Source organism: Pseudomonas crudilactis (assembly GCF_013433315.1).
Classification (GTDB): Bacteria; Pseudomonadota; Gammaproteobacteria; order Pseudomonadales; family Pseudomonadaceae; genus Aquipseudomonas; species Aquipseudomonas crudilactis.
Map to the genome: position 1 here is coordinate 57,672 of NZ_WXVV01000026.1, position 54,366 is coordinate 112,037.

General features: G+C 58.5%; 65 protein-coding genes and 1 tRNA gene (2 of these 66 running past the window's edge). 46 read left to right on the plus strand and 20 right to left on the minus strand.

Annotated elements, in window-relative coordinates:
• Positions 1-539 carry the 5' portion of an alpha/beta hydrolase gene (locus GTU76_RS24625; protein ID WP_026000436.1) on the minus strand. 415 nt of this gene lie to the left of the window's left edge, so only the first 539 of its 954 coding nucleotides appear in the window; the start codon lies at positions 537-539; its stop codon lies off the left edge, out of view.
• Positions 540-669: 130 nt separating this feature from the next.
• On the opposite strand from GTU76_RS24625, the gene aroC reads away from it, so the two are divergent.
• The 5 genes from aroC to mtnC all read left to right on the plus strand — a co-directional run bounded on the left by aroC (position 670) and on the right by mtnC (position 4,892).
• A complete protein-coding gene (gene aroC / locus GTU76_RS24630; protein WP_064118641.1) occupies positions 670-1,761 on the plus strand; it encodes a chorismate synthase in 1,092 nt (363 codons plus the stop codon).
• A gap of 34 nt (positions 1,762-1,795) precedes the next feature.
• Positions 1,796-2,941 carry an MFS transporter gene (locus GTU76_RS24635; RefSeq protein WP_180699804.1) on the plus strand — a complete coding sequence of 382 codons (1,146 nt, stop codon included), beginning with the start codon at positions 1,796-1,798 and terminating at the stop codon, positions 2,939-2,941.
• The gene (locus GTU76_RS24640) at positions 2,938-3,564 is read left to right on the plus strand and encodes a methylthioribulose 1-phosphate dehydratase (protein ID WP_008080933.1); all 627 of its coding nucleotides are present in this window, start codon (positions 2,938-2,940) and stop codon (positions 3,562-3,564) included. Before GTU76_RS24635 ends, GTU76_RS24640 begins: the two co-directional genes overlap by 4 nt.
• 94 nt (positions 3,565-3,658) lie before the next feature.
• A complete protein-coding gene (locus GTU76_RS24645; RefSeq protein ID WP_102901171.1) occupies positions 3,659-4,204 on the plus strand; it encodes a 1,2-dihydroxy-3-keto-5-methylthiopentene dioxygenase in 546 nt (181 codons plus the stop codon).
• A 4-nt stretch (positions 4,205-4,208) separates the two neighbouring features.
• Positions 4,209-4,892: an acireductone synthase gene (gene mtnC, locus GTU76_RS24650; protein ID WP_180699805.1), complete on the plus strand. Its 684-nt coding sequence runs from the start codon at positions 4,209-4,211 to the stop codon at positions 4,890-4,892.
• A gap of 181 nt (positions 4,893-5,073) precedes the next feature.
• Here the strand turns inward: mtnC and GTU76_RS24655 are convergent, their stop codons facing one another.
• Positions 5,074-5,352: a DUF3509 domain-containing protein gene (locus GTU76_RS24655; protein WP_008080936.1), complete on the minus strand. Its 279-nt coding sequence runs from the start codon at positions 5,350-5,352 to the stop codon at positions 5,074-5,076.
• 388 nt (positions 5,353-5,740) lie between these two features.
• Here GTU76_RS24655 and GTU76_RS24660 point away from each other — a divergent pair, with 388 nt between their 5' ends.
• From GTU76_RS24660 to GTU76_RS24705, 10 genes are all read left to right on the plus strand, one after another.
• Positions 5,741-7,579, plus strand: coding sequence for a long-chain-acyl-CoA synthetase (locus GTU76_RS24660; protein ID WP_180699806.1), 1,839 nt, complete (start codon positions 5,741-5,743; stop codon positions 7,577-7,579).
• 97 nt (positions 7,580-7,676) lie between these two features.
• Complete coding sequence (locus GTU76_RS24665) at positions 7,677-8,195, plus strand: ankyrin repeat domain-containing protein (protein WP_180699807.1); 519 nt, start codon at positions 7,677-7,679, stop codon at positions 8,193-8,195.
• Positions 8,196-8,281: 86 nt separating this feature from the next.
• A complete protein-coding gene (locus GTU76_RS24670; protein ID WP_180699808.1) occupies positions 8,282-8,812 on the plus strand; it encodes a hypothetical protein in 531 nt (176 codons plus the stop codon).
• 71 nt (positions 8,813-8,883) lie between these two features.
• A complete protein-coding gene (locus GTU76_RS24675; protein ID WP_007914053.1) occupies positions 8,884-9,075 on the plus strand; it encodes a PLDc N-terminal domain-containing protein in 192 nt (63 codons plus the stop codon).
• A 239-nt stretch (positions 9,076-9,314) separates the two neighbouring features.
• Complete coding sequence (gene speE, locus GTU76_RS24680) at positions 9,315-10,190, plus strand: polyamine aminopropyltransferase (protein WP_016982904.1); 876 nt, start codon at positions 9,315-9,317, stop codon at positions 10,188-10,190.
• A gap of 237 nt (positions 10,191-10,427) precedes the next feature.
• The gene (locus tag GTU76_RS24685) at positions 10,428-10,661 is read left to right on the plus strand and encodes a hypothetical protein (protein WP_016982905.1); all 234 of its coding nucleotides are present in this window, start codon (positions 10,428-10,430) and stop codon (positions 10,659-10,661) included.
• Between the two features lie 209 nt (positions 10,662-10,870).
• Entirely contained in the window at positions 10,871-11,218 is a 348-nt protein-coding gene (locus GTU76_RS24690) for a ribonuclease E inhibitor RraB (RefSeq protein WP_007914059.1), read from the plus strand.
• A gap of 487 nt (positions 11,219-11,705) precedes the next feature.
• Complete coding sequence (locus GTU76_RS24695) at positions 11,706-13,115, plus strand: circularly permuted type 2 ATP-grasp protein (RefSeq protein WP_016982906.1); 1,410 nt, start codon at positions 11,706-11,708, stop codon at positions 13,113-13,115.
• 12 nt (positions 13,116-13,127) lie between these two features.
• Positions 13,128-14,078 (plus strand): alpha-E domain-containing protein, encoded by a 951-nt coding sequence (locus GTU76_RS24700; protein WP_016982907.1) that lies wholly within the window; start codon positions 13,128-13,130, stop codon positions 14,076-14,078.
• Positions 14,075-14,878 (plus strand): transglutaminase family protein, encoded by an 804-nt coding sequence (locus GTU76_RS24705; protein WP_007914065.1) that lies wholly within the window; start codon positions 14,075-14,077, stop codon positions 14,876-14,878. The genes GTU76_RS24700 and GTU76_RS24705 overlap by 4 nt, the downstream gene beginning before the upstream one ends.
• A gap of 52 nt (positions 14,879-14,930) precedes the next feature.
• On the opposite strand, the gene GTU76_RS24710 is transcribed toward GTU76_RS24705, so the two are convergent.
• Entirely contained in the window at positions 14,931-15,752 is an 822-nt protein-coding gene (locus GTU76_RS24710) for a c-type cytochrome (protein ID WP_180699843.1), read from the minus strand.
• A gap of 585 nt (positions 15,753-16,337) precedes the next feature.
• On the opposite strand from GTU76_RS24710, the gene GTU76_RS24715 reads away from it, so the two are divergent.
• From GTU76_RS24715 to GTU76_RS24725, 3 genes are all read left to right on the plus strand, one after another.
• Positions 16,338-17,543, plus strand: coding sequence for an acetyl-CoA C-acetyltransferase (locus GTU76_RS24715; RefSeq protein ID WP_180699809.1), 1,206 nt, complete (start codon positions 16,338-16,340; stop codon positions 17,541-17,543).
• 24 nt (positions 17,544-17,567) lie between these two features.
• The gene (locus tag GTU76_RS24720; RefSeq protein ID WP_180699810.1) at positions 17,568-19,712 is read left to right on the plus strand and encodes a 3-hydroxyacyl-CoA dehydrogenase NAD-binding domain-containing protein; all 2,145 of its coding nucleotides are present in this window, start codon (positions 17,568-17,570) and stop codon (positions 19,710-19,712) included.
• Positions 19,713-19,804: 92 nt separating this feature from the next.
• Positions 19,805-20,527 carry an amidotransferase gene (locus tag GTU76_RS24725; RefSeq protein WP_175554920.1) on the plus strand — a complete coding sequence of 241 codons (723 nt, stop codon included), beginning with the start codon at positions 19,805-19,807 and terminating at the stop codon, positions 20,525-20,527.
• Positions 20,528-20,635: 108 nt separating this feature from the next.
• Here the strand turns inward: GTU76_RS24725 and GTU76_RS24730 are convergent, their stop codons facing one another.
• The 3 genes from GTU76_RS24730 to GTU76_RS24740 form a co-directional block, all read right to left on the minus strand.
• Positions 20,636-21,607: a magnesium and cobalt transport protein CorA gene (locus GTU76_RS24730; protein WP_175554919.1), complete on the minus strand. Its 972-nt coding sequence runs from the start codon at positions 21,605-21,607 to the stop codon at positions 20,636-20,638.
• Between the two features lie 134 nt (positions 21,608-21,741).
• A complete protein-coding gene (locus GTU76_RS24735) occupies positions 21,742-22,464 on the minus strand; it encodes a lysophospholipid acyltransferase family protein (protein WP_016985526.1) in 723 nt (240 codons plus the stop codon).
• 215 nt (positions 22,465-22,679) lie between these two features.
• Positions 22,680-23,369 carry a crotonase/enoyl-CoA hydratase family protein gene (locus GTU76_RS24740; RefSeq protein ID WP_016985527.1) on the minus strand — a complete coding sequence of 230 codons (690 nt, stop codon included), beginning with the start codon at positions 23,367-23,369 and terminating at the stop codon, positions 22,680-22,682.
• 295 nt (positions 23,370-23,664) lie between these two features.
• Between GTU76_RS24740 and GTU76_RS24745 the strand changes: the two genes are divergently transcribed.
• Both GTU76_RS24745 and GTU76_RS24750 read left to right on the plus strand, forming a co-directional pair.
• Positions 23,665-23,754: transfer RNA gene (locus tag GTU76_RS24745), tRNA-Ser, on the plus strand.
• A gap of 205 nt (positions 23,755-23,959) precedes the next feature.
• Positions 23,960-24,175 carry a hypothetical protein gene (locus GTU76_RS24750; RefSeq protein WP_180699811.1) on the plus strand — a complete coding sequence of 72 codons (216 nt, stop codon included), beginning with the start codon at positions 23,960-23,962 and terminating at the stop codon, positions 24,173-24,175.
• Between the two features lie 81 nt (positions 24,176-24,256).
• Here the strand turns inward: GTU76_RS24750 and GTU76_RS24755 are convergent, their stop codons facing one another.
• From GTU76_RS24755 to GTU76_RS24800, 10 genes are all read right to left on the minus strand, one after another.
• Positions 24,257-26,071, minus strand: a complete 1,815-nt coding sequence (locus tag GTU76_RS24755) for an NACHT domain-containing protein (protein ID WP_180699812.1) — start codon at positions 26,069-26,071, stop codon at positions 24,257-24,259.
• Between the two features lie 218 nt (positions 26,072-26,289).
• Positions 26,290-27,453, minus strand: a complete 1,164-nt coding sequence (locus GTU76_RS24760) for an Arm DNA-binding domain-containing protein (RefSeq protein ID WP_180699813.1) — start codon at positions 27,451-27,453, stop codon at positions 26,290-26,292.
• 106 nt (positions 27,454-27,559) lie between these two features.
• On the minus strand, positions 27,560-27,730 hold the full coding sequence (locus tag GTU76_RS24765; protein ID WP_180699814.1) for a hypothetical protein: 171 nt from the start codon (positions 27,728-27,730) through the stop codon (positions 27,560-27,562).
• Complete coding sequence (locus GTU76_RS24770; protein ID WP_180699815.1) at positions 27,720-27,971, minus strand: hypothetical protein; 252 nt, start codon at positions 27,969-27,971, stop codon at positions 27,720-27,722. The genes GTU76_RS24765 and GTU76_RS24770 overlap by 11 nt, the downstream gene beginning before the upstream one ends.
• A gap of 63 nt (positions 27,972-28,034) precedes the next feature.
• Positions 28,035-28,328, minus strand: coding sequence for a hypothetical protein (locus tag GTU76_RS24775; protein WP_169840873.1), 294 nt, complete (start codon positions 28,326-28,328; stop codon positions 28,035-28,037).
• 15 nt (positions 28,329-28,343) lie between these two features.
• Complete coding sequence (locus GTU76_RS24780; RefSeq protein WP_180699816.1) at positions 28,344-31,142, minus strand: toprim domain-containing protein; 2,799 nt, start codon at positions 31,140-31,142, stop codon at positions 28,344-28,346.
• Positions 31,143-31,144: 2 nt separating this feature from the next.
• A complete protein-coding gene (locus tag GTU76_RS24785; protein WP_064392761.1) occupies positions 31,145-31,378 on the minus strand; it encodes a hypothetical protein in 234 nt (77 codons plus the stop codon).
• Between the two features lie 72 nt (positions 31,379-31,450).
• Positions 31,451-31,816, minus strand: a complete 366-nt coding sequence (locus GTU76_RS24790) for a hypothetical protein (RefSeq protein WP_180699817.1) — start codon at positions 31,814-31,816, stop codon at positions 31,451-31,453.
• Positions 31,813-32,286 (minus strand): YmfL family putative regulatory protein, encoded by a 474-nt coding sequence (locus tag GTU76_RS24795; protein ID WP_180699818.1) that lies wholly within the window; start codon positions 32,284-32,286, stop codon positions 31,813-31,815. The genes GTU76_RS24790 and GTU76_RS24795 overlap by 4 nt, the downstream gene beginning before the upstream one ends.
• A gap of 29 nt (positions 32,287-32,315) precedes the next feature.
• Complete coding sequence (locus GTU76_RS24800; protein WP_095050509.1) at positions 32,316-32,516, minus strand: DNA-binding protein; 201 nt, start codon at positions 32,514-32,516, stop codon at positions 32,316-32,318.
• Between the two features lie 92 nt (positions 32,517-32,608).
• Between GTU76_RS24800 and GTU76_RS24805 the strand changes: the two genes are divergently transcribed.
• Together GTU76_RS24805 and GTU76_RS24810 are read left to right on the plus strand one after the other, a co-directional pair.
• Positions 32,609-32,956 carry a helix-turn-helix domain-containing protein gene (locus GTU76_RS24805; RefSeq protein WP_177409285.1) on the plus strand — a complete coding sequence of 116 codons (348 nt, stop codon included), beginning with the start codon at positions 32,609-32,611 and terminating at the stop codon, positions 32,954-32,956.
• Between the two features lie 102 nt (positions 32,957-33,058).
• Positions 33,059-33,244, plus strand: a complete 186-nt coding sequence (locus GTU76_RS24810; protein ID WP_180699819.1) for a hypothetical protein — start codon at positions 33,059-33,061, stop codon at positions 33,242-33,244.
• 55 nt (positions 33,245-33,299) lie between these two features.
• On the opposite strand, the gene GTU76_RS24815 is transcribed toward GTU76_RS24810, so the two are convergent.
• The 3 genes from GTU76_RS24815 to GTU76_RS24825 form a co-directional block, all read right to left on the minus strand.
• A complete protein-coding gene (locus GTU76_RS24815) occupies positions 33,300-33,557 on the minus strand; it encodes an ogr/Delta-like zinc finger family protein (RefSeq protein WP_064392752.1) in 258 nt (85 codons plus the stop codon).
• A 75-nt stretch (positions 33,558-33,632) separates the two neighbouring features.
• The gene (locus GTU76_RS24820; RefSeq protein WP_180699844.1) at positions 33,633-34,502 is read right to left on the minus strand and encodes a phage portal protein; all 870 of its coding nucleotides are present in this window, start codon (positions 34,500-34,502) and stop codon (positions 33,633-33,635) included.
• A complete protein-coding gene (locus GTU76_RS24825; protein ID WP_180699820.1) occupies positions 34,414-36,453 on the minus strand; it encodes a terminase large subunit domain-containing protein in 2,040 nt (679 codons plus the stop codon). The genes GTU76_RS24820 and GTU76_RS24825 overlap by 89 nt, the downstream gene beginning before the upstream one ends.
• 162 nt (positions 36,454-36,615) lie before the next feature.
• Between GTU76_RS24825 and GTU76_RS24830 the strand changes: the two genes are divergently transcribed.
• The 24 genes from GTU76_RS24830 (at position 36,616) to GTU76_RS24945 (ending at position 54,088) form a co-directional block, all read left to right on the plus strand.
• Positions 36,616-37,542, plus strand: coding sequence for a GPO family capsid scaffolding protein (locus GTU76_RS24830; RefSeq protein WP_123462036.1), 927 nt, complete (start codon positions 36,616-36,618; stop codon positions 37,540-37,542).
• Between the two features lies 1 nt (position 37,543).
• Entirely contained in the window at positions 37,544-38,563 is a 1,020-nt protein-coding gene (locus GTU76_RS24835; RefSeq protein WP_064392744.1) for a phage major capsid protein, P2 family, read from the plus strand.
• Positions 38,560-39,282 (plus strand): phage terminase small subunit, encoded by a 723-nt coding sequence (gpM, locus tag GTU76_RS24840; RefSeq protein WP_180699821.1) that lies wholly within the window; start codon positions 38,560-38,562, stop codon positions 39,280-39,282. Before GTU76_RS24835 ends, gpM begins: the two co-directional genes overlap by 4 nt.
• A gap of 98 nt (positions 39,283-39,380) precedes the next feature.
• A complete protein-coding gene (locus GTU76_RS24845; RefSeq protein ID WP_180699822.1) occupies positions 39,381-39,842 on the plus strand; it encodes a head completion/stabilization protein in 462 nt (153 codons plus the stop codon).
• On the plus strand, positions 39,839-40,291 hold the full coding sequence (locus tag GTU76_RS24850; RefSeq protein WP_180699823.1) for a phage tail protein: 453 nt from the start codon (positions 39,839-39,841) through the stop codon (positions 40,289-40,291). The genes GTU76_RS24845 and GTU76_RS24850 overlap by 4 nt, the downstream gene beginning before the upstream one ends.
• A complete protein-coding gene (locus GTU76_RS24855; protein WP_180699824.1) occupies positions 40,278-40,961 on the plus strand; it encodes a phage virion morphogenesis family protein in 684 nt (227 codons plus the stop codon). The genes GTU76_RS24850 and GTU76_RS24855 overlap by 14 nt, the downstream gene beginning before the upstream one ends.
• A gap of 11 nt (positions 40,962-40,972) precedes the next feature.
• On the plus strand, positions 40,973-42,088 hold the full coding sequence (locus tag GTU76_RS24860) for a DUF2586 domain-containing protein (protein WP_180699825.1): 1,116 nt from the start codon (positions 40,973-40,975) through the stop codon (positions 42,086-42,088).
• Positions 42,089-42,094: 6 nt separating this feature from the next.
• Positions 42,095-42,547, plus strand: a complete 453-nt coding sequence (locus GTU76_RS24865; protein WP_039756525.1) for a phage protein — start codon at positions 42,095-42,097, stop codon at positions 42,545-42,547.
• The gene (locus GTU76_RS24870; protein WP_039756528.1) at positions 42,547-42,756 is read left to right on the plus strand and encodes a TraR/DksA family transcriptional regulator; all 210 of its coding nucleotides are present in this window, start codon (positions 42,547-42,549) and stop codon (positions 42,754-42,756) included. The genes GTU76_RS24865 and GTU76_RS24870 overlap by 1 nt, the downstream gene beginning before the upstream one ends.
• Positions 42,756-43,052 carry a hypothetical protein gene (locus tag GTU76_RS24875; RefSeq protein ID WP_039756531.1) on the plus strand — a complete coding sequence of 99 codons (297 nt, stop codon included), beginning with the start codon at positions 42,756-42,758 and terminating at the stop codon, positions 43,050-43,052. Before GTU76_RS24870 ends, GTU76_RS24875 begins: the two co-directional genes overlap by 1 nt.
• A complete protein-coding gene (locus GTU76_RS24880) occupies positions 43,049-43,576 on the plus strand; it encodes a lysozyme (RefSeq protein ID WP_180699826.1) in 528 nt (175 codons plus the stop codon). The genes GTU76_RS24875 and GTU76_RS24880 overlap by 4 nt, the downstream gene beginning before the upstream one ends.
• Positions 43,573-44,100 carry a lysis system i-spanin subunit Rz gene (locus tag GTU76_RS24885; RefSeq protein ID WP_180699827.1) on the plus strand — a complete coding sequence of 176 codons (528 nt, stop codon included), beginning with the start codon at positions 43,573-43,575 and terminating at the stop codon, positions 44,098-44,100. Before GTU76_RS24880 ends, GTU76_RS24885 begins: the two co-directional genes overlap by 4 nt.
• The gene (locus GTU76_RS24890) at positions 44,097-44,390 is read left to right on the plus strand and encodes a putative phage tail assembly chaperone (protein WP_180699828.1); all 294 of its coding nucleotides are present in this window, start codon (positions 44,097-44,099) and stop codon (positions 44,388-44,390) included. The genes GTU76_RS24885 and GTU76_RS24890 overlap by 4 nt, the downstream gene beginning before the upstream one ends.
• A 23-nt stretch (positions 44,391-44,413) precedes the next feature.
• The gene (locus tag GTU76_RS24895) at positions 44,414-44,554 is read left to right on the plus strand and encodes a DUF6890 family protein (protein WP_039013052.1); all 141 of its coding nucleotides are present in this window, start codon (positions 44,414-44,416) and stop codon (positions 44,552-44,554) included.
• 5 nt (positions 44,555-44,559) lie between these two features.
• Positions 44,560-46,545 (plus strand): phage tail tape measure protein, encoded by a 1,986-nt coding sequence (locus GTU76_RS24900; protein ID WP_180699829.1) that lies wholly within the window; start codon positions 44,560-44,562, stop codon positions 46,543-46,545.
• Entirely contained in the window at positions 46,542-46,859 is a 318-nt protein-coding gene (locus GTU76_RS24905; protein ID WP_180699830.1) for a DUF2590 family protein, read from the plus strand. Before GTU76_RS24900 ends, GTU76_RS24905 begins: the two co-directional genes overlap by 4 nt.
• Entirely contained in the window at positions 46,856-48,031 is a 1,176-nt protein-coding gene (locus GTU76_RS24910; RefSeq protein WP_180699831.1) for a baseplate J/gp47 family protein, read from the plus strand. Before GTU76_RS24905 ends, GTU76_RS24910 begins: the two co-directional genes overlap by 4 nt.
• Entirely contained in the window at positions 48,028-48,552 is a 525-nt protein-coding gene (locus tag GTU76_RS24915) for a phage tail protein (RefSeq protein WP_122698986.1), read from the plus strand. Before GTU76_RS24910 ends, GTU76_RS24915 begins: the two co-directional genes overlap by 4 nt.
• 9 nt (positions 48,553-48,561) lie before the next feature.
• On the plus strand, positions 48,562-50,259 hold the full coding sequence (locus GTU76_RS24920) for a phage tail-collar fiber domain-containing protein (protein WP_071173499.1): 1,698 nt from the start codon (positions 48,562-48,564) through the stop codon (positions 50,257-50,259).
• 8 nt (positions 50,260-50,267) lie between these two features.
• Complete coding sequence (locus GTU76_RS24925; RefSeq protein WP_180699832.1) at positions 50,268-50,975, plus strand: DUF4376 domain-containing protein; 708 nt, start codon at positions 50,268-50,270, stop codon at positions 50,973-50,975.
• Complete coding sequence (locus GTU76_RS24930) at positions 50,972-51,895, plus strand: hypothetical protein (RefSeq protein ID WP_180699833.1); 924 nt, start codon at positions 50,972-50,974, stop codon at positions 51,893-51,895. Before GTU76_RS24925 ends, GTU76_RS24930 begins: the two co-directional genes overlap by 4 nt.
• The gene (locus GTU76_RS24935; protein WP_180699834.1) at positions 51,892-52,437 is read left to right on the plus strand and encodes a baseplate complex protein; all 546 of its coding nucleotides are present in this window, start codon (positions 51,892-51,894) and stop codon (positions 52,435-52,437) included. The genes GTU76_RS24930 and GTU76_RS24935 overlap by 4 nt, the downstream gene beginning before the upstream one ends.
• On the plus strand, positions 52,434-53,138 hold the full coding sequence (locus GTU76_RS24940; RefSeq protein ID WP_180699835.1) for a hypothetical protein: 705 nt from the start codon (positions 52,434-52,436) through the stop codon (positions 53,136-53,138). Before GTU76_RS24935 ends, GTU76_RS24940 begins: the two co-directional genes overlap by 4 nt.
• Entirely contained in the window at positions 53,111-54,088 is a 978-nt protein-coding gene (locus tag GTU76_RS24945; protein WP_180699836.1) for a hypothetical protein, read from the plus strand. The genes GTU76_RS24940 and GTU76_RS24945 overlap by 28 nt, the downstream gene beginning before the upstream one ends.
• A gap of 3 nt (positions 54,089-54,091) precedes the next feature.
• Here GTU76_RS24945 and GTU76_RS24950 read toward each other — a convergent pair whose 3' ends face one another.
• Positions 54,092-54,366: the 3' portion of a hypothetical protein gene (locus tag GTU76_RS24950; RefSeq protein WP_180699837.1), read on the minus strand. The gene runs 760 nt beyond the window's last position; 275 of the gene's 1,035 nt are visible here — the last part of the coding sequence; its start codon lies beyond the right edge, outside the window; it ends in the stop codon at positions 54,092-54,094.

Consider the following 54,366-nt stretch of genomic DNA (forward strand, 5'->3'; position numbering starts at 1 on the left):
CTGCGGGCCAATTGCTCGCGGATCACCTGATCGACCGGACGGGCGCTGCCGGACAGAGAAATCACCGCCGCCGCATCGACTTTCGGCGCAGCGAGGCTGGCAATCAGCGCACCCTCACTGTGGCCGAGCAGAATCAATTTGCCGAAACGCGGATCGGCCTTGAGCTTCTGCCCCCAAGCCACCGCGTCCGCCGCGTAGGCTTCCACCGACAAATTGCGCTCATCCGGTGTCGCCGCCAGGCTCGCCGCAACACCGCGCTTGTCGTAACGCACGCTGGCGATGTTGTGTTTGGCCAGCACCCACGCCAAGCGTTTTAGGCTGTCGTTGCGCCCGCCGTCGGGGTTGTTTCCGTCACGATCCGTAGGACCCGAGCCAGAAATAATCAGGACAACCGGCACCGGGTTGTCGGATTTTGGCAGCAGCAGCGAACCGAAAAGTTCGCCGGTGCCGGTATCCAGAGTGACCGGGCGTTGTAGGACCGTCGCTTGGGCAAAGCCCGTAAAGAGGGTAAGACTCAAGATCAAAACTCGCAGCATCATCACGCCATCATTCGCCAAGGTGCCGGTTGGACTCGCCAGCACCACTAAGGTTCGAGGATGAACTACTCGGTTAGCCTGCGTATACTGGCGCGCATCACGAATTTGGGTTTGATTTCACGGAGCGTCCTGCATGTCCGGCAATACCTACGGCAAGTTGTTCACTGTCACCACCGCTGGCGAAAGCCATGGTCCGGCGTTGGTCGCCATTGTCGACGGCTGCCCGCCGGGCCTGGAGATCTCCCTCGAAGACCTGCAGCGCGACCTCGATCGCCGCAAGCCGGGCACCAGCCGCCACACCACCCAGCGCCAGGAAGCCGACGAAGTCGAAATCCTCTCCGGCGTGTTCGAAGGGCGCACCACCGGTTGCTCGATCGGCCTGCTGATCCGCAACACCGACCAGAAGTCCAAGGACTATTCGGCGATCAAGGATCTGTTCCGCCCGGCCCACGCCGACTACACCTACCACCATAAATACGGTGAGCGCGATTACCGTGGCGGTGGCCGCAGCTCGGCGCGCGAAACCGCGATGCGCGTAGCGGCGGGTGCAATTGCCAAGAAATACCTGGCCACCCAAGGCATCGTCATCCGTGGCTACATGAGTCAGCTCGGCCCGATCGAAATCCCGTTCAAGACCTGGGATTCGGTAGAAGAGAACGCCTTCTTCAGTCCCGATCCGGACAAAGTCCCGGAGCTGGAAGCCTACATGGATCAATTGCGCCGCGATCAGGACTCGGTCGGGGCGAAGATCACCGTCGTTGCCGAAGGCGTGATGCCGGGTCTGGGCGAGCCGATTTTCGACCGTCTCGACGCTGAGCTGGCCCATGCGCTGATGAGCATCAACGCGGTCAAAGGCGTGGAAATCGGCGCCGGTTTCGCCTCGGTCGCGCAGCGCGGCACCGAACACCGCGATGAAATGACCCCGCAAGGTTTCCTCAGCAATAACGCGGGCGGCATCCTCGGCGGTATCTCCTCCGGTCAGCCGATCGTTGCCCATCTGGCGTTGAAGCCAACCTCGAGCATCACCACTCCGGGCCGTTCGATCGACATCCACGGCAACCCGGTCGACGTGATTACCAAGGGCCGTCACGACCCTTGCGTCGGCATTCGTGCCACGCCGATTGCCGAAGCGATGATGGCCATCGTGCTGATGGATCACCTGCTGCGTCACCGTGGCCAGAACGCCGATGTGCGCGTGAGCACGCCGGTGCTGGGTCAGCTTTGATGGCGGGCTCTAAAGCCGTCGCGGCATAACGGGCGTGGCGGCGCTCCCTTACTGGCGGCTGTCCAGTTTCTATCTGTTCTATTTCGCCTTGCTCGGGTCGACAGCGCCGTTTCTGGCGCTGTACTTCGATCACCTCGGTTTCAGTCCAGCGCGCATTGGTGAACTGGTCGCCATCCCGATGCTGATGCGCTGCGTGGCGCCGAACATCTGGGGCTGGCTCGGCGATTACACCGGCAAACGTCTGGCCATCGTGCGCTTTGGCGCGGTGTGCACGCTGCTGACCTTCTCGTTGATTTTCGTCAGCAAGACCTACGCCTGGCTGGCGATGGTCATGGCGTTGCACGCGTTTTTCTGGCACGCGGTACTGCCGCAGTTCGAAGTCATCACCCTGGCGCATTTGCAGGGGCAGACCTCGCGGTACAGCCAGATTCGTTTGTGGGGTTCGATCGGTTTCATCATCACTGTGGTGGTGCTCGGTCGTCTGTTCGAATGGCTCAGCCTCGACATCTACCCGGCGGCGCTTGTACTGATCATGGCTGGTATCGTCCTCAGCAGTCTGTGGGTGCCGAACGCGCAACCGCCGCAAGGCAATCGGCCGAGCGGCGAGGGTTTCCTCAAGCAACTGCGTAATCCGGGCGTGCTGGCGTTTTATGGTTGCGTGGCGCTGATGCAAATGAGCCACGGCCCGTATTACACCTTTCTGACCTTGCACCTGGAACGACTCGGTTATACGCGCGGCACCATCGGCATGCTCTGGGCTGTAGGTGTCGTCGCTGAAGTGCTGATGTTCATGGCGATGAGCCGGATTCTCGCGCGGTTTTCCCTGCGCCGGGTGTTGATGGCAAGTTTTCTGCTGGCGGCGCTGCGCTGGTTGCTGCTAGGTTCGTTCGCCGAGTTTCTTTGGGTATTGCTGTTCGCGCAGATTCTGCACGCGGCGACCTTCGGCAGTTTTCACGCCGCTGCCATCGCCTTCGTGCAACGTAGCTTCGGCGCCCGCCAGCAAGGGCAGGGCCAGGCGCTGTACGCGGCGCTGGCCGGCACCGGCGGTGCGCTCGGCGCGTTGTATTCCGGTTACAGCTGGAATGCCCTCGGCGCGACATTGACCTTTAGTATTGCCAGTCTCGCGGCACTCGCTGCTGTCGTTATCATTGCCACACGTATGCAAGAGGACAGGCCATGAGCCTTACGCGTGAACAACTCGCCCAGCAAATCGTCGACGCCGGGCGTTTTCTGTATGGTCGCGGCTGGTCGCCGGCCACCAGCAGTAATTACTCGACGCGCCTGTCGCCGAGTGAAGCGCTGCTGACCGTATCGGGCAAGCACAAGGGCCAGTTGGGCCTGGACGATGTGCTCGCCACCGATCTGTCGGGCAACAGCCTGGAACCGGGCAAAAAGCCCTCCGCCGAAACCCTGCTGCACACTCAGCTTTACAGCTGGCGTCCGGAGATCGGCGCGGTGCTGCACACCCATTCGGTGAACGCCACGGTGCTGTCGCGCCTGACCCCGGAAGACTTTATCGAGTTCGAAGATTACGAACTGCAAAAAGCCTTCAGCGGCGTTTCGACCCACGAATCGCGGGTGCGCGTGCCGATTTTCGACAACGATCAGGACATTGCGCGCCTCGCCGCCAAGGTGCAGCCTTGGCTCGATGCCCATCCCGATTGCGTCGGTTATCTGATTCGCGGCCACGGCCTCTACACCTGGGGCGCGCAGATGAACGACGCGCTGCGGCAGATCGAGGCCTTTGAATTTCTGTTTGAATGCGAGTTGAAAACCCGCAGCGTCATGAACCGCCAAGGCTGACTTCACCGGAAGCAGCCCATTTGCCTGATGAAATGCTGTGCCCGACCGGTCTGCAAGAACCGGACGGCAAGGCCGATACCGAGGAATTGCCCCAATGAGCAGCCTGTCCGTCTATCACGTCTCAAGCCCCGACATCCCGAACAAAGTGCTGACCCACTTCGAAGACATCGCCTCGACCCTGGCCGAGCAGGGCGTGCGCTTCGACCGCTGGCAAGCGGCTGCGAAAATCCAGCCTGGCGCCACCCAGGAAGAAGTGATCAGCGCCTATAAAGAGCAGATCGACCAACTGATGACCGAGCGCGGTTACATCACCGTCGACGTCATCAGCCTGAACAGCGACCACCCGCAAAAAGCCGAATTGCGCGCCAAGTTTCTCGAAGAGCATCGCCATGGCGAAGACGAGGTCAGATTTTTCGTCGCCGGCCGTGGCCTGTTTACCTTGCACATTGACGATTACGTCTACGCCGTACTCTGCGAGAAGAACGATCTGATCTCGGTACCGGCCGGCACTAAACACTGGTTCGACATGGGCGAGCATCCGCACTTTGTCGCGATCCGTCTGTTCAACAACCCTGAAGGCTGGGTTGCCAACTTCACCGGCGAAGACATCGCTGGTCGTTTCCCGCGTCTGGAGGACTGATTCGATGTCGATCAAAGCCATTGTCACTGACATCGAAGGCACCACCAGCGCGGTGAGTTTCGTCTTCGACGTACTGTTTCCGTATGCCGCTAAACACCTGCCCGATTTTGTCCGTCAGAACGCTGCGCGTGCCGATGTCGCCGAGCAACTCGACGCCGTGCGCCGGGACAGCAATGCGCCGCAGGCCGATGTTGAACGGGTTGTTGAAATCCTCTTGAGCTGGATCGAAGAAGATCGCAAAGCCACGCCGCTCAAAGCCTTGCAAGGCATGGTCTGGGCCCAGGGTTATCACGCCGGGCAGTTGAAAGGGCATGTTTACCCGGATGCCGTTGAAGCGCTAAAACGCTGGCACGCGGCGGGTTATCAACTGTTTGTGTACTCGTCGGGCTCGATTCAGGCGCAGAAGCTGATTTTCGGCTGCTCGGAGGCGGGGGATCTGACGCCGCTGTTCAGTGGTTATTTCGACACGACTTCAGGGCCCAAGCGCGAGGCGCAGTCGTACACCAACATCCAGCAAGCCATCGGTGTTGAACCGGGGGAAATCCTGTTTCTCTCGGACATTGTTGAAGAACTCGACGCCGCTCAGTCGGCAGGCCTGCAAACCTGCGGCCTGGCCCGCGAAGGCGGGGAGTTGGGCAGCCACATCACCGTCGACACCTTCACCGGCATCGAACCCGAAGCCTTCTGACCACAAAAACCCAATGTGGGAGCGAGCTTGCTCGCGAAGGCGGAGTATCAGATAAAAATTTCTCCCTGACACACCGCTTTCGCGAGCAAGCTCGCTCCCACAGGGGATTGGCGTCAAGCACAAAAAAACAGGCCGTGAAGCGAAAGCTCCACGGCCTGTTTTGTTTAAAGCGTTTGAAAAATTACAGCGAGTGATATGTCGGCAGCGCAAAACGCTGCTGGCTCTGAAGCATCGCGATCTGCGGCAGCTCACTGGCTTGCTCGGCCAGGTCACGACGAATCGCGCTGATCGCCCACGACAGTTGGTCGCCGGCATGCAGTTGTTGATAAGTCAGTGCGCGCTTGAACACTTTGCCGTCGCTGCTGCGCAGAGTCAGCAGGATCCCGCCATCAGGACGTGGCGCAGTGGTGACGTCGAAGTTGGAGAACAGGGAGGTAAATTTTTCTTGGATCAGGCTCATGTCTATCAGCTCCGTATGCACTTGAATGGCAAGCATGCAGAGGAGGTTGCAGCGATTGTGCCAGCATTTGAAATTAATAAAAACCTTATAAATCAATAAGTTAAAAAATAGGAAAATTCAGGTTGTCGTGCAAACTGCATGAATGGCCATCGTGCATCCTGCATTTTGCGGGATCGTTGTCGAAACAACGGAACCAATCGCTTACCCGATGATCATCGCCGCCGTCGGCCGAACAGCGGATACAAAACATTGCAAAAACCGCGTGTACAGCCCGAGAAGCGCTGACGTATTTTCGATCTCGACCCGCGCTTGAGTGCGCTGGTTGCTTCAAGCAAGCCCGAAAAATAAAAACATCGACCTGCACGCCAAGGTCGGACGGGGAGCTTTCATGAGCCACGCGCCAAGCGACACGATTACCTGGGGCATGATGCTCCGCAAACTGCCGATGATTGCCAAAGCCATTCCGCGACTGGTCAAGGGCATGAAGGTGGCCAACGTCACGGATCCGACCCAAAGCTGTGGCCTTGGCTGGACGTTCGAACAAGCGACGCTGCGCAATCCCGAGGGCCCGGCGTTACTGCAGGGCGATGTGCGGCTGACCTATGCGCAGGTCAACCAGTGGGCCAACCGCATCGCTCATTATCTGAACGGGCAGGGCATCGGCAAGGGCGACGTGGTCGCGGTGTTTATTGAAAACCGCCCGGAATTGCTGGTGACCATTCTGGCGCTGGCCAAGGTCGGCGCGGTCAGCGCGCTGCTCAATACCTCTCAAACCCGCGACACCCTGATCCACAGCGTGAATCTGGTGGCGCCGGTAGCGATTGTGGTCGGCGAAGAGCTGGTTCCGGCTTATGCGGCGATTCGCGAGCAAGTGGCGATTACCGCGCCGCGCACCTGGTTTGTCGCCGATCAGGACACCTATAGCCATCCGGGCATTGCGCCCGAAGGCTACGTCAATCTGATCAGCGCCAGTGCCGATGCCTCCAGCGAGAATCCACCGAGCAGCCAGCAGGTGTTTTTCGACGATCCATGTTTCTACATCTACACCTCGGGCACCACGGGCCTGCCGAAAGCCGGGGTGTTCAAACATGGTCGCTGGATGCGCAGTTCCGCCAGTTTCGGCATGATCGCCCTCAATATGGGCCCCGACGATGTCGTCTACTGCACCTTGCCGCTGTATCACGCCACCGGTCTTTGCGTGTGCTGGGGCTCGGCAGTCAACGGCGCCTCGGGCTTCGCGATTCGTCGCAAGTTCAGCGCCAGCCAGTTCTGGAACGACGTGCGTCGTTATCGCGCGACCACCATCGGTTACGTCGGTGAATTGTGTCGTTATCTGGTCGATCAACCGGCCAGCGCCGATGACAGCCGCCACGATGTGCGCAAGATGATCGGCAACGGCTTGCGCCCCGGCGCCTGGGCCGAGTTCAAGACCCGTTTCGCCGTCGAGCACATCTGTGAACTGTATGCGGCGAGTGACGGCAATATCGGTTTCACCAACATCCTCAACTTCGACAACACCATTGGCTTCTCGCTGATGGCGTGGGAGCTGGTGGCCTACGATCATGACAGCGGCGAGCCGATCCGCAGCGACGACGGTTTCATGCGCAAGGTCGGCAAAGGCGAGCAGGGGCTTTTACTGGCGCGGATCGACGAGAAGGCGCCGCTGGACGGTTACACCGATCCGCAGAAAACCGCCAAGGTTGTGCTGCACGACGTGTTTACCAAGGGCGATCGCTTTTTCAACACCGGTGACTTGCTGCGCAACATCGGCTTCGGCCACGCCCAGTTTGTCGATCGCCTCGGCGATACTTATCGTTGGAAAGGTGAAAACGTCTCGACCACTGAAGTCGAAAACCTGCTGCTGCAACATCCGCAGATTTCCGAGGCCGTGGCCTACGGTGTGGAAATCCGCAACACCAACGGCCGCGCCGGCATGGCCGCGATTACGCCGGCGGAATCCCTCGCGACCCTGGATTTCGCCGAGTTGCTGAGCTTTGCCCGGGAGCGCATGCCAGCCTATGCCGTGCCGTTGTTTCTGCGAGTCAAAGTGAAAATGGAAACCACCGGCACCTTTAAATACCAGAAAACCCGATTGAAAAATGAAGGCTTCGACCCCGGCCAGACCAGCGATGACCCGATTTACGCTTGGCTGCCCGGCACGCAGACTTACGTACGAGTCACCGACGAAGTGTTGGCGGAAATTCATCAGGGCAAGCATCGTTATTGAATCTGGCTATGGCGCGACTTGAGAAAAAGGGGGTGACAGCCAGCGGCGCTCTCGGGAAACTGTCGGCTTTCCGATTGACCGAAAATGGAGTTGCCCCATGTCCGACCAAAGCCGCCAGATGACCCCTGAAGAAGCTGCTGAATTCACCGAGCAGGTTTTCAACAAGGCTCGCGACGGTGATGCCGAGATGCTCGATCGTCTGGTCACGGCCGGTTTGCCGGTGAACCTGAAAAACAGCAAAGGCGACACATTGCTGATGCTGGCCAGCTATTACGGCCACCTTGATGCGGTGAACGTATTGCTAAAACACAAAGCCGATCCGGAAATGCGCAATGGCAACGGCCAGAGTCCGATTGCCGGTGCGGCGTTCAAAGGTGATTTGGCAGTGGTCAAGGCGCTGGTCGAGGCGGGTGCCGAGATAGAAGGCTCGTCGTTTGATGGGCGTACCGCGCTGATGATGGCGGCGATGTTCAACCGTGTTGAAATCGTCGATTACCTGATCAGCAAGGGTGCCAACGCGCAAGCCAAGGACGCCAATGGCGTGACAGCGCTCGACGCTGCACGGACGATGGGCGCGGTTGATACCACTGCGCAGTTGGAAAAGCTGTTGGGCTGAAATCCATTCTGATGGCCTGTGACGGAGGGGAGAATGCGCTATCCTTCGCGCCCTCGAAATTCACCTTCGTCACAGGATCTGCCCTCATGAAAGCCGCACTCGTCGAACTCATCAGCAAAATCAGCTCCGGCTGCATGGGCGAGGACGAGATCGTGAAAGTCGCCGACGAAGCGGCACAGGCCTACGCCGATGCCGATGCTTTTCTGGCCGCCAACCCGGACATCAACTACGACGACACCTTCCCGATCCCGTTGGGTGAGTGGGTCGTGGTCGGCAGCCTGCCGGAAACCGTGCTGTTCCAGGCTGACACCTACGTCGATTTGTTCGCGCAGATTGTTGCCTCGTTCGGTCCGGGCGTCGATTTCAACCTCAAGCCCAAGCATCTGGCCAAAACCGAAGCCTTGACCGCTCTCAACCGCATTCAGGTGCAAATGAGCAGCATGAACAAGGAAAACGGCGGTTACACGCTGATGAACTTCAGCCAGTTGCTCGACGACGAACTGCAAATGGTGCTGGTCTACGGCAATGACGTGCCACGGGTACTGGAGTTGTGCGCCGAAGTCGGCATCGCCGCCGCGCCTTCGCTGGAAGCCTTGAAGATCGCCGTTCACGTCTGAACGTAATAAAAGGGAACCCTGCGCGCGACCGTCTATCCTAAAAGTGCATGCCACTATTCTGGAGCGACACCATGGGTTCCACGTTCAACGGTCTGATCGGTCTGATCATCCTCGCCCTCGACATCTGGGCCATCATCAATGTGCTGAAAAGCGGCGCGACCACCGGGATGAAAATCGTCTGGGTGTTGCTGATCATCCTCCTGCCGGTGCTGGGCCTGATCATCTGGGCGATTGCCGGACCGCGCGGTAACGTGCGGATCTGACACTGATCTCGAGAACACCGCAATATCCTGTAGGAGTGAGCCTGCTCGCGATAGCTATCCTCCAGTCAATGAGTCAGTGACTGAATAACCGCTATCGCGAGCAGGCTCACTCCTACAGGGATTGTGGTCTGCCGATGAAGTGAGGTTCGACCTGTCATCTTCGGCAACGTAGAATGCGCGCCTTTCCCGGGCGATCGTCTCCTCGATCGGCGCCCGCGCATTCATCGGAGCACTTGACCATGACCGTCACCAAAACCAGCGAGTACCTGGAAACCCTTTACGAAGGCTACGGCCAGCGTTTTCGCATGGAAAAACTGCTGCACGAAGTGCGCACCGAACACCAGCACCTGGTGATCTTCCAGAACCCGCGCATGGGCCGGGTAATGGCGCTGGATGGCGTGATCCAGACCACCGAAGCCGACGAATTCATCTACCACGAAATGCTCACCCACGTGCCGATCCTCGCCCACGGCAGCGCCAAGCGCGTACTGATCATCGGTGGCGGTGACGGCGGCATGTTGCGCGAAGTGACCAAGCACGCCGGTGTCGAGCACATCACCATGGTCGAGATCGACGGCACCGTGGTCGACATGTGCAAAGAGTTCCTGCCGAACCACTCCAGCGGCGCCTACGACGATCCACGTCTGAACCTGGTGATCGACGACGGCATGCGTTTCGTCGCCACCACCACAGAAAAATTCGACGTGATCATCTCCGACTCCACCGACCCGATCGGCCCGGGCGAAGTGCTGTTCTCGGAGAATTTCTACCAGGCATGCCATCGTTGCCTGAACGAAGGCGGCATCCTCGTGACCCAGAACGGCACGCCGTTCATGCAGATCGACGAAGTGAAAACCACTGCCGGTCGCCTGAACAGCCTGTTCCCGGACTGGCACTTCTATCAGGCGGCCGTGCCGACCTACATCGGCGGTTCGATGACCTTCGCCTGGGGCTCGACCAACCCGGCCTACCGCAAGCTGAGCCGTGAAACCCTGCAGCAGCGCTTCATCGGCAGCGGCATCGTCACGCGCTACTACAACCCGGAAATCCACATCGGCGCATTCGCCTTGCCGCAGTACGTGCTGCAAGCGATCAACAAGCCAAGTAACGACTAAAAGAACACTGCGACTCCCCTGTGGGAGCGAGCTTGCTCGCGAAGGCGATTTTTCATCCAATAAAATATTGGCTGACATTCCGCTTTCGCGAGCAAGCTCGCTCCCACATTTGCTTGCCCCCCCCAGTAGATGTCGTTTTTTTCATCTTCACCCGCTGTAATCCTTTTGAACCAACTTTCGGCGTTCACAGTCGAGATAGGTGTAAGCCCATTTGCGGGTTTGATCGAGGAGGCACCGATGCAAAAGTGGAAAGTCACTTTCGTGGACGATCATGGTGAAATTGTCGATGAGGTGTTCGAGCGCGCGGAATGCCCCAGCGACGATGAGGCCGCTCGATTGATCAAGGCACGGCTTCTGCCCGTCGCCGCCGAACTGGACCTGAATGATCTGGAAGGGCGTACCGCCGATGCTGGCGTGAAAAGCCTGAAATCCCAGAACAGCATCGAAATCCGCAGCATCACTCCTATCTGACATTCTTCCTGTCACCTTTGAAACCAGGCCTTGGCAGCGGCTCTAACTTGGGGCTACTCTGCAAGCGAGATCAGCGAACGGATCGCTAAGGTCTGGTCTTGTCAGCTACATGCTTGTTCCCGCGTGCAACCACGTTGCCGTCGTACTTTGGCCAAAGGCCCGGGGCGGGAATACGGAAAGTCTATCCATCTATGCGAGGGGGACGATTCATGAGCACAGCCTATCAAGAAGACATCAGCAGCAATGTTCTGCGCCGCATGAAAGAAGGCGGTTTCGATTTTTCCCGATTCCATCCCATCGAGTTCTACGCCATTTTCCCGGACGAGGAGCGGGCGCGCAGGGCGGCAGGCAAATTTCGCGGTGAATCCATCAATGCCCAGGTCAGCGTGCGTGATGACGGTGCGTGGGCGCTGGAATTGAGCAAAGTGATGTACGCGACGTACGACGATATCGGCGACTTCGAGCAGGGATTCTCTGCCGTGGTTGAACCTCTGGGCGGCATTATCGAAGGCTGGGGTGTGAAACAGGAGGTGCGCAACCGCCACCGTTTGAACTGATCTCTGGATTCATTTGTCGAGCAACGGCTGACCTTCGGGTCGGCCGTTGTCGTTTCCGGCGTACGCAAAGCACCGTGGCAAAACCCTGAAACAAGAAACCGAGGCAAAAAAAAGCCACCGGAGAGGGTGGCTAAAAGGGAAGACCGATAAGGAGAGGAAACCGGTCAGGGTTACAGCGGGGCGGGCTGCGAGGGCAGTCCAGGTCAGTTGAGCTGGCGACTTCGCGGCGCTGTGCGCGGGGAAGTTTTGCAGCGGATGCGCGGATTATCCGCAGGCAGCGCCGGGCAGTGAAATCAACTCTGACTATGCTGGTGATAGGCGATGCAGTGCGTCGCAATGAAGCGGGGGCAATCCGGTTGGGGCATTTGCCGCACAGGAATGGTGCGGTGCCTGCGGCGTGTATTTCCAACCGATTGAAATCAAAGCGTTTATGCCGATGGCACGGGCCTTGCGAAGGCCTGTAGGTCCGGGTGACAAGGAGTACGGCATGATCCGCACCTATTTTGATGAGATGTACGACGCCGGCGGCCAGGTTCGCCCGCATTATCGCGAGTTCGCCCGATGGCTGGCCGACACGCCTGACGAGCTGCTGGCCCAACGGCGACGCGAGGCCGATCTGCTGTTCCATCGCGCCGGGATTACTTTCACGCTCTATGGCGACGAGCAGGGCACCGAGCGCCTGATTCCTTTCGATACCATTCCGCGCAGCATCCCCGCCAGCGAATGGCGGATCGTCGAGCGCGGCTGTATTCAGCGGGTCAAGGCGCTGAACATGTTCCTCGCTGATCTCTATCACGAACAGCGCATCATCAAGGCCGGGATCATTCCTGCCGAACAGGTGTTGGCCAACGAGCAGTATCAGCTGGCGATGCAAGGCCTGGATCTGCACCGCGATATCTATTCGCACATCTCCGGCGTCGATCTGGTGCGCGATGGCGACGGCACCTATTACGTACTTGAAGACAACCTGCGCACCCCGAGCGGCGTGAGCTACATGCTCGAAGACCGCAAGATGATGATGCGCCTGTTCCCGGAGCTGTTCGCTGCCCAGCGCATCGCGCCGATCGATCATTACCCGAACCTGCTGCTCGACACCCTGAAAAGCTCAAGCCCGATCGATGACCCGAGCGTGGTGGTGCTGACGCCGGGACGCTTCAATAGTGCGTTCTTCGAGCACGCGTTTCTGGCGCGGGAAATGGGCGTTGAACTGGTCGAAGGTGCGGATCTGTTCGTGCGTGACGACAAGGTGTTCATGCGCACCACCGACGGCCCGAAAGCGGTGGACGTGATCTATCGTCGTCTCGACGACGCGTTCCTCGATCCGCTGGCGTTCAATCCCGACTCGATGCTCGGTGTGCCGGGGCTGCTGTCTTCCTATCGCTCCGGCAACGTGGTGCTGGCCAATGCCATTGGCACTGGTGTGGCGGACGATAAATCGGTGTATCCGTTTGTCACCGACATGATCCGGTTCTACCTCGACGAAGAGCCGATTCTGAAGAACGTGCCGACCTGGCAGTGTCGCAACCCGTCTGAACTTTCCCACGTGCTGGCCAATCTTCCAGATCTGGTGGTCAAGGAAACCCAAGGCTCCGGCGGTTACGGAATGTTGGTGGGGCCGGCGTCGACGACGGCGGAAATCGATGCCTTTCGCGAGCGCATCAAAGCCAAGCCTCACGCGTACATCGCACAGCCGACATTGTCGCTGTCGACCTGTCCGACCTTTGTCGAAAACGGCATCGCGCCGCGCCATATCGACTTGCGTCCGTTTGTCTTGTCCGGTCGCGAAACCCGCGTGGTGCCCGGCGGTTTGACCCGTGTCGCGCTGCGTGAAGGCTCTCTGGTGGTGAACTCATCACAGGGCGGCGGAACCAAGGACACCTGGGTGGTCGAGGATTGAAGGAAGCTTGCCATGTTAAGTAGAACTGCCTCGGATCTGTACTGGATGTCGCGCTATCTGGAGCGGGCGGAAAACCTCGCCCGGATGCTCGACATCAGTTATTCGCTGTCGCTGATGCCGCAGGACGGTCGCGGCGATGGCTTGCACGAACTGGCGATGCCGCTGCTGATCACCGGCACCCTCGACGATTATCTGGAGCGCCATGGCGCGCTGCACGCTGAACGCCTGTTGCACTTTTTTGCCCTCGATGCGGCCAACCCGGCGAGCATCTACAGCTGCCTCGGCGCGGCGCGGGCCAGTGCTCATGCGGTACGCGGACGCATCACGGCGGACATGTGGGAGAACATCAACTCGACGTGGCTGGAGATTCGCGGGATCGCCGAGCAGGGCCTCAGTCGCTATGGCATGAGCCGCTTCTGCGAATGGATCAAGGAGCGTTCGCACCTGTTCCGTGGTGCGTCGTACGGCACGATCATGCGCAACGATGCGTTTCGCTTTATTCGTCTCGGGACGTTCATCGAACGCGCGGACAACACGCTGCGGTTGCTCGATGCCCGCTATGAAATGGCCGGCGATCAGGCCGAGGCGGTCAGTGACGGCACGGCCCATGCGTATTACCAATGGAGTGCATTGCTGCGCGCCTTGTCCTCCTTCGAGGCCTACACCGAAATCTACCGCGATGCGCCGGGCGCCCGACATGTCGCCGAGCTGCTGCTGTTGCGTGCCGATGTGCCGCGCTCTCTGCGGGCCTGCACCGAAGAGATCGATCAGATTCTCGCGCAGTTGCCCGGGGCCAACGGCCGACCGGCGCAGCGTCTGGCGGCAGAGATGGACGCGCGCCTGCGCTACACCGGCATCAACGAAATTCTCGAGGAAGGCCTGCATGCTTGGCTGACCGAATTCATCCCGCTGGTGCGCCAGTTGGGCAACGCCATTCACAGTTCCTACCTGGAGGCTGCATGAGACTTTCCATAAGCCACGAGACCACCTATCACTACGAAGATCAGGTGCGGGCGAGCATCCAGTACCTGCGGCTAACCCCCCACGACAGCGAGCGTCAGCACGTGTTGAGCTGGCAACTCGACCTGCCGCGCCCGGTGCGCGCGCAACTCGATCCGTTCGGCAATATCCTGCATGTGCTGACCATGGACGAGCCGCACGAGGCGATCATCATCGGCGCACGCGGGCAGGTCGATATCGACGAACTGCGTGAGGCCGAACATGAGAGCCAGTCGGCGCTGCCGTTCCTGCGCTTCACCCGGTTGACTGAGGCGGATGAGGCATTGCGGGCGTTCGCCGAGAAATCCTGCAAGCAGCGGCGCGATCGCACGGCGCTGATCGATCTTATGCACGGTTTGAATCAGCACATGACTTACACGCCGGGTTCCACCGAGGTCGATACCAGTGCCGCTGAAGCCTTCGCCGGGCGTGCCGGAGTTTGTCAGGATCACGCTCACGCGTTTCTGGCTTGCGCACGTAGTCTCGGAATTCCGTCGCGTTATGTGTCGGGCTATTTGTACAGTGAGGATTGCGAGCATCTGGCCAGCCACGCGTGGGCGGAAGCCTGGCTGGATGACGCCTGGTACAGCTTTGACGTGACCAACGAACTGGCGCGGCCGGAACGGCATCTGAAACTGGCGGTGGGCCTGGATTACCTGGACGCCTGCCCGGTACGCGGCATGCGCCGCGGCGGCGGGTGTGAGCAGATGCACGCGAAAGTGTTCGTCTCGCCAACCCCGATCATCTCCGTGCAACAACAGTAGACGCCTTACTCCTGTGGGAGCGAGCAGGCTCGCTCCCACAAGGGAAATGGTGTTATGGCTTAACTTTGCGCCCGGCCATGTGTTTCAAATATCCCACCAACATCTGCAAATCCCCCTCCGGCAACACCTCCACCGAAAACCCCGGCATCTTCGCCTGCGGCCACTGACGCAAACTCTGCGGATCACGAATGTAACGCTTGAGGAAATCTGCGCCGAAATACTCGGTCGGGTTATACGGAATATTCAGATCCGGCCCGAACTGCGCATCCCCCGCACCGTTCAACCGGTGACAGGCCAGACAATTTTTCTGAAACAGCGCAAAGCCAAGATTGACTGGGTCATCCGCCTTCAACTCAGGATCCGGCAGCAGGGCAGGGAAGCGCTCGGCCACCGGCGCCAAGCGCTTGATGCTCGCGACTTCGAACGGCCATTGCTCCGGGCTGATATTGCCCGCCTGCGGATCGGTCCAGACCAGATAAAACGGCCCGGCGCTGTGCTTGCCTTCCGACAGCGGTGGCCACGGTTGAGCCGGATCTTCGATGGCCAGCCAGGCCCGTGCGCCCTCACGGTTGAGCAACGGCGCAGCAGCCAGTTCCGCGGCAAACCCGTCCAGTGCCACCGCTTGCAGGTGATCCTGCGGTTTGATCCCGGTCAGCAACGCGGCCACAGGCACGGCGCGGTAGGTCATGTCCTTCTTGTAGGACACATCGTTTTTGATCGTGAGGGTTTGCACTTGAGGATGCTTGAGCAGTTCTTCGGTCTGCCAGGTGCGGCTGCTTGCGCCCAGTTGCAGATCCAACTGTGCGGCAGACAAGGGCATGCTCAGCAGCATGGCCCCGAACACAATGAGCGCTTTCAAATGATCGCCGTCCATGTCGTGAGAGTGCACAAAGATTGGCACAGCCACGCTGGCCCGGGTAGCGGGCCAGTCACATTTTCAGTGGCGATAAACAGCACCTGCCGCTCGATTCAGCCGATGACCTTGGTCAGATTCGGCAAAATCAACAACAGCGTCGTGGCGAAAAGAATGAGCCCTGCTTGACGAACTTTCGGTTGTTTGAACATGGCTTGACCGCCTTTATTGTTATTTCCTGATGCTTGCCTGCATATCCATGACGGCAAGCGCTGCACTTCCTGTTGAAGAACGTCGGCCTCGGCAAAACCCGACGACCCTGACGTACATGTACTACCTTAGGGCCCGCGTCACGCTTGGCTTAGATCCATTTCATATGGAGCGCTTGCCAGATGCGATAAAAAAGGCATGAGGCTTATTGCCAGCTTCTTTGCCGCCCGCTGGCTAGACAACTCGCCGACCTGAACCGGTTCACCCAGTCTTCTGTGACCGTCCGTCTGAGCGTGTGCGTCAAGCGCATTGAGCGCTGTGGTCATTGAATCCGCGACCGCTCGGGTCAAGAGTGAAGGCACAAGAAACCATTCCCCGCACAGGTTCGAGGACGTCATGACCCAAGCTTTGATTTTCGATGCGTTACGTACGCCCCGTGGCAGAGGCAAGGCCGATGGTGCCTTGCACAGCGTCAAACCGGTGAATCTGGTCGCCGGTCTGCTGACCGCGCTGCAGGAGCGCACCTCGCTGGATACCAGCCAGATCGATGACGTGGTGCTCGGCTGCGTCACGCCGATTGGCGATCAAGGCTCGGACATCGCCAAAACCGCGGTGCAGGTGGCCGATTGGGATGTCAGCGTTGCCGGTGTGCAGATCAACCGTTTCTGCGCCTCGGGACTGGAAGCGGTGAACCTTGGCGCAATGAAAGTGCGCTCGGGTTTCGAAGACCTGGTGGTGGTCGGCGGTGTCGAGTCGATGTCGCGGGTACCGATGGGCAGCGACGGCGGCGCCTGGGCGCTGGATCCGCAAACCAACCTGCACAGCCACTTCACCCCACAAGGCGTTGGTGCGGATTTGATAGCCACGCTTGAGGGTTTCAGTCGTCACGACGTCGATGCCTACGCGCTGCACTCGCAACAGAAGGCCGCGCGGGCCCGGGCTGACGGTTCGTTCAACAAGTCGCTGGTGCCGGTGCAGGACCAGAACGGCATCATCCTGCTCGATCACGATGAGTTCATTCGTGCCGAGTCGACTCTGGAAGGCTTGGGCAAGCTCAAGCCGAGTTTCGAAATGATCGGGCAGATGGGTTTCGACGCGACGGCATTGCGGGTCTACAGCCATGTCGAGCGAATCAATCACGTGCACACACCGGGTAACAGTTCCGGAATCGTCGACGGTGCGGCGCTGATGCTGATCGGCTCCGAAGCCAAGGGCCGGGCGCTGGGCTTGCAACCTCGGGCGCGCATTGTCGCCACGGCGGTTACCAGCACCGACCCGACCATCATGCTCACCGGCCCTGCGCCGGCGACGCGCAAGGCACTGGCCAAGGCCGGGCTGCGCGTTGAAGACATCGACCTGTTCGAGGTCAACGAAGCGTTTGCCTCGGTGGTGCTGAAGTTCATCAAGGACATGGCCGTCGATCCGGACAAGGTCAATGTCAACGGCGGCTCCATCGCCATGGGTCACCCGTTGGGCGCCACGGGGTGCGCGATCCTCGGCACCTTGCTCGATGAGCTGGAAGCGCGACGCCTGCGCTATGGCCTGGCGACGCTGTGCGTCGGCGGCGGCATGGGCATTGCCACCATCATCGAACGCCTCTGAGCCCCGAATTCAAGGAACCTTGTTATGAGCGAAGCCATTCGTTACGAAAAAGGCCAGGACGCTATCGTCGTGCTGACCATCGACATGCCGGGCCAGAGCGCCAATACCATGAACGCCGTGTACCGCGAGGCCATGGCCGCTTGCGTTGCACGCTTGGTGACTGAAAAAGACCAGATTGCCGGGGTCATCATCACCTCGGCGAAGAAAACCTTCTTTGCCGGCGGCGACCTCAATGAGCTGATCAAGGTCGGCAAGCCTGAAGCCAAAGCCTTCTATGACATGGTGCTGACCCTCAAGGCGCAGTTGCGCACCCTGGAAACTCTTGGCAAACCGGTGGTCGCGGCGATCAACGGCGCGGCGTTGGGTGGCGGTTGGGAAATCTGCCTGGCCTGTCACCACCGCGTGGCACTGGATGACGCCTCGGTGCAACTCGGTCTGCCGGAAGTGACCCTTGGCCTGTTGCCGGGCGGCGGCGGGGTGGTGCGTATGGTGCGCATGCTTGGCATCGAAAAGGCGCTGCCGTATCTGCTCGAAGGCAAGAAAGTGCGTCCGCAACAGGCGTTGCAGGCGGATTTGATCGATCAGTTGGCTCTGGATCGCGACGATCTGCTGGCCAAGTCGCGCGCATGGGTCGTTGCCAATCCGACAGCGTTGCAGCGTTGGGACGTGAAGGGTTATCAGATTCCTGGTGGTACACCGTCGAACCCGAAAGTGGCGCAGATGCTGGCGATTGCACCGTCCATTCTGCGCACTAAAACCCAAGGTACGTTGCCAGCGCCGGAGAAAATCCTTTGCGCGGCAGTCGAGGGCGCTCAGGTCGACTTCGACACCGCGCACTTGATCGAAACCCGTTACTTCACCGAACTGACCACCGGGCAGATCTCGAAAAACCTGATTGGCACGTTCTGGTTTCAGCTCAATGAGATCAATGCCGGTGGCTCGCGGCCGTCCGGTTTTGCGCCGTATGTTACGCGTAGGGTCGGCGTGCTTGGCGCAGGGATGATGGGCGCGGGGATTGCCTTTGTCAGTGCTTCGGCGGGTATTGAAGTGGTGCTCAAGGACGTCAATCTGGCTGCCGCCGAAAAAGGCAAAGCACATTCAGCGACTTTGCTGGACAAGAAAGTCGCGCGGGGCCAGATGGATGCTTCGCAACGTGAGGCAGTACTGGCGCGGATTCACGCTACTGAAAGTGACGCCGATCTGGCGGGTTGCGATCTGATCATCGAAGCTGTGTTTGAAGACCGCGACCTCAAGGCCAAAGTCTCTTCTTCAGCCCAGCGGGTGGTGGGTACCGAAGCCGTGATCGCGTCGAATACGTCGACGCTGCCGATCACGGGGTTGGCGACGGCTGTTCCTGATCCTGGCAAATTCATCGGCCTGCATTTCTTCAGTCCGGTGGAAAAAATGCCGCTGGTGGAAATCATCAAAGGCGTGCGGACCACTGATGAAACCCTCGCCCGAGGTTTTGATTTCGTTCTGCAAATCAAGAAAACGCCGATCGTGGTCAATGATAGTCGCGGCTTCTTTACTTCGCGGGTGTTCGGCACGTTCACCAACGAAGGCATCGCCATGCTTGGCGAGGGCGTGAGTGCGCCGATGATCGAAACCGAGGCGCGCAAGGCCGGCATGCCGGTTGGGCCTCTGGCGATCTCTGACGAAGTTTCCCTCAGCCTGATGAGCCATATCCGCCAGCAAACCGCCAAAGACCTACAGGCAGAAGGGAAGCCGCTGATTGAGCACCCGGCCTTCGCTGTGATTGACTTGCTGCTCAACGAATACAAGCGCCCGGGCAAGGCGGCCGGTGGCGGCTTTTACGATTATCCGGCCGGTGGACAGAAACATTTATGGCCCGAACTGAAGGCGCGTTTCGAGCAGGTAGACGGGCAGATTTCGCCCAAAGACGTGCGTGATCGACTGTTGTTTGTGCAAGCCATCGAAACCGTGCGCTGCGTGGAAGAGGGCGTATTGACCTCGACGGCGGATGCCAATATCGGTTCGATCTTCGGCATCGGTTTTGCACCGTGGACCGGCGGTGCTTTGCAGTTCATCAACCAGTACGGCGTGAAAGATTTCGTCGCTCGCGCGCAGTATCTGGCTGAGCAGTATGGCGAACGTTTTGCGCCGCCTGCGTTGTTGTTGGATAAAGCAGCGAAAGGTGAAATGTTCTAAGGGCAACGAGCATTCCGGGGCTTGCCTTGCCTGGGTGTTTCAGGGCAGGCTCTGGGGTGTTCATTATTCCCATCACGTGTCAGGTATTTTTTATGTCGCTACGCATCTGCATTCTGGAAACCGACATCCTGCGTCCGGAGCTGGTCGATCAATATCAGGGTTACGGACAGATGTTTCAGCGCCTGTTCTCGCAGCAACCGATTGCCGCCGAGTTCACCGTCTACAACGTGATGCAGGGCGAATACCCAAGCGACGACCTGACCTTCGACGCGTACCTGGTCACCGGCAGCAAGGCCGATTCGTTCGGCACCGACCCGTGGATCCAGACGCTCAAGGAATACCTGCTGACCCGTTACGAGCGTGGCGACAAACTGCTCGGCGTGTGTTTCGGCCATCAACTGCTGGCGCTGTTGCTCGGCGGCAAGAGCGAGCGCGCCACTCAAGGTTGGGGTGTTGGCACCCACAATTACAAACTCGCGGCCAAGGCGCCGTGGATGAGTCCGGTGCGTGAGGAGCTGACGCTGCTGATCAGTCACCAGGATCAGGTCACTGCGCTGCCGGAAAACGCCACGGTCATCGCTTCCAGCGATTTCTGCCCGTTTGCGGCGTATCACATCAACGATCAGGTTTTGTGCTTCCAGGGCCACCCGGAATTCATCCACGATTATTCGCGGGCGCTGCTGGATCTGCGTCAGGAAGCGTTGGGTTCGCAGATCTACAGCAAGGGTGTGGCTAGCCTCGAGCAGGAACATCACGGCGCCACGGTTGCAGAGTGGATGATGCGCTTTGTCGCGCACAAGCCAGAAACTGTCTAAGGCCAAAAGCTTCGCGAGCAGGCTCGCTCCCACATTGGATTTTCGGTGCTCCACCGATCCATGTGGGAGCGAGCCTGCTCGCAAATGTTCCAGACAACTCGGTCTGCTCTACAACCACCCGGACTTTTTGAAACTCGCCCATAAACTCACACACCCCACCGTGATGAACCCCAGCACACCGAAATAGCCGTAATGCCAGCTCAACTCCGGCATGTTCTGGAAGTTCATCCCGTAAATCCCCGCCACCGCCGTCGGGAACGCCAGAATCGCCGCCCAGGCAGCAAACTTGCGCTGCACCACGCTTTGCCGTGAAGCCTCGAGCAACACACCGATCTCGATGGTCTGGCTGGCAATGTCGGCCAGGGTGCTCAGGTCTTCCATCTGGCGCGTTACGTGGATCTGCACATCGCGAAAGTACGGGCGCATATTCTTGTCGATAAACGGGAAACTCAGCTTCTGCAGTTCCTCGCCAATTTCCACCATCGGCGCCGCGTATCGGCGCAGGCGCACGACATCGCGGCGCAAGCCATGCAGCTTCTGGATGTCACGCTCGTTCAACGCGCTACACAACACGTTGCGCTCAAGTTCATCGATCTCGGCGTGGATGGCTTCGCCCACCGGTTGGTAGTTCTCGATGACGAAATCGAGCAGCGCATAAAGTACGAAATCTTCCCCGTGTTCCAGCAGCAGCGGACGCGCCTCACAACGTTGGCGGACATGCGCGTAGGACGCCGAGTGACCGTTACGCGCCGTGATGATGTAGCCCTTGCCGGCAAAAATGTGCGTCTCGATAAATTGCAGAATGCCGTTCTCGCGGATGGGCGAGTAGGTGACGATAAACAAAGCGTCGCCAAAGGTTTCCAGCTTCGGTCGACTGTGTTTTTCCAGGGCATCTTCAATGGCCAGTTCGTGCAAGTTGAACTGACGTTGCAGATTGGATAGCTCCTGAGCGTCCGGCTCTTCAAGACCGATCCAGACAAAGTGCCCGGTTTTCGCGGCCCAGGCAGCGCCTTCGTCGAGGGTAATATTGGTGACTTTCTTGCCAGCGCTGTACACCGCAGCAGCAACAACTCGACCCATGGTGGTGATTCACTTCTTCTTGGCAGGTGGCAGGGAATGCAAGGCTTCAGCTTAGCCGTGTCGCTGCTTGAGAGTCAGTGAAATCTGTACAGTTCACCGGGCAAAAGAAAACCCGCACAGGGCGGGTTGTCTTTTCAGGCGGCTTGCAGTTGCCGATCCATCGACTCAATGCACTCGCGCATCTGTTCACGGCACTGTTTGATGAGCATGGGCATGTCATCCATGGTCAATCCGGCTGTAGGAATCGCCGGTAGCGAGCGTATGAGAATTTTTCCGCTGCGCCAGCGGTTAAGACGCATGTGCTTGATGTAGCTGCTGACGCAAACCGGAACGATTGGCACGCCGGCGGCAATCGCCATCTGGAACGCACCTTTCTTGAACGGCAGCAATTCTTCGCCGAGGTTGCGTGTACCTTCCGGGAATACCCAGATCGAAGTGTCTTCGTTCTGCAGGGTGTTGGTGGTGGTCAGCATCGACTGGCGCGCCTTGTGCGCATTGCCGCGATCGATCAGCACATTGCCGGCGAGCCAGAACAGTTGCCCGAACAACGGCACCCACTTCAGGCTTTTCTTGCCGATGCACACGGTACGACGGGGCACAACGTTGCCGAACACGAACAGATCGTAGTTGGACTGATGGTTGGCGATGATCACGCAGCTGTCAGGCTTGTTCATCAGGCCGCTGACGTCCGTTTTCACCCGCAGGCGCAAAATGCACATGGCTGGCAATGCGTAGAGTCGGGCGCATAGACGGCTGTTGTCCGGATTGAATGGGCGGCAGATCCCGAGGATTACCCCGAGTACGCCTGCCAGAATAAAGTGCAGGCCCATCAATAACATACGAAACACGAACAGCATTTTCAGGCCCTACCGGGACAAAAGGTGGCGCAGTGTACGGATGTGCACTGTTTTCGGCAATTGTCGCTATAGAGTGCGGAGATAGCCGATGTTTAAGCGCATGTTTCAGAATGGCTTGTCAGACCCGTCCTAGAGCAGCCATGGCATTTTCAACCGAGCGTGCAAGAAAAAGCCCGACACGCTGGTCGGGCTTTTCTTTATTGCATGTGTCCGGGTTAACCGAGATGTTCCTGATCCTGGATGATCGCGTTATCCAGGGTTTCGAGCAGCGCCTTGCGCACCTTTAACTTGGTGTTTTTGTGCGCGAGCATGTTGATCTTCTTCAACTGACGCGCAGCGGCGAGGGCGGCACCTTGCAACTCCTCGGCGGAAACCACTTTGTCGAGGAAACCGGCATCCACCGCACTTTGCGGATCGAACATCTCGCCGTTGATAACCGAGCGGTGGAACGCGGAACGACGCAGACGATCACGCGCCAGCTCGATTCCAGCGTGATGCATGGTCATGCCGATCTGCACTTCGTTCAGACCGATGCTGAACGGACCGTCGACGCCGATACGGTAGTCGGCAGACAAAAGAATGAAAGCGCCTTTCGCCACAGCGTGACCCGGGCAAGCGACGATGACCGGGAAGGGGTGAGAGAGCAGGCGACGCGCCAACGTCGAACCGGCGGTGACCAATGCCACGGCTTCTTTAGGGCCGGCGGTCATCACTTTCAGATCGTAGCCGCCAGACAGAATTCCTGGCTGGCCGGTAATGATCACGATGGCACGATCAGTCACCGCCTGATCCAGCGCCGCGTTGAACGCCGCAATCACGTCCGGAGAAATGGCATTGACCTTGCCGTTGCTCAAGGTCAGGGTCGCGATACCGTCTTCGAGGTGGTAGGAAATCAACTCACTCATGACGCTATTCCTTGTAAGAAAGATGGGCAGACGTTACCCACCGCCGCAGGCCAGGTAAAGCGCCGTGACTGACCCGCCAGTCACCGTTTCACGGCCGATCCAGCGTGGCGAAGCATTCTGCTCCTATATAGAAGGGTCGCGCCCACCGAAGATTGGCCGGTTTGCCATGGCCTGCCAGCGGGCAAAACGACTTTTTCTCTTAACCGCATGAAAATTCTGAAAAAAAGTTTGCCATCGCCAAAGCTTTCGACTACATTAGCGCGCCTCGACAGACAGAACATGTTTGAAGAGATACGGTGAAGTGTCCGAGTGGCTTAAGGAGCACGCCTGGAAAGTGTGTATACAGGAAACTGTATCGAGAGTTCGAATCTCTCCTTCACCGCCACATTCAGTAAGCGCAAACCCCTGATTTTCCTAGAGAAAGTCGGGGGTTTGTGGTTTTTGGCGTCTGAAAAATGGCCATATGGGACAGATCTGGGACAGATGCTATATTTTGGTGCGTGAGTTGAATTTCTTCTGAGTGATCGAGTTGCGTTTGTCGGTCGACGAGATGAGTTAGGCTTTCCCGATACTAATTAGGGACGACCATAATGCGCGATAACACTGAATCCAACATTGCCACGGCAGATGCCCTTACATTGCTCTTGCATAATCAGCATGCGCTTGCGGCTGCAATTGAGGAGTTAACGAAATGGCTTACAGATAACGGCGTAGAGGGCGTTGCCACGAACGCAATTACGGCAATGGAAGCATTAGACAGTAATGCGGAGGCCCTGACCGACGCAATCATGCGTCTTCGAAGATAGCCTCCCGTGGAGCCGACCTGAGCGCCTCAACTCAACTGTGCATTGACTTATGGCGCTCAGGACAAAAAGTTAGAGATTGTTCTATGATTTTTTTCTATTGAAAATTAACTTTCTCTTGTCCTGCGTTTCTACAACTTTTTGAGCAGTCGTAATTTCCTCTCGTAAGTCGTTCTCGATGTCTTTGATTCTGTCGTAGTAGTCATCTGTGCCAAGAAGCTCAAGTAAGTCTTTTAAATGGACTTTTATGCCGTTGTCTTCTTTGTGTATCATCACGCTGTCTGATTTCGTTTTATTGGAAATCATCTCCAGAGCTTCTTCTGAGTTAACTAGTGCGAATGATGCCTGCATTAATGCGTTATCTATGTGATTTACCCAGGGGTCAGCTATGAGGCTCAATGGTCCAAAGGATATAGGAGCGTAATTTTCATCAAAATATACGCCGTACTTGGGGTGGATAGAGTTTACAAATTTTATCATCGCGGAGTCGCTTCCGTCGCGTATCAGTTCTTGCAGTTTTGCTAAGAAAGCCGGGCCTCCTTTCAAAATGTATTCCTTTGAATATCGGTAGCTATCTATAGCAGCCAAGAAGCGTAAGACGTCTCCCCAGCGTCTATATTTATCTAGGCCCGCCTCCTCGTAAAAGAGCGTTGCAACTTCAGGCGACGAATGTTTTATGAAGGCTGCTGCATAATATTCAAGTATGCTTTTATGAAGGAATGTTACTTCGTTAACACCTTCTTCCAACATTAAACATGCGACTTTAATGATATCTTTTCTGAAATTTGAAACATCGCACTCGCAGCCTTCAGCGTAGTCCTGTGCTAAGTCAAAGGCCTCATTGAATTGTTCGCTGCTTAGCGATCTCCCAGCTCCTAATTGTATTGTCATAAAGCAGAATGCTTCGAAGAGTTGCTGTAGTTGACGCTCTGAGAGCCCGCTGTAATGATCTCTCGAGAATCCAAGCTTCAATCTGTCATGACGCGTGAATACAACGTGGAACATTTTTTCAAAGAATTCGGGTAGTGTGGGCGGAATTTCTCTCTCAGCCTCATACACTAAAACTACCAAAGTCATCATTAAAGGCGTGCTTATTATTCCTCCGACACTTGAGGAACGCTCAGCAATTGCATTTATTAGCTCAAATCTTTTGGCTGCTGTAACTTTTAGTTTTCGTAGAAAAGGGTCGTAATCTCCAGTGTGTAAGATGGATAAATCTAAGACCTTAAATCCTGAGACCAATTGTATATCATTGTTAGGTCTGGAAGAGATGATGATCCTCATGTCTTGGTATCGGACTTGCATGTACTCTATTTCATCAATTACGTCTTTTAATACCTCCGAAGAAATCTCGTCAAATCCGTCTAGAAGTAAAATAATTTTGCCGGATGATGCTAAGTATTCGAAGAGCTCTGGTGAGAATTCGAGACCTACAGATTCGAAAAATCGTCCAATAGATTGAAAGATATTTTTTTTGTTTGAAAGTGTTCTTAGTTCTAAGAATATAGGAATTGTGCAGTATTTTTCATCTCGCATGGCAGTGGACGCCAGATAGCGCATGAATATAGATTTACCTTGTCCAACAATTCCTTGTATAACTAGATTTCCAGCGGGTAGCTGATTGATGTTTTTTACCTCTATTTCTTCAAATTCGTCTTCTTTGCAAATTCTCGAAGGGTAGTAAAACTCGTATATTGACAATTCTTTGTCGGGTGACCATATCGTTTTCACGCTCTCGATCTTCAAAAGAGCTCGTGCTAATTTTTTAGTGCCTGTTGCGATAGCAAGCTTTTGTAAGCTTTCCTTTACTTTTCCTTTGGCTCCTTTGTAGAGGTCCGACACGACTGGGCTTAGGGTGCGTGTTACAGTTGTTACAATTGCTGCGGAAACTGCCGCCATAGGTTTACGTCCTGTGTATAGATATAAGCTTGATTGTTATTTGAAAACTTTGAGTGTGTGCCGGATTGCTGATTCGTGGCCCAAACCTCCCGCGGCACCCCAAGGGATCAGTCGGGCTTTACGTATGAGGCTGTCCGCAAAAAGTAATGAGCATAGCAGTGCCTTCATCAGCGTGGCACTGACTTGAAGGTTGTCGGAATGAAGGATGAAAGTAATATTCAAAGATGGAGGGCCAATTCCAGCATTCCGATGACATCCGGTCCGTCTTCATTGATCCATGTCCCGTAGTGCTGATGAATCATGTTGCTGTTGGTGTGTCCCATCTGTTCAGCGATCCAATCGATTGAAGCTACGCCGGTGGTCAATAACTGACTGGCATACGTGTGCCGGCATTGGCCCGGCCCCCGGTAACGAACGCCGGCGGCCAGCAAGTGAGCCTTGAAGAAGCGATCGCGCACCACGAAGTCGTTGGCATGCGGCAAGCCGGTTTTGGTGTTCAGGAACACGAAGTGCAGCTTGTGTTTTCGCACCGTCTTGTTGTCCCGCTCGACCACCTCCACAGTTTCAGCTTTTCTGTCGTGGTTCAGCGCATTGATCTTGCGCAGGGCCTCCCACGCCGGTGCCAGCAGGCGCACCCGCCGCGTCGAACGGCGCGTCTTCGTCACCCGATAAGCCCCGCGTACCTTGGACCTGCGAAAGGTTACCGTGCCTTGTGCCAGGTCGACGTCCTCCCAAGCCAGGGCGATCGTTTCCGATACACGCGGACCTGCCCACAACATGAACTGCACCATCAGCAGTTCCTGCGTACGGTTCGTTGGGGTGTCGAGGATCTGTTTAATTTCGGCACGGGTGAATGGGTCCGGTGCTTCGGGATCGGGTAGGCGCACCATCAATCCTTCAGTCGGGTCATGCGCGACTTTCATCCGCGTGCGGTACAAGCGGAACACCTGACGTACGTTGCTGATGATGTCGCGGATGGTCTTGTTCTTGAGGGTCTTCGACAGGGTGTCCTGTATCCATTCCTGCAGGTCCAGATGATCGATCTGGTTGATCTGAACCTTGCCCCAGCGCGGGCGCACATGTACTTCTGCCTTGTTGGCGTAGCCTCGATAACTTGAAGCCGCGACGCTGTTTGCCTTGATCCTCAACCACAGATCTAAGTAATGGCCAAAGGTGTTTTCTATCAGCCTGGGGGAGTGGGGGAAGTGCCGTGCATAGTCAAAGGTACCGGTCTGAATTTCGTATTCGATGATGTCGACCAAGCGTCTCGCCTGCGTCACGTTCGCCGGTGTATTGCCGCCCGGGACCTTTTCCCGGCATTTCTCCCCGTTGTATTGAAAATAGATTCTCACGGACTTGCCGCGAGCTTCGACTCCACTCATGTAAACCCCTAACGCTGTACTCGTATTTTGACAGTCTGACGGTCGGAAACAAAAAGGCCCGTTTCCGGGCCAAGTATCTGCAAGCGCGTTTTCTGGTGGACGCGGCTTACGGTTTGGGCTTGTAGCCGCGCAGGTGGGCATTCAACAGCTGGCGCCGCCGGCTGCAGGCCTGGTGATTGCCTTGGGCGCGCCACTTGCCGCACTGGTCGCACACGCTGGTGTGATCCATGTTCCAGGGAAAGCGGCGTACCGGTGTTGCGGGAGGGTCATTGGTCATGACGTGAAGCTCCCCGAGTGGCCGGGGTGGCCAGCAGTTGGCTGATCACGGCGACATCCGTTTCGCTCAGGTCGCCCAGGGTGCTGGCCATCTGGCTGAGGCTTTCCAGGCGCGTTCGGGCTTCAGGGGTTTTATGCACCAGGTAGCCGATGACGGCGGCGCCGATGATCGCAGTCGCCACCAGGTGCCGCGCCGGTGTGGTAGCCTTGGTGCCGCTGCTGCTGGGGTTCTGTGCTTGCATGGTATGGTCCTCGTAAGTGGTCGGGTGTCGAGGAGCTGCAACTCCTCGGCACTGTTTTTAAGATCAGTCCTTTCGTGCCAGGTGGATCACCAGGCCGTCAAAATCCGGCTCATGCTCAACACATGATTGCCATTCCAGTACCCGCAAGATCTGTTGCCTGCTGCAGTCGTCCACGAGGATTTCGCGCTGGCCAGCGGCTGCTCGCACTTCCAGAATCTGCAGCAAACCATCCTCTCCGTAAGCACCGGCCTGAATGATCGGCGCGCTTTGTCCGGTGAATTCCAGGCGGCTTTGTACCCACTGCAGCTTGCTCGTATTGCCGTCGCCGGCATTGCCCATAAACACTTGAATCTGCATCGGTCTTGCTCTCCTTTACGCCTTGAATGTCCAGCACTTGACCGTGGTCGGCCGGGGTTGTGAAACGTGGTTGCGGTGGTTGAAGGCAGCGCGTACGGCGCTGTGCACGGCCTTGTTGCTGTCGAGAAATTTGCGCGATCGCGATTCTTTGAGCAGGTCGCGCAACGTGGCCACGTCGGCCAGCTTCTGTTTGTGTTCGGCGGCGCGCTCGCAGAATTCGTTGAGGTTGATGGCGATCACCGCTGGGTCACTGCTGTGGTCGACCACGGGGTCCTCACTCAAGGATTCGAGGTAGTCGTAGACCTCCCAGAATTCGGCGACGGCCGGGTGGTCAGAACTGATCGAGGCCTGGCGCTCGATCGCCATACGGACGATTTGCCGTTGCGTGGCGGCGACTTGCGGATCACTCAATTTCAGCACTAGGCGCAGCGCTTCCAGCAGCGAGAGCAGTTGTGCGTGGTTCTTGCTGATCCGCTCTACGCGGATGTAGCCGCGCAGGTCATAACCGCAACTGCTGCAGTTGCCCTGGTCGCTGACATAGGCCGTGTTGCAAGCAAAACAGTGGGTGTGCAGGCGGCGCAGTTTGGCTTCGTGTTCGGGCATGCGCTGGGCGAACAGATCCAGCACAGCGGATTCTTTACCCACCGCTTTCAACAGAAAATGACTGAGGACGCCGCCGTCCAGTGCGTTCAACTGATCAGCGGCCGCACGGCTCTCCGGGGTCACTGTCGGGCGTACGAAGTGCAGTTTGACGATGCGCGTCATGATCGCTTCGTGGGCAATCACCGCCGCGTTCTGGCTGATGGCGATCGTTCCCCGAAAGGGCGGTTCGTACGTCTCGTTGCCCGCCGTCTTGACGCCTTTGGTGGCCAGCGTGCCGCCGCCGTAGAAGTCTTTCAGCTCGTCCCATTCGAAGGTTTTCGCGTGTGCCCGATCGTCGCTGTGGCGATCGGCTTCCAGAAACACCACCGGCATACCTGAGACTTGGCCCATCAGGCGCGAGCGTCCGGCCTTGGTCGATTTCATCGGGTCGAAGCCTTCATAGCCTTCGCGTCCGAGCAGTTTCCACAGCAGGTTGAGAAGGGTGGTTTTGCCGGCACCGGCTTCACCCGTGGCTTCCAGAAACGGGAAGGACTGGTAACGCGCGCGGATCTGTTCGCAGAACAACGAGCCGAAAAAGAACACCAGCGCGACGAAGCCCTGGGCGCCGAAGCAGGTCCACAGCAACCGCACCCACTGCTCGTTGAAGTCTTTGCCGTCACGCTGCAGTTTGATGGGGACGCCTTTCTGCAGGGTTTTCAGGCGCAGCTTGCCGAACTCGAAATAGTCTTCGCTGTTGACCTTGTAAGTGGTGCCGTCCTTGATTGCGATATCGCCGTAGACGTAGCAGGCGTATTCCTTGCTGTAACCCACGTAGTCGATGGTCGACACGGTTTTGATGCCGAACAACTGGTCCTTCATCAGCTTGTCGAGCTGCTGACCGCTGCCCGTGAACATGGCGCCGGCGGCCATGCCGAGCAGGCGTTTTTTGAATTCACTAGCGGCGGAAAGCTGGCCACTGGTGAAAGTGTTTTTCACGCTTTCGGAGTCGTGGGGGAAGTCCACGCGTAGGTAATACCAGGACTCGTCGGTGACTTCGTTGCGCTGAAAGTACAAGGCTTGCGGGTAGCAGTTGGCAATCTCTACGACGCTACCGGACTGTTGCAGTGCCTTCTCGCGCTGTTGCGCCTGGTTGAGCAGTTGGTCGTCGTGGTTCTCGCTGTCCTCGATGTCGGACATGGCCCGGTTGAATTTCTCCATGTCCAGCTTGAACCAGTACAGACGGCTGCCAAAACCCAGGTGAAATTCCCCGCGCTTGTTCCAGTCATACATGAGCAGGGCTTTTTCCGCTGCGCTTTCTGCCAGCAGCAGGGCGCCCTGGTGCCGGGCTTGTTTGAGGTCCGTTGCTATCTGTTCGGCGCGCTTGGTTTCGTCCTGAATAAAATTCCAGCGCTGGTGCAGATCGTTCCAATCAGACTTGCGGCCGTCACGTTGCGGGATCTGTGCTGACTCGCAGACGAAACCCAGGGCACGGGCTTCGCGGACCCAGCGCCGGGTGTAGGCGTTGGCGCTCGGTTCGTTGTCCAGCGCCCATACCAACTTGGGTAGTTCGCCGCCCTCTCGGGTTTTGATCAGTGCCTTGAGCGAGTCACCGGGGAACGCGTTGGACGACATGGCCGATACGGCCGCGATGTCGTTGTGCACCAAAGCGATGGCGTCAAAGATCCCTTCGACAATCCAGATTTCCTTGACCTCGAGCAGGTCGACGCAAGGGGGGCACCACCAGATGCCTCGATAGCTGTCCTTAGATTTAAAGCGCGCCTTCATCTTGCCGAAACGATGCGGCTGATCGATCAGTCGTTCCCACCAGCCGCCTTTTTCCAGGGCGAAACGCACTGTGGCGCTGCCGGCGTTGTGGTCAGGCGAGTAGAAGCTTTCCTGCGTGAACCAACCCTGAATCAGTTCAAATCGAAAGCCTCGGGCGAACTCCAGATAAGCCCGTGCAGTGGCGTTGGGGTGCTGGTCCGTAGCCGGCGCCCGCTTGCTCCAGTCCTCAAACAGATCGTCGTACAGCTCCTTTACGTGAAGAGTGTGGCCGCACTTTTCCGGGCGACCACAAATCACCATCCATGGCGTATCAAACCGGGAATACAACTCCTTTTTCTTGCACTTGGGGCAGGTGCCACCGCGCATGTAATCGGTGCCTACGCGGTGCTTCAATCCGAAGTCGAACTGGAGGCGTTGCAACACGTCGTGGCGGAGATCTTCTTTCATGATTACTTCACTGCTTTGAGGCTGAGGGATAGGGCGGCCATCAGGCGTTTCTGGGCGGCCATCACCGGAGTTCTTTCGAGGATCGAGCTGTGCCGTTTTTCTTGCGGGACATACCGGTATTCATCCGCGTACCAGTAGTCGTTGAGGCTCAAGCGGTACTGCTCACGCATCGCAGCCAGAAGTGCTTCGGCCTCTGCAGGTGGCAGCTGGGTGGTCAGAATTACGGCGTTTCCCATCTTGAAACCTCGATTTCGGGCGCAGCTCACCCAAACCCACTGAGTGCGGGGCAGGCGTTTGTGTGAGGGGGGTTACGAGTTGGCTAAGCGAAAGCGGCCAAGGTCCGGCGCGTTGATGATTCGCTCATAGATGAGGCTGACCGGTACGGCCCATTGTCGGCCGGTGACCGGATCAACGATCACGGTGTGCGTCGACGTGCTGCTCTGGACGTTCAGGCGTTGCCGATCGCGAACGGCGACCATGGTGGTGCCTGCCAGGTGAACGATCTTTTCAGCGACCTGCGTTTGCACGTCGTAGTCTGCAACTAGGTGTTGAACAGCCCGGCTGAAGAGTTGCTGATCGTCGCTCAGGTGTTCGCAGTGGTGACGCTCAAGAAACGCCAGCGCGGCGCTCTGCAGGACATCCTGGTATTCCGGTACTGCGGACAAATTGTTCATTGAGCCCTTCCTGCGCGGTAGAGAGCGATGGCAGCCAGCACTTCTGCGTGCCTTGCTGCTACGTGGAGGTTATGCGCGTCCATGATGAATTCGGCTTCTTCATCACTGATTGAACCGTCCTCAAGAGCGGCGGCAATTGCTTGATCAACACACCCTCGCTTTGCAGAAACCTGCACGGAGCGTTTGTAGAGTTCGACATTGTCGAGCGTTTCAGGATCGGCCACCGGTACGAACAGTCCCCCATACATCGAGGCGACGTAGGTGGGGAAGTGCTGAGTTCCACAGTCCTGCTCGAGTATGAAAACTTGTAAGTCGCTGAGGGGACTGCAACCAGCATTTTCGTAGGCATGGTTGTCGAATTTTTTAAGCTTCAGACCCAAGCGCGCAGCAGCGGCTTCGCGTCCGCCGGCGTAACTGCGGATGATCTCGCTCATGACTTCTTTGCGAGTGTCTAGGATTGGACTTTTCAACTTCTACTTTTCCCTGTTGAGCGCCGCGATTACTGTTCAATTACGCCGTCTTTGATGCCTAGCAACACGGCGGCGCGATGTGCCTCCCCTCGGCGACCTTTGATCCGACCGTTCAAAAGGTCGCTGACCAAATTTTTGTTCAGCCCATGCTTGCGACTGAACTCCGCGATACTTAGTCCCTTTCGATCGAGAGCCGCCCGGGCTTGCTCGTGCGTAATGGTGGCGGGCATAGTGTTCCCTCTGTTCATTTGTGTTTGTTTGCGTTTGTCTGTGGTGATTCTTGGTCAAAAAAATGATCAAGTCAATGGTGGTGACTAAAAAAATGCTCATAGCGGATCGAGTAGGTGAACGCCTCAGGGAAGAGCGCGAGCGCTTGGGGTTAAATCAAACAGAGTTTGGAGTCCTACTTGGAGTCAGTAGGGGAACGCAAAAGAACTACGAACTGGGGGCCAGCTCCCTAGACCTTCGTTACGTCACGGCCCTGGAAGAGAAGGGGGTAGATGCGGCTTACGTGCTTACGGGACGTCATGCGACACCATTGGGCCAACTTTTTAGCCCCTCGGAAGAACAGATGATCATGCAATTCAGGTCGATCCCTGATGATGATCAGAAGGCGATTCGTCGTTTTCTTGAAGCGATGGCCGACGACGCCGCCCGGCACCGGTCTTAACTCGCAACAATCCCGCACAGTCATTGGGGTATCTCTTATTCCAATGCAGTTGCGCACCCCCCATAAAGTCCATTCAGCAATGCACTTTATGGAGTAGTTAGCATGTTGGATCGCAAGAAGAACGATCACATCAACCTCGAATACGCCGGGACGGAAACTACCGTACTCACGGACATTGAGCGTCGACTGATCGATCTGTATCGCCGGCTGAGCCGCACTGAACAGCAACAGGTTCGTCGCGTGGCCGAGATACTGGCAATCAACCCAAAGGAGAAAGTAGAGGGCTGACCGTCATTCCTTGAATGATCCCGATCGCCGGCGCTATAGCGTTGGCGGTTTGTAGCTATGCCACCGCCTGCGATCCCAACTGCTCGAAAAGCTCCCGCTGCTTCGCTCGGGGCATTTCCCGCAAGCGATCGATCAACATCCGCTCGAATGTTTGCGATGAAGGACTGAGCGTGTGCGAGAACGTCAGATTCGCCACCCATGTGTGCCCGCACTTTGCGTCCAGGCACTGGCAGTACAGTTTTACAAAGGCTCTGGTTACCTCTTCCCGCGAGGCAATCCGGCCCTTGTGTCCGCAATTGCATACAACTCTCATTATGTCCCTCCCCAGGGGCAGCTGATCGCCACCATATTGCCACAATCTGTAGTGGCTTTCTCTCCGCTTGGCTTTTCATGTGGTTGTATCCACTGCTTCAGGTGCGGGTTTCCAGCTAAAGCGCCTGTCTTCTCGCAGCTTGTCATTCAGTTGGTTGAACAACTGGCAGATCGGCCGGATCTCGTTGCTGGTGTATACGCGATCGATCTTTTCGATATCTCCGAAACCACCGGTGTTTTCCGGGATGATGCCGGCCAGTGCTGGGTTCATGCGCCAGGCGGCGATAACGTCGTTTCGGGTGATGTTCTTCACCTTCTCCAGTTCGTCTTTCGCCTGGAAGTCACCCACGGGGATGATCTGGATCGCGTTTTCTTTGCCGTTGGGGATGTTGACGAACATCGAGCGGAAGTTGCCCACGCCCTTGCTGGCACTGATCTGTGCGCGCAGCTCGTCTTCGTCCTCCTCGGTCAGATCAGGATCGTTGGTGTAGAAGATGTAACCGGCGTGCGCGCCGTTGCTGTAGTACCGACGGCGGAAGAGGGTGGCCGCCTCATTGAGCAGCAGCGCCTGCAGACCGCCCAAGTAATCCGGGATCCCGTAAATATTCTGTTCCACGTCGTAGTCCAGGACGTGGGAAATCTCATGCTGTTCGAACTCCATTTCCTTGTTGTCGGGCAGCAACATCACGAAACCGCCGTCGACCTTCACCCGCATGTTGATGGCCGGAAGGTGCTGCAGCTCCAGTACCTGTCCGAATGCATTGGTGTCGTTGTAGAAATACGCTTCACCAAAAACCATGTAATCCAGCCCGGCGCGCCCCATCGTTTCTGTACTGCAGCCCGCCGAGGGGATGAACTCACGCAGCAGCAGGTTGCGTTTGAATTTTGGAATGGCGCCGTGGTGCGCGTTGGCGCGCAGCAGCTTGGCCAGACCAGCCCGTGACACCGGAGGTTTGTAGATCTTTCCGTCGTCGCTGGGGAACACGCCCACGTACTCGCCGATGTTGCCGGACAGCACCTGTTCCGGCTCCCCGAACGTAAACGAGCGCATCGGTTGCTGCGTTGGTTGGGCTACGTGTTGCTTTCTGCGCTTGCGGTTGGCCATGGCTGCTCTGGTTACTCGTGACGTAGCGGCTGCGACGCCGCTTGTTGGTGTTCAAAGGTTCGTTGGACAGGGCGTGCATCACCGCCCAGGCAATGTCGGCGTGACCGGTGGCTTCGGTACGCGATGCGCTGTAGGTGATCTGGCCACTGTTGGTGGCGCCGCGCTTGATGGTCAGGAAGGCCTGTGCGATATCGGTCCAGCCGGCGTCCCACTCGATGCGACTGCCTTGGATCGTGTCTTGGGCTTTGAGCACCAGGGCGTTTTTCGCCTCAAGGCTGTAGTGAATCGGAGTCGCCTTGGCGTAAAAGTCGCGCACCAGATCGAACACGCCGTAACCCACGCCGGTGACGTCAATGCCGATGTGCTGGACGTTGAAACGCTCGGTCAGCTTCTTGACCTGTGCAGCCTGGTAAGTGAACGAGTGGCCACGCCAGCTGTGCTTCTCCAGAATGCGGAACTTCGCCCCGGGTTCGAGTGGCGGCGCGATGACCACACAGGTGGCGTCGTCGCGGGTGCGGCTTGGGTCGTAGCCCAGCCACACGGGGCTGTTGCCGAACGGTCGATCCAGCTCCGCGTTGTAGTCCTCCCACAGCGACAGGTCCGAGTAGCAGCGCTCCAGATCTTTGAGGCTGAATGCGCTTTGGGTGCTGTCGATGAACTTGCAGTAGAACAGCTGCTGAAATTTGTCTTCGTCGTACTCCAGCTGCAACTGCTCCAGGTCGAACAGATCGCAGCCGCCGGCGATCGCATCGTCCAGGGTGATCGTCTTGCGCCACTGCCCGTCCGGACACAGCGCGCCCTGTGTGTAGGCCGCTTCGCTCGGCCACACACCGCCGGCCTTCTTGCCGCGTTTGCTGTTGCGGAATTCATCGCCCGACCAGAATGGGTACGCCTGGTGCGACACGGCGCTGGGCGTCGAGAAATAGGTTTTGCGCCACTTCTTGTGTGTGCCCATAGCACTGGCCACGGTGCTGAGTTTTTCGAAGTCGCGAATCCAGAAGTATTCGTCCACGTAGACGTGGCCGTGGTAGCCCTGGGCGGTGCTGCTGTTGGTGCTGAGAAAGCGCAGTTCGGCGCCGTTGCTGAGGGTGATGGGGTTACCCGTAAGCTCGATGCCGAACCATTGCTGGGCGAACTGGATGATGTAACTACGGAAGATCTCGGACTGCGATCGGCTGGCCGACAGAAACACCTGGTTGTCACCGCTTAGCACGGCGTCCATGAACGCTTCGCCGGCGAAGTAGTAAGTCAGACCGACCTGACGGCTTTTGAGGATGTTCCGGACGCGGCGTGTCAGCGGGTTTTGTTTCGCCTCGAACAGCTCTTTCTGGTAGCCGTACATCTTCGAGATGAATTTATCGAGGAAGTCCACTTCGGTCAGGCCGCTGACGTCGTTTTTCGCCTTCTTTTCGCGCTTCTTGCCGCCTTCACCTCGTTCACGACGTTGACCAGGCTGGCGTTCGCGAGGCTCGTCCGGGGCGTCCGACGGTGCTGCCTGTGCAGGCTTGGCCGCAAGTTTTTTCAGCCGTTCGAGCAGGCTTGTCAGCCGCTCCAGTTCGTCCAGTTCGGCTTTCGTCAGCGGATCGATCTTTTCCAGGATCAGGGTGATTCGCCGGTTGACCGCGCTCAACGGTTCTTCATCCGTGAGCATTTCGTCCCAGCCGCCTTGGCGGATCCAGTAGTAAACGATTCGGATGTTGGGCAGCTTTAAATGCGCCTGTATTTCCTTCACCGAACAGCGGCGCAGGTAGAGGCGTTTTGCGGCTTCTTTAACTTCGGTCGGGTAGTTCATGGGCCGCAGTCTATGCGGCGAAAACCCCGGAAACGCGGGGTTAAATGCTGCGATCCGCCTATCTCTCGAAAATAGGAGAACCCTGAATTTCAACCGTTTGTTTGGCGGGTAATGGCTCCCTATCGTGGCGGCTCATTCAACGATTGAGCGCAGTCACCACTCATGCCCCGTTCCCTTGTCTCCTACTGGAAACGTGTAGCCACCAGCGGCCCGACCGTCGATGGTCGCGAGATCCTTCCCCAGGAACTGCGCGACATCGCCGAGACCTACACGCCGACTTTGTACACCGCTGTTATCTGGTGTGAGCACGAACGCTGGTTCGGATCTCACGGGACGGTTTTTGCTGTGCGCCTGGTCGAGGAGGGCGACGATCTGGAACCTGGCCAAGTCGCCCTTGAAGCGCAACTGAAGCCAAACGACAAGCTGCTGCGCCTGAACGACGCCGGCGAAAAGCTGTTCACCAGCATCGAGATCAAACCGAATTTCCGGGGCCGTGGCAAAGCCTACATGACCGGTATCGCCGTCACCGACGAACCCGCCAGCGTCGGCACGCAGGAACTCTACTTCTCCAGTCGCACCAGCCGCGATGCGTACTACGCCGCATCCCAAGAACTCGGCCCTCTACGCGAAACCGAAGCGCAGGGCGAGATTGGCCGCCTTGTCGGCATGTTCACCCGCCTGTTCAAACGTTTCGGCATTGACGACACCGCCGCCGAAACCACTCCGCAAACCCCAACCGAGAGCAAACCCCCAATGGATGAAGCTACCGCCACGGCTCTGAAAGCCCTGCTGGCCCAGCTGCTGGTCGTCGCTGCCGGCATTCAGGCCGTGATTGAACCTGCTGCCGAAGACGCACCAGAACCCGATCAAGCCCCGATCGATGACGTCAGCGCGGCAGTCGACGAGATCGTCACCACCGCCGAAGAAGAACGCGAATTCAAGCGCAACGGCGGCAGTTCCAACAAAGCAGTGTTGGCAGCTCTGACCAGTCTGCAGCAACAGTTCACCACGCTGCAGAACACCAGCACCGGCCGTCAGTTGCCGCGTTCCACCGGCGCAGCCGACAAAACCAAAGCGCGGGTACTCTGACATGGCCCGTTCCCTGAGCGCCTACGGCGCCAAAATGTATGCAGCCATGCAACTTGCCATGGCCGAAACCTATGGTGTCGAGCTGTCCAGCAAGATGTTCAGCGTTGAGCCGTCCATCACCCAGGAACTGAACGACGCCATCACCGCAAAGTCGGACTTCCTTTCGCGCATCAACGTCATTGGCGTAAGCGAAATCAAGGGCGAGAAGGTGTTTATCGGTGTGTCTGGCCCTGTCACCGGCCGCACCAACACCAAGACCACCGACCGCGAAGCGAAAGACGCTTCCGAGCTGGACAACACCACCTACGAACTCTCGTCGACCGAATCTGACGTGGGTCTGCCGTACGCAAAAATCGACGCCTGGGCCAAATTCCCAGACTTCCACCAACGCTACTCGGCTGCTGTGCAGAAACAGATCGCCCTGGATCGCATCATGGTCGGATTCCATGGCCTGAAAGCCGCTGCGCAGACCGATATCGCCGCTTACCCAATGCTGCAGGACGTGAACAAAGGCTGGCTGCAACAACTGCGCGAGCAAGCCCCACAGCAGGTACTCAAGGAAGGCAAAACAGCTGGCAAAGTAATCCTGGGGCAGGGCGGTGATTACGCCAACCTGGACGCACTGGTGCATGACACCAAGCAAATGGTGGACGAACGCCTGCGCGATGGCGGCGACCTGATCGCCATTATCGGCACCGACCTGTTAGCGGCTGACAAGGCAAAGCTGTACGCCAAGCAGGGTGATACACCCACCGAGAAAGAGCGCATCGAGGACGCTCAGGTGATCGCCACTTATGGTGGTCTGCCAAGCTTCAGCGTGCCGTTCTTCCCGGTTAACGGCGTACTGGTCACCAGTTGGGACAACCTGTCGATCTACTTCCAGGACTCCAGCTGGCGTAAGCAAACCGTAGACAACCCGAAACGCTCCCGCGTCGAGGATTACAACAGCCGCAACGAAGGCTACGTGATCGAGCAGCTGGAAAAGATCGCGTTTACTGAAAACGTCGAGTTGGCCGCATGAGCCTGGCCCTTGCCCACAAGCGCCGTACTTTGGCACAGGGAACCGCTGCAGTAATCGCTGCAGCTGCCGCACCGTTGGCGTATTCGCCGGCGGAAGCCCTGAGCAGCCCGGCCAACGCGAAAAAGCACCTGCTGCTGATGGAAGCCTCTCTGGATCAGGATCTGCAGCGCCTTAGCGATATCAAGGGTCTCGCCGGGCGTCAGGCACTCAAGCGCGAGGAGCTGTTGCCCAAGTACCAGGATTTCATTCAGCGCTACATGGACTCGGGTCTGGTGATGCCGAATCGCGTTCTGGTGCAGGTGATGGTCTGGCTGTTCGACACCGAGCAGTTCGAAGACGGCCTGGCACTGGCGGACTTTGCGATCGGTCAGGGTCAGGAAATGCCTGAGCGCTTCAAGCGCCGCGACGTGCAGACCTTTGTCGCGGATGCCGTGATCGATTGGGCTTACGCCGAGTACAACGCGCAGCGCAGCCCGGAGCCGTACCTGTCCGATCTGTTGCCGCGTGTCGACGGTGAGTGGGAGCTGACCGAACAGATCCCGAGCAAGTACCACAAGTTGATCGGCATGCGTGCCATGGAGGCTGAGCAGTGGGAAACCGCGCTCCAGCATCTGGAACGTTCTACTGAGCTGTACGCGAAAGCCGGCAATGAGACGCGCATTGCGAAGTGCCGCAAGACGATCGCCAAACAACCCCCCGCCGTGACCGGCGCCCAATAACCGACTACCCCCCCCAGCGGGGAACTGTGGACGTGTGTCTGCCATTCATGGCCAGCCCCACGAAAAACAGTCTCCCCGCCCTATTCGAGCGGCCAGCAATGAGCTTTTCCGGGAAACCCACCACCTTTGTGGAACAGGCGATTGAGAACGACGGCTTCTGGCCGAACCTCTCCGTGTCCGAGTTCCAGAAGGGCTACCGCCTGCCGGCGGAGTACCTGGTAGACATGCTGGTCACTGATCTGACTACCGCGATGATTGAGATCAATCGCGATTTGTCCAAACGCAAAGGCCAATGGCAGAGCGTGGGCATCACCTCCGTGGAATCTGGTGACCCTAAGGTGCTGCCTGACGCCACATTTCACGTAGCGACGTACAAGCGCGCCGTGTATTGCCGAGCCAAGGCCAGCTTGCTGACGCAGTTCGCCACGGTAAGCCGCCGTGAAAGCGCCGAAAACACCGGCAAAGAAATGCCCGAACGCGGCGAGACGTTTCTGCAGTTCAGCCAGCAGGCGGTTCGCTCGCTGCAGGGGCGCGGCCGAATCACGGCGGCAATCGTATGACCAAGCTGCAGACACTGACCGCGTATCTGTTGGAGCGCCGCCTGGTCGAGCCTGAACAACTCGACAGCTGGACGGAGCAGGTAAAGCTTTCGCTGATCTGGAAACCCGACGTCGACGGCATGCACTTTGCCGATATGCACTATCGCGCCGTGATTGTCCTGGAGCGTTTCGCCGCCAATCCGGCTCGCATGATGGCGTTGGTCGGCAGTTGGCTGGAAAACCACGACGCCAACCGTGACCGCCACGAACTGCCGGCGCCGGAGTTCCTTGTCGAGCCTCTGGATAACGATCTGTTCGACGTGGAAATCACGCTGGAGTTTGTCGAGCCGCAGTATCTGGCCGAAGACCCTGCCGGCGAGATCGAAGCCTTCGGCAAGATCTGGGCCTTTGTCCCGTTTGATCTGTGGATTGCAGAGCGCGGCGAGGTGGCCACAGATGGCCGGGCGTAGCACGTTCGAACTCGACATTCGCGGTCGCTTGGGCGTACGCGAACAACTGGCGTTGCTTAGCCTGCCGCCGCAATTGCGCCGCCGCTTGCTGAACCAGGTCACCAAACGCGTGCGGACGATGAGCCGCAAGCGAGTACGTGAGCAGAAGAACCTGGACGGCACGCCCTTCGCTCCACGCAAGGGCGACAGCAAGGGCAAAAAGAAGATGGAAGCCGGCCTGGCCAAGTTGATGGTGGTCACCCGGGTGTCCGCTGATGAAGCGGAATTGGGCTGGAAAAACGCCCTGACCCGATGGGTCGCCGCGCAGCAGCACAACGGCGTCAGTGAGCGCCGTACTGCCCAACAGATGCGCCGATGGAACAAGACCCCACCGGGTTTGGCAGCAACCGACAAGCAAGCCAAGCGCTTGCGCCGGTTGGGCTTCCGTGTGCGCCAAGCGGGCAAAAAGACGCTGACCCGGCCGTCGGTGGCGTGGATTCAAGAGCATGTGAATTACGCCAAAGCCGGCCTGTTGATCCGGATCCTCGACGACCAGCGTAGCGAAAGCAGCGGCGCGCAAAGCTGGGAAATCACCTTGCCGAAACGCCAGTTCATCGGCGCCGAAACCGAACGCGAAACCAACCTGCTGATTAACCAGGTGTTGCAACAAATCCTAACTTCACCCCGCTAACGAGGCACTGCATGGCACTCGGTCAAGTCACCGTCGACAATCTCAATCTAGGCCAGGGCGCCGTGACAGAGGTTGAGCGTTACTTTCTTTTCATCGGCCCCGCCGCCAAAAACGTCGGCCAGATCATTCCGCTGAACACCGACAGCGATCTGGACGCCGCCCTGGGCGTCCCGGCGAGCGATCTGAAAACCCAAATCACCGCCGCACGTTTGAACGGTGGCCAGCGCTGGGCCTGCATGGCGGCCCCGATCGGCCCCGAAGGCGACTGGGCCACCGCTCTGGAGAAAACCCAGCAACAAGGGGTGTCGGTGGAAGCGGTAATCGTCACCAAGCCTGTTGCCAAGGGTGACGAACTATCGGCCATGAATGAAGCGGCCGTCGCCCTGAACAACACCTACGGCCGTCGTGTTTTCTTTCTGGCAAGCACCGCCGGCATCGCCGTCGACCAGACCTGGGCACAGTATCTGAGCGAGCAAAAAGCGTTGGTAGCGGGTCTGGCAGCGCCGCGCGTTTCACCGGTGCCGCAACTGCACGGTAATGACTTGGGCGTGCTGGCTGGCCGCTTGGCCAATTCGGCAGTCAGCATCGCTGATAGTCCGATGCGCGTGGCCACCGGCCCTGTGCTGGGACTTGGCGACGTGCCTATCGATATGGAGCTGATCCCGCTGCCGTCCGCTGTGCGCAGTGAACTGGATCGGGCGCGGTTCTCCGTCACCCAGACCTACCCCGACTACCCGGGCGTGTACTGGGGTGACTGCAACATGTTGGACACCCCGGGCAGTGACTTTCAGGTCGTGGAATACCTGCGCATCACCGACAAAGCCGCTCGCCTGATTCGCCCGCTGCTGATCCGCCGTGTAGCCGATCGCCGCTTGAACAGTACCCCCAACAGCATGGCGGTGAACACCAACCAACTGATGGCGCCTCTGCGTGCCATGGCCAAGTCCATCAAGTTCAACGGCGAGGTGTTCCCCGGTGACATCGAGCCGCCGAAAGACGGTGACCTGGTGCTGGAATGGCTCAGCAAAACCAAGGTTGCGGCCTACATCAAGCTCAAACCCCTCTACTGCCCGAAAGACCTCACGGCGAACATCGCCTTGGATCTTTCCACTGACAAAACGGAGTAACGCCCCATGGCAAAAATTGGCGGCAAGAACTTCGACGTGAGCCTGGGCGATCTGTCGCTGCACGTCGAGAGTTGCACCCTGGACATCACCGATAACTCGGCCGTGGCGCAGACGCGTGGTGTGCCTGACGGCTACGTGGAGGGCGACGTGGCCGCTGCCGGCGAACTGGAACTGGACAGCTCCAACTTTCAGTTGCTGATCGATGCGGCGCGATCGGCGGGCAGCTTCCGCAAGCTCAAGCCGTTTGACGCAGTGTTCTTCGCCAAGGCCGGCGAAGACGAGGAACTGCGCGTGGAAGCCTTCGGCTGCAAGGTGAAGATCTCCAGCCTGTTGTCGATCGACCCGAAAGGTGGCGAGAAGACCAAACACAAGGTGCCGTTTGACGTCACCAGTCCGGACTTCATTCACATCAACGGCGTTCCGTACCTCGACGCTACCGAGATCGAGGGGATCCGTTAATGGTGGACTGGTTCGACCGCGCCCAGGAGCTGGAGCAACGCCAACGTGACCAGGCGATCAAGGCCCAGCTGCTGACGCCTGTGCCGGTCGGGCCAAGCCTGACCCATTGCGAGGACTGCGACAACGAGATCCCGCCGGCGCGCCAGGCACTGGGCGGTAAAACGCGGTGTGTCCCGTGCCAGACGGGCTTTGAGCAGAGTAAACGCTGATGACGACTGACGCCGCACGCCTCGGAACGCTGGAGCAGAGATTCGCCGTATTTGAACACCGGCTGAGCGAGTTGGAAGACCGCCACGAAACCGTGCCTACCCGCGTGACCAAGTTGGAACAGGGGTTCGAACACATGGCCGGGCAGCTATCGGAACTGAACGCTGGCCAGCAGACCCTGACGGTCGCGGTGAATGACATCGGCGCCAAGGTCGGCCGCTTGCTGACCATTCTCACGGTGGTCGCTTCTGTGCTGCAGATGGTTGTGCCGGCACTGTTGCGGGTGTGGTTCCCATGAGCCTGCGCGGCAGGATTCAAGCCGGTGTGATTGCGCTGGCCAGCGCTCCGTTGGTGATCTTCCTGGGCACTTGGGAAGGCCGTGGCCAGAACACCGTTTATGCCGACAAGTTGGCCAGCGGACTGCCCACTGTCTGCAAGGGCATCACCCGGCACACCAGCCCGTTCCCGGTGGTAGTCGGTGACTACTGGACGCCCGATCGTTGCGCGGAGGTGGAGCAGCTGGTGATCCGCAAAACCCAGCTGCAGCTGGCCGACTGCATCACCAACCCGGACGTGAGCCAGAACACTTTCGACGCGCTGACCAGCCATGGCCACAACGTCGGTGTGCCCAGCACTTGCGCCAGTCGGGCGGTGGCGTTGATCAACGCCGGCCGCATTGCTGACGGCTGCAGGGCGTTGGCTTGGGCACCGGACGGCAAGACACCGGTATGGGCGTATGTGACCGACGCGCAGGGCCGCAAGCGCTTCGTTCAAGGCCTGCACAACCGTCGGCTGGCTGAAATGGAGCTGTGCCTGCAATGAGCCTTTCCCCGTTGCGCCTGGCACCTTTCCTATTGCTGGTCGCCCTGCTGGTGTTGATGGCGTTCGATCAGGTAACCGATCAGCGCGACGACGCCAGGCGCGAGCGCGACAGCGCGCAATGGGAGGCCAGCGGCCTGCGGGAAGCGGCACGCATCAGCGGCGAAATGCTCGCCGAGCGGGACGCGATCGACCAACGAAACACCAAGGAATTGACCGATGTACTCACTGAAAACAAGCGCCTGCGCCGCTCTGTTGGCGATGGCACTGGCCGGCTGCATGTCCGCGCCACCTGTACCACCGCCGGATCTGTGCCCGCCGCCGCCGGCACCGCCCGCGTGGCTGATGCAGGACGCGCCGAACTCGCTGCAGACGCTCGACCGGATTATTTCACCCTCCGAGATCAGCTCGCCCTAAGCCGGCAAATGATCCTCGGACTGCAGCAATACGCCCTCGGCGTGTGCCGGCGAACCCCGGTGCAGCAGGGCAACACTTTTCCCAACCTCAACAAGAGAACAACCCCATGAGCCAACAGAACAACACCGAAATCACCCTGGAAGTCGGCGAACAGGAATTCACCTTCAACCTGACCCCGGCCGACGTCACCAAGTACTTCAACGCGCTGACCCAAACCAACAAGGTCGCCCCAGGCAACAACCTGTTGATGACCACTGTGCTGCAGGAACAAAAAGCCGTGCTGAAACCACTGCTGGGCAACCCGGTGATGGTGATGCAGATCGCCGGCGCGCTGCTCGAGGAGTACGCACCCAACGTTGAGGTGATCGTAAAAAAGCGCTCGAGCACGCTGAGCGCCTAAGCGAAAACGGACTGGGCCAGTTGATGGCCCTGACGAACCGCTGGCTTCCTGGTGCCGAACCCACGCCCGAGGCGATGGGGACGGCCAAGTGGCTGGAGGACGAACACTGGAGACGCATGGAGTTTGCCGTGGCTAACGGCATCGCCCTTGCGCTGAACGGGTAACGACTTTGGCAGACCGTAGCGCCAGCCTGGCTTTCATCCTGAGCCTGACCGACAAGGTCACCGCGCCCCTGGGCAAGGTGAAAATGGGCTTTTCCGAGCTTGCGGATCAGAGCGAAAAGCACATCAAGACGATCGGCTTGGGCATGGCCGGCGTGACGGCAGCAGTGGTCGGGATTCGCGAGTCCATAGAACCGGCGCTGGAGGTCAATCGCGCCCTGGGCGACGTCCGATCGTTGGGCGTGGCCGAGGATGCGTTGTCGGCACTCAATGCCAAGTCGCTGCAATTCGCGGTGAGCTATGGCGAGAACGCCAAGGATTTTGTCGCCTCGGCCTACCTGATCGAGGGCGCCATCAAGGGGCTTGCCGGTAACCAGCTCGCCACGTTCACCAACACCAGCAACTTGCTGGCGAAAGCTACCAAGTCCGACGCCGAAACCATGGGCGAATACGTCGGCACGCTCTACAACCTGCAGAAGTCCCAAGCGGATGCGATGGGGAAGGGTGCATGGGTGGAAAAGCTTGGCGGGCAAACGGCGCTGGCTGTGCAGTTGTTCCGCACCAGCGGCGCCGCGATGAAAGACGCCTTCAAGGAGGCCGGCGCGATCGCCACCACATCCGGCGTCGACCTTGCCGAACAGATGGCGGTGATTGGCACGCTGAGCAGCACCATGGAGGGCGGCGACGCCGGCGGACGCTACAAAGCGTTTTTCGAGAACATCGGTGCCGCATCGGAAAAGCTTGGCATGCAGTTCACCGACCAACAGGGCAAAGTCCTGCCGATGATGGCGATTCTGGACAAGCTGCAGGCAAAATTCGGTGACCTGACCAGCGCGTCAGCCGGCGCCAAACTGATGGAGGCCTTCGGCGGTGAAGGCGCCCAGGTAATCGGTGCGCTGGCCAAGGACACCGATCGACTGCGTAACGGCATCGAGCAGCTGGACAAGGTGCGCGGACTGGAGAACGCCGAGCAGATGGCCCGGGCCATGGTCGATCCGTGGCAACAATGGGCATCCCTGGTCGAAGTCATGCGGGTAGTGTTTGGCCAGGTGCTGATACCGGTACTGACGCCGTTCATGAGCAAGATGGTCGACATCGGCAAAACCCTGGTGCGCTGGTCGCAGCTGTTTCCCAACATCACCCGGGTGATCGGCATCACCGCACTGACCATCATGGCCATCGTCGGCGCCATGTCGTTGTTGACCGTCGTGGTCGGCGTTGCGCGGATGACCTGGCTGGGCCTGTTATCCGTGTGGAAGGTTGTTCAGCTGCTCAACCTGCGCACGGTCGCCGGCTTCGTCCTGCAGAAACTGGCGATCCTGGCTTACATGGCCGTGATCTACACGCTCAGCGCCGGCCTAGCACTGGTACGCGGCGCCATGCTGCTGTGGCAGGGCGCGATCTGGCTGGTCAACGCGGCGCTGCTGGCCAACCCGATGGTGTGGATCGTGGTCGGGGTTCTCGCCCTGGTGGCGGTGATTGTCGCGGCGGTTCACTACTGGGACGAATGGACGTCCGCCCTGATGAACACGGCCGCGTTCCAGTTCGTCGCTGACAAGCTGCAGAAGCTGTCCGACTGGTTTAACTCCATGGGCGGTTGGTCAGGCATGGCCAAGGCCGCATGGGACAGCATCGTCGGCATTTTCACCAAGGCCGTAAACGGCGTGATCGAGCTGCTGAACAGCATCCCGGGCGTGAACATCGAAGCGCGTTTCGGCGGCATGCCTGAAGTGCCCGGCGTCGATGCCGCGACCAATGCCGCTGACACCGTCAACGCCGCGCAGAAAGCCCAGCAAACCATCAACGCGGCAATCCCCAGCCTTTCGCCGGCGCGCCCTTCGGCGGTGCCGCCCGGCGGCTTGCTGACCAGCATTCAGAACAACAACAGCAGCCAGACCAAGGGCACGCATGTGGAGAACGTGAACATTCACACGGGCAAGGTCATGACCCCGTTGGAGATGGAAAACATGGTCGCCATGGCGGTTGGCGGATGAGCGAATACGTAGACCTGTTGATCGTCGACAACGACCTGGCACTGGATCCGTCGCATCAACCTTTGCTCATCGATGACCGCGCCTGCATCGCCCAAGACATCGCTCACATGATCCGCGACAGCGGGTTGTTGGTGACGCTGGTCGCTGAACGCGATCGGCTGCGGCAGCGCGACTGCATCCAGCAACTGGAACTGCTGGTCGAGAACGATCAGCGCCTGGTGCCCGGCACGGCACGCATCACCCAGCAGGAACCAGGCGTGTACCTGGTCACTGCGAAAACCCTGAAATTCGGTTCGATTGAGGTAAGTCTGTGAGCCAGGTCGATTTTAAAAAGGTGATCGCCGATGCCGGCATCCCGACCACCGAGGCCGGTTTGAAGGCGGCGTGGGAAAAGGAGGTTGAAGCCCAGGGCGCGAAGGTGGCGAACACTAGCAGTTATTCGCCGTTCTGGCGGGTGATGACTGCGCTGGTGACCAAGCCGGTGTTGTGGCTGTTGGACTTTCTGTGCCTGACGGTGCTGCCGAACTTCTTTGTGAAAACGGCGGTGGACGCGTGGCTGGACATGCTCGCCTGGGCGGTGAATGTCGAGCGTAAAGGCGCCACCAAAGCGCAAGGGAAATTGCTGTTCACCCGCGCTTTACCGGACGGCGTGATGGAACTGGAAAAGGGCATTGTGGTGCAGTCGGCCGCCATCAACGGCAACGTGTACCAATTGATTACCACGGCGCCGGCGACGTTCGTCGCGGGCCAGCTGCAGCTGGAAGTCCCGGTGGAGGCGATCGAATCCGGCAGCGGTTTCAATCTCGCCCCGGGTTACTACGCCATCCTGCCGGTGCCCATCCCCGGCATTGTTCAGGTAGTGAACAAGGACGGTTGGCTGGAGTCACCAGGTGCGGATCCGGAACCGAACGACCAACTGCGTTTGCGCGTGCGCAACCAGTTCTCGGCCGTGAATCAGTGGCACACCGACGCGGTGTATCGCGCCATGATCTCGGCCTTTCCGGGCGTGCGTCCGGACGGCGTTTACTTCGAACATGGCGCACCGCGTGGCCCGGGCAGCGCGAATGCCTTTGTGTTGTTTGATGCAGGTGTGCCGGCGGCGACTTACCTGGAGCAAATCAATTCGCACATTCGCGACCAGGGCAACCATGGCCACGGCGATGATCTGCTGGCCATGGTGATGCCCGAAGTACCCGTGAGTGTTGCGATGACGCTCTGGCCGCAAACAAATCTGAGCGCCGAGCAGATCGACACGCTGAAAAGTGAGATCGAGCTATTCATCCGCGCCGCGTTTCGGGAAAGCACGCCCCGCGATTATCAGCCGACGCTGACCTACCCCCAGTCGCGTTTCAGCTTTAGTCGACTGGCTGAGGAATTGCACCAGCAGTTTGCCGATATCGCCTCATTGCGGTTTACACCTGGCGTCGACATCACCAGCGGGTTGGACATTCCGCGCCTGACTTCGCTGAAGGTGAACCTGCAATGAACAAACTGAAACTGCCGTTCTGGCTGGGCGGTACCGAGCTTTCAAAACTGGTCGCGGCTGCACAGGCGTGGTGGGAAACCGTCACCGGGTGGCTGCGCTGGCCCTACTCGCAGATCGATCCCGACACCTGCCACATGAGCATCCTTGAGCTGTGGGCCTGGCAGCGTGACGTGACGCGCTTCAAGGGCGAACCCGAGTCGCTGTTTCGCCTGCGCGTGAAGTACGCGTTTATCAACTCGGTGGACGCCGGCAGCACCGCCGGTTTGAAACGCATATTCGAGCGCCTGGGCGTGGGTTACGTCGAGATCGAGGAACGCCAGCCCGACCGCGATTGGGACGTTGTGCTGCTGAAGTTCAGCAACGCTCAACTGTCGCTCAATCCCGAGCTTTTGCGCGTGCTGATTCAGCAATACGGCCGAACCTGCCGGCGCTACGACTTCGTCACCATCACCCCTGTGGGGCTGCAAATCGCCCTGATCGACTTCAACGACGACCAGCAAACGCTGGTTGCCAGCCTGTAGGAGCGCACCGTGAGCGCCAGTATTACCTTGGCCGGCGAAAGCCAAATCGCCCTTAAACAAAGCCAGCAAAAGCCGCTGATCGTCAGCCGCTTCATCTTTGCGAATGTACCCGGGCTTGATCCGACCGTGCCGCTCGATCGCGCTGCCGGCAAGCCACCGGCTGCGCAGATTGTTCACGTCTACACCATCCCGGAAAAGAACGCGGGTTTCGTGAATCCGAACCAGGTGGTGTACAGCGCACAGTTGGGGTCTGACGTTGGCGACTGGGACTTTAACTGGGTCGGCCTTGAGGACGCCGACGGCATCTTGTTCGCCGCGTCGTCGGTGCCTCTGCAACAGAAGCGCAGGAACATTCCGCCGGAGCAGATCGGCAACAACGTCACCCGCAATTTTCTGGTGGCTTTCGACGGCGCCATGAAACTGACCGGCGTAAAGATCGATGCCAGCACCTGGCAGCATGACTTTACGGTGCGCCTTGCCGGCATCGATGAGCGCGAGCGTCTAAGCAATCGCAACCTATACGGGCGTGCGTTCTTTTTCAGTAACTCGCTGATTTTCGAAAAGGCGGAGAGCGGTTACCAGATCAACGGCGGCACGGCCTACGTTGAAGGTATCCGCGTGGCGATCGCCAAGTCAGAAGCCGTCGTCGGCGTCATTCCAGTCGGCAAGGTCTGGCTAGATGTTTGTCTTGAGCGTCAGTTGAACGATCGGGTGGCTGTTTGGAAAGTAGTGTTCGGTGATCAGACTGATTACACCGATGCCGCCGGCGTGCGGCATTACTGCGTGCCGATCGCTGATTTCATTTCACCCAGCAATATCGTGGATTTGCGGGACGCCGAGCCAGTCGGCGGTGCGTTGATCAAATATCTCGCATCCCGTACCGGCGACTATCCGCTGCTGCGCGCCCGGGCAACCACCAAAGAAGACGTCGGACTGGGCAATCTGCCCAACGCAATCAGCGACGATCCAGCAACCAACAGCAGCCAGATCGTGGCGTCGACCGCCGCCCTGAACAAGCTACAAAAGCAGGTTGGCGATTCGATGACCGGGATGGTTGCGGCGTTCGCCATGTCCTGGGCGCCGCAGGGGTGGCTGAAGTGCAACGGGGCGGCAGTGTCCCGTACCACATACGCACAACTCTTTGCCTGGCTTGGAACGCACTACGGCGCTGGCGACGGCTCCACCACGTTCAATTTGCCCGACATGCGCGGCTTGTTCCCTCGTGGCTGGGACGACGGGCGCGGTCTGGATCCTGGCCGTGGATTCGGCGTCTATCAGGACATGATGATCCACTCGCATGCGCACTCCGCGTCGGCTGCGGCCGTAGGCGACCACTTGCACGCTGCATGGACAGATGCGCAAGGAAACCATGTCCACGGCGCCTGGACTGATGCCCAAGGTAACCACGACCACGGTTTCCGCGTAGTCGATACCGGCGCGGGTGTGAACGTCGGTTATCCGGCTGGCGGCAGCGTATGGACAGAACTTGAGATTGGCGGCGGTAAAAACGCCGACGGTCGACCTATGCGCACTGACTACCAAGGCAACCATGCACACAACGTCGGTATCGGCGCCGCTGGCCAGCACGCGCATAACGTCGGCGTTGGGGGCGGCGGCGCGCACACCCACGGAGTAACCGTAGCCGCTGCCGGTGGTACTGAAACCCGGCCGCGAAACTTGGCCCTTCTTTTCTGCATCAAGTATTGAGATCGAGCATGACTGACAAACTCGTATTCCAGACCGACCACCTCGGTATCTTCATTGGTGCCGTGAAGGCTGAAGAATCGCCGCTGGAGCCAGGCGTTTATTTGATTCCTGGCGGATGCGTCGAAGCGGAGCCGCCCGCGATTCCGGAACACAAAGCCGCGTGGTGGAACGGTAAGGCCTGGCAGTTGGTGGATTACTTCGGCGGCGTTGTGGTGTACAGCACCGACACCGGCGAGCCGCGAACATTGGAAGGCTTCGAAGGGGTGCCGGCGGGTTTCACCATGAAGAAGCCCGGGCCTAATCAGGTCTGGAAGAATGGCGGATGGGTTGATGACATCGACGCTGTGCTGGCTGCTCTGCGTGAAAAGAAACTCCAAGCAATCGCTGCTGACTGCGCGGCCTACATCGCCGGCGGCTTCAATTCCAGCGCGTTGGGCGAGCCATTCCACTACAGCAGCGCGATCGATGACCAGGTGAATTTAAACGGCCAGGTGCTGCTGGGTCTGGACGACGTTTACCCATGCTATGACGTCGACCAGGTGCAGGCCTTCCGGCCGCATACCATCGCCCAGTTGCAGAAAGTCAGCCTTGACCTGGTGCGCTTCCGGCAAGCGGCGCAGCAGCACGCGGAAACACTGCGCCAGGCTGTGGCGAAGGCTCAGAAAGACAAAAATCTGAAGGCAATGAAAGCCATCACCTGGACGCCGCCGGCATGACCTGGGCACCGGTGACAATGCGCTGGCCGGAGCAGGCCACGCAGTGGATGGCCGGGCTGTCAGCGGCCAAGGATCTGGCCGGTGGCGAACTGGCCAGCACCGCCCAGCGGCTGGCTGGCCTGAGTGGACTGGCCAACACCAACCCGGGGCCGGTCGGTGATGCAGCAAAAGGCGCGATCGCGGCCGGACGCGCAGCGCTGGCCGAGCAGATGGGGCAGGTTCCGGCGTGCCTGGTCGTGACGCCATTTCAAAGCGGCGTTGGCCAGGGCGCCGGCTATCAGCGCTTTCTGTCCGCGCCCAACGCGCTGGAACATCTCGCCAAGAAACTGGAAGACGCCAGCGACAGCGGGCGTCCGACTGGGCCGCAATACGCGTTGTCGATCCTGTTCCTAGGCACGCGCCTCGAACAGTTGGCCAGCAGCTTGGCGCGATTCAATGCTCTGCTGCCGATCCCTGACCTGGTGCGCACCGAGCGCCGGGCGCAACACCTGGTGAAACTGGAGAGCGAAAAGTGGGAGATCCCCGGCGCCGGAACTCTGCCGCGCTGGCAGGGTTTGCCGCTGGAGCGTTGCACGGTCATCAAAACCGCTAAACAGTCGATGGCGGGGCAAATAGCCGTGCTGGAAGGCTATGCCGCCGACAGCTCGCCGTTGGCCGATCTGGCAGCTCTGGCAGCTCGCAAGAGCGCCCAGCAGCAGGGGCGAGATAAACAATTGGCTGACCTGAAAGACCTGCTGGCCGGGGGCAACCCTGACGTCAGCATGCGCGCGCGGTTGATCGGCCCGGGCACTGCCGGCGAACTACGCCGCGAACTGCTGGACGGCGACGCCCCGGGCCACGAATGGATTCAGTGCGCCGGCCTGCTGTTGGTCGGCAGCAAAGAAGGGCTGAGTTTCGTCCAGGAACTGGTGGGCCTATGACGCTGCTACTCGACGGGCAAAAAGTCCAAGGCAAGAACCTCAAAGTCACGGCCAACCTGCGAATCGAAAGCGGCGACATGTCCGGCCAGACCAGCAACACCGACAAGGCTCACAAAGGCTTCAAGCCTAAGACGCTGGCCGTCTCATTGATGATTCCCTTTGTGGATAAAACCCAGCTGACGGATCTGTTGCGCATGGTTGAAGCCACCGCCGGCGGCGGTCAGTTGCATCTATATCGGATTGTGAACGACACGGCCGAAGCTTTCGGCGTGCGTCAGGTGGAGTTTTCCGACGGCGTCAGTGCCCGGGAAGCGGACACCCTGAAAGCCTGGCTTGTGCAGTTCACGCTGAGCGAACGTGAATCGAACCCGGAGAAAGTCGAAGGCCGGCGCGCCGGCAACAAGGTAGACGCTCAGGGCGCCCCGGGCAGTACGGTCGGCGAAGGCGCCGCCGGGGACGCAACCAACGACAACCCCGCGCTGAGCGGCTTCGAAAAAGTGCTGGGACGTGTGGATAAGTGGCTTGGGAGTGAGCAGACGTGAAACTGCACAAGATACTTTCCATCAACGGCGCCCCGATCGCTCTCATCAAGGAGGACGTCAGGCTGGACGCTATCAGCCCCGGCCGGGCGAATTTCACAGTTCAATCCCCTGTGCCGCTGAAAGGGCTGGTGACGCTGGATATCGGCTACAACGAGGGCACGCTGCAACGGCACTTCATCGGCTACGTCGAGCGCTGCACGGCCGCCAACGCGGTCGAACAGGTGCTGTTCTGCCGTGAGCTGGCCGCCGTACTTGCCAACCCGTTGCCGTTGAACCTACGTCATGTGGATCTGCGCGCCGTGCTGGCTCAGGTCAGCGAACAGACCGGGCTGCGCTTTCGTGTTCCCGATCGGCCTTATACCAGCGTGAAGGCGCCGTATTTCTACAGCCTCGCTGCCGGTTACCAGGCTATGGATAGTTTGGCCCGAGTGTTCAGCATTCCCGACTTCACCTGGCACCAGTTGGGCAACGGTGAAGTCTTCGCCGGCAGTTGGGCCGACAGTTTTTTTGGCGCCCGTGCGCCGCTGCAAATTCCCACGGAGCTGTTCGACGGCTACCAAGGCAACCAGAGCGCGATGGTCGCGGCCCTTCCCGGGTTGCGACCAGGTGCAACGATAAACCACGGCGAGCGCATCACCACGGTGACGCTCTCCAATGACCAGATGGCTATCCGATGGAAGACGCAATCCGCCGCGCTGTAGAGCGCCAATTCCCCGAACTCACCGGTGGTTATCACCTTCCGCGATTTGCCCGGGTGGTCGCCGTGGCTGACGCGCCGGCGGACGCAGGACTGTGCGACGACTTCCGTCCGCGCTACGCCGTGGACATCGAAGTACTCGGCGCCGACGATGAACCAGACCCGGCCATGCCGCCGCTCACTGGCGTTCCTTTACCGCTGCCCACCGGTGGCGAGGAAATGGGTATTTATGCCTTTCCGGAGGAAGGCACGCGGGTCGTGGTGTGCTTCGCCTACGGCCTGCCGAACAAGCCCTACATCCAATCGATCTTGCCGCATGGGCTGAGCATGCCGAAGGTGCCGAAAGGTGATCAGGTGTGGCAACACAGCGCTGCCGCCCAGCAGCGTGTCGACGCCGACGGCAACTGGCTACGCCAGACCGATGGCAAGATCCGAGATCAGGCAATCGAGCGCGAAGTCGAAGCCCTAGACAACCGCGAGCAGTTCCAGAGCCATACACGGGCGGTGGACGACCATTCGACCGAGACTGTAGGTGGTGTGAAAAAGATCGAGGCGCTGGGCGCGCTCAAGCTGATGTCGGGCGGTTCCGCGAGCCTGGCGGCGGTGGACGATCTGCACCAGGCGACCGGCCGAGATCTGAATTTGGTTGTGGGGCAGAAGCACAACGCCACGGTAGGGGGAGATATGCGGGAGCGTATTGAAGGGGCGCGTCAGAGTTTGGCAGGTAAAAATCAAAAGCTACTAGCGCCCAAAACGTGGATAGGATCAGAAAGTGTCAACGTTTTGCAGGTAGTAATTGAACTCATTGAATTAGTGCAACAACTGAGTAGTCAGCTAGCCGCACATACTCATGTCCCGGGGCCGGCGCCCAGCCCCGCAAGTGCGATGGAGTTTACCGACGACGCCAGAAAAGCCTTGCAATTATCTGCAAGATTAAAAAATATTACACTGTAATGCTTAGTCAGCTTCGTCGAAAAATTTAAATGTGCTGCAATAGTATGTAACATCCGTGAGTTTCTCTACTTCTGCAACCTCACTTTTGGGGTATTTCATGCGAATATGAGTATGAAAAAATAGTGCTACAGTAAAACTAAATGCAAGGCCTACAACGCATAAGAGAAAACCTTTAAAAGAAAATACATTTGCATAGATTATAGGCAAAGAAAATCCTAGTACAGGTTTCCCAATAGCAGGGATGAAGCTCAAAGGATAAATTATTCCTAAGAAGAAAA

What these genes read in the sequence shown, in the direction of transcription:
- GTU76_RS24735 (WP_016985526.1), bottom strand. Translation starts at nt 22,464, where the DNA reads ATGCTGTTCGTGTTTCGTATGTTATTGATGGGCCTGCACTTTATTCTG.
- GTU76_RS24775 (WP_169840873.1), bottom strand. Translation starts at nt 28,328, where the DNA reads ATGCAGATTCAAGTGTTTATGGGCAATGCCGGCGACGGCAATACGAGC.
- GTU76_RS24705 (WP_007914065.1), top strand. Translation starts at nt 14,075, where the DNA reads ATGAGACTTTCCATAAGCCACGAGACCACCTATCACTACGAAGATCAG.
- GTU76_RS24740 (WP_016985527.1), bottom strand. Translation starts at nt 23,369, where the DNA reads ATGAGTGAGTTGATTTCCTACCACCTCGAAGACGGTATCGCGACCCTG.
- GTU76_RS24665 (WP_180699807.1), top strand. Translation starts at nt 7,677, where the DNA reads ATGTCCGACCAAAGCCGCCAGATGACCCCTGAAGAAGCTGCTGAATTC.
- GTU76_RS24945 (WP_180699836.1), top strand. Translation starts at nt 53,111, where the DNA reads ATGGAAGACGCAATCCGCCGCGCTGTAGAGCGCCAATTCCCCGAACTC.
- GTU76_RS24675 (WP_007914053.1), top strand. Translation starts at nt 8,884, where the DNA reads ATGGGTTCCACGTTCAACGGTCTGATCGGTCTGATCATCCTCGCCCTC.
- GTU76_RS24720 (WP_180699810.1), top strand. Translation starts at nt 17,568, where the DNA reads ATGAGCGAAGCCATTCGTTACGAAAAAGGCCAGGACGCTATCGTCGTG.
- GTU76_RS24915 (WP_122698986.1), top strand. Translation starts at nt 48,028, where the DNA reads ATGAACAAACTGAAACTGCCGTTCTGGCTGGGCGGTACCGAGCTTTCA.
- aroC (WP_064118641.1), top strand. Translation starts at nt 670, where the DNA reads ATGTCCGGCAATACCTACGGCAAGTTGTTCACTGTCACCACCGCTGGC.
- GTU76_RS24845 (WP_180699822.1), top strand. Translation starts at nt 39,381, where the DNA reads ATGAGCTTTTCCGGGAAACCCACCACCTTTGTGGAACAGGCGATTGAG.
- GTU76_RS24890 (WP_180699828.1), top strand. Translation starts at nt 44,097, where the DNA reads ATGAGCCAACAGAACAACACCGAAATCACCCTGGAAGTCGGCGAACAG.
- GTU76_RS24880 (WP_180699826.1), top strand. Translation starts at nt 43,049, where the DNA reads ATGAGCCTGCGCGGCAGGATTCAAGCCGGTGTGATTGCGCTGGCCAGC.
- GTU76_RS24710 (WP_180699843.1), bottom strand. Translation starts at nt 15,752, where the DNA reads ATGGACGGCGATCATTTGAAAGCGCTCATTGTGTTCGGGGCCATGCTG.
- GTU76_RS24700 (WP_016982907.1), top strand. Translation starts at nt 13,128, where the DNA reads ATGTTAAGTAGAACTGCCTCGGATCTGTACTGGATGTCGCGCTATCTG.
- GTU76_RS24730 (WP_175554919.1), bottom strand. Translation starts at nt 21,607, where the DNA reads ATGGGTCGAGTTGTTGCTGCTGCGGTGTACAGCGCTGGCAAGAAAGTC.
- GTU76_RS24755 (WP_180699812.1), bottom strand. Translation starts at nt 26,071, where the DNA reads ATGGCGGCAGTTTCCGCAGCAATTGTAACAACTGTAACACGCACCCTA.
- GTU76_RS24655 (WP_008080936.1), bottom strand. Translation starts at nt 5,352, where the DNA reads ATGAGCCTGATCCAAGAAAAATTTACCTCCCTGTTCTCCAACTTCGAC.
- GTU76_RS24855 (WP_180699824.1), top strand. Translation starts at nt 40,278, where the DNA reads ATGGCCGGGCGTAGCACGTTCGAACTCGACATTCGCGGTCGCTTGGGC.
- GTU76_RS24780 (WP_180699816.1), bottom strand. Translation starts at nt 31,142, where the DNA reads ATGAAAGAAGATCTCCGCCACGACGTGTTGCAACGCCTCCAGTTCGAC.
- GTU76_RS24875 (WP_039756531.1), top strand. Translation starts at nt 42,756, where the DNA reads ATGACGACTGACGCCGCACGCCTCGGAACGCTGGAGCAGAGATTCGCC.
- GTU76_RS24885 (WP_180699827.1), top strand. Translation starts at nt 43,573, where the DNA reads ATGAGCCTTTCCCCGTTGCGCCTGGCACCTTTCCTATTGCTGGTCGCC.
- GTU76_RS24935 (WP_180699834.1), top strand. Translation starts at nt 51,892, where the DNA reads ATGACGCTGCTACTCGACGGGCAAAAAGTCCAAGGCAAGAACCTCAAA.
- GTU76_RS24645 (WP_102901171.1), top strand. Translation starts at nt 3,659, where the DNA reads ATGAGCAGCCTGTCCGTCTATCACGTCTCAAGCCCCGACATCCCGAAC.
- gpM (WP_180699821.1), top strand. Translation starts at nt 38,560, where the DNA reads ATGAGCCTGGCCCTTGCCCACAAGCGCCGTACTTTGGCACAGGGAACC.
- GTU76_RS24685 (WP_016982905.1), top strand. Translation starts at nt 10,428, where the DNA reads ATGCAAAAGTGGAAAGTCACTTTCGTGGACGATCATGGTGAAATTGTC.
- GTU76_RS24825 (WP_180699820.1), bottom strand. Translation starts at nt 36,453, where the DNA reads ATGAACTACCCGACCGAAGTTAAAGAAGCCGCAAAACGCCTCTACCTG.
- GTU76_RS24770 (WP_180699815.1), bottom strand. Translation starts at nt 27,971, where the DNA reads ATGCAAGCACAGAACCCCAGCAGCAGCGGCACCAAGGCTACCACACCG.
- GTU76_RS24895 (WP_039013052.1), top strand. Translation starts at nt 44,414, where the DNA reads ATGGCCCTGACGAACCGCTGGCTTCCTGGTGCCGAACCCACGCCCGAG.
- GTU76_RS24690 (WP_007914059.1), top strand. Translation starts at nt 10,871, where the DNA reads ATGAGCACAGCCTATCAAGAAGACATCAGCAGCAATGTTCTGCGCCGC.
- GTU76_RS24805 (WP_177409285.1), top strand. Translation starts at nt 32,609, where the DNA reads ATGCTCATAGCGGATCGAGTAGGTGAACGCCTCAGGGAAGAGCGCGAG.
- GTU76_RS24790 (WP_180699817.1), bottom strand. Translation starts at nt 31,816, where the DNA reads ATGAACAATTTGTCCGCAGTACCGGAATACCAGGATGTCCTGCAGAGC.
- GTU76_RS24725 (WP_175554920.1), top strand. Translation starts at nt 19,805, where the DNA reads ATGTCGCTACGCATCTGCATTCTGGAAACCGACATCCTGCGTCCGGAG.
- GTU76_RS24785 (WP_064392761.1), bottom strand. Translation starts at nt 31,378, where the DNA reads ATGGGAAACGCCGTAATTCTGACCACCCAGCTGCCACCTGCAGAGGCC.
- GTU76_RS24930 (WP_180699833.1), top strand. Translation starts at nt 50,972, where the DNA reads ATGACCTGGGCACCGGTGACAATGCGCTGGCCGGAGCAGGCCACGCAG.
- GTU76_RS24660 (WP_180699806.1), top strand. Translation starts at nt 5,741, where the DNA reads ATGAGCCACGCGCCAAGCGACACGATTACCTGGGGCATGATGCTCCGC.
- GTU76_RS24925 (WP_180699832.1), top strand. Translation starts at nt 50,268, where the DNA reads ATGACTGACAAACTCGTATTCCAGACCGACCACCTCGGTATCTTCATT.
- GTU76_RS24715 (WP_180699809.1), top strand. Translation starts at nt 16,338, where the DNA reads ATGACCCAAGCTTTGATTTTCGATGCGTTACGTACGCCCCGTGGCAGA.
- GTU76_RS24695 (WP_016982906.1), top strand. Translation starts at nt 11,706, where the DNA reads ATGATCCGCACCTATTTTGATGAGATGTACGACGCCGGCGGCCAGGTT.
- GTU76_RS24640 (WP_008080933.1), top strand. Translation starts at nt 2,938, where the DNA reads ATGAGCCTTACGCGTGAACAACTCGCCCAGCAAATCGTCGACGCCGGG.
- GTU76_RS24765 (WP_180699814.1), bottom strand. Translation starts at nt 27,730, where the DNA reads ATGACCAATGACCCTCCCGCAACACCGGTACGCCGCTTTCCCTGGAAC.
- GTU76_RS24670 (WP_180699808.1), top strand. Translation starts at nt 8,282, where the DNA reads ATGAAAGCCGCACTCGTCGAACTCATCAGCAAAATCAGCTCCGGCTGC.
- GTU76_RS24800 (WP_095050509.1), bottom strand. Translation starts at nt 32,516, where the DNA reads ATGCCCGCCACCATTACGCACGAGCAAGCCCGGGCGGCTCTCGATCGA.
- GTU76_RS24905 (WP_180699830.1), top strand. Translation starts at nt 46,542, where the DNA reads ATGAGCGAATACGTAGACCTGTTGATCGTCGACAACGACCTGGCACTG.
- GTU76_RS24835 (WP_064392744.1), top strand. Translation starts at nt 37,544, where the DNA reads ATGGCCCGTTCCCTGAGCGCCTACGGCGCCAAAATGTATGCAGCCATG.
- mtnC (WP_180699805.1), top strand. Translation starts at nt 4,209, where the DNA reads ATGTCGATCAAAGCCATTGTCACTGACATCGAAGGCACCACCAGCGCG.
- GTU76_RS24750 (WP_180699811.1), top strand. Translation starts at nt 23,960, where the DNA reads ATGCGCGATAACACTGAATCCAACATTGCCACGGCAGATGCCCTTACA.
- GTU76_RS24870 (WP_039756528.1), top strand. Translation starts at nt 42,547, where the DNA reads ATGGTGGACTGGTTCGACCGCGCCCAGGAGCTGGAGCAACGCCAACGT.
- GTU76_RS24850 (WP_180699823.1), top strand. Translation starts at nt 39,839, where the DNA reads ATGACCAAGCTGCAGACACTGACCGCGTATCTGTTGGAGCGCCGCCTG.
- speE (WP_016982904.1), top strand. Translation starts at nt 9,315, where the DNA reads ATGACCGTCACCAAAACCAGCGAGTACCTGGAAACCCTTTACGAAGGC.
- GTU76_RS24810 (WP_180699819.1), top strand. Translation starts at nt 33,059, where the DNA reads ATGTTGGATCGCAAGAAGAACGATCACATCAACCTCGAATACGCCGGG.
- GTU76_RS24760 (WP_180699813.1), bottom strand. Translation starts at nt 27,453, where the DNA reads ATGAGTGGAGTCGAAGCTCGCGGCAAGTCCGTGAGAATCTATTTTCAA.
- GTU76_RS24830 (WP_123462036.1), top strand. Translation starts at nt 36,616, where the DNA reads ATGCCCCGTTCCCTTGTCTCCTACTGGAAACGTGTAGCCACCAGCGGC.
- GTU76_RS24815 (WP_064392752.1), bottom strand. Translation starts at nt 33,557, where the DNA reads ATGAGAGTTGTATGCAATTGCGGACACAAGGGCCGGATTGCCTCGCGG.
- GTU76_RS24860 (WP_180699825.1), top strand. Translation starts at nt 40,973, where the DNA reads ATGGCACTCGGTCAAGTCACCGTCGACAATCTCAATCTAGGCCAGGGC.
- GTU76_RS24865 (WP_039756525.1), top strand. Translation starts at nt 42,095, where the DNA reads ATGGCAAAAATTGGCGGCAAGAACTTCGACGTGAGCCTGGGCGATCTG.